This window comes from Streptomyces afghaniensis (genome assembly GCF_044327915.1).
In the GTDB taxonomy this organism is placed as follows: domain Bacteria; phylum Actinomycetota; class Actinomycetes; order Streptomycetales; family Streptomycetaceae; genus Streptomyces; species Streptomyces afghaniensis.
Window position 1 is genome coordinate 1 of the sequence record NZ_JBIRGJ010000012.1, and the last position, 57,671, is coordinate 57,671.

46 protein-coding genes (1 of these 46 running past the window's edge) are annotated in these 57,671 nt (G+C 71.7%); 17 read left to right on the forward strand and 29 right to left on the reverse strand.

What is annotated here, in order from left to right:
- Positions 1-271: 271 nt before the first annotated feature.
- The 3 genes from ACH4G3_RS38370 to thyX all read right to left on the reverse strand — a co-directional run bounded on the left by ACH4G3_RS38370 (position 272) and on the right by thyX (position 3,962).
- Complete coding sequence (locus tag ACH4G3_RS38370) at positions 272-1,957, reverse strand: ribonuclease J (protein WP_397628827.1); 1,686 nt, start codon at positions 1,955-1,957, stop codon at positions 272-274.
- Positions 1,958-2,110: 153 nt separating this feature from the next.
- Positions 2,111-3,010, reverse strand: a complete 900-nt coding sequence (gene dapA, locus ACH4G3_RS38375) for a 4-hydroxy-tetrahydrodipicolinate synthase (RefSeq protein ID WP_397628828.1) — start codon at positions 3,008-3,010, stop codon at positions 2,111-2,113.
- Between the two features lie 211 nt (positions 3,011-3,221).
- A complete protein-coding gene (gene thyX / locus ACH4G3_RS38380) occupies positions 3,222-3,962 on the reverse strand; it encodes an FAD-dependent thymidylate synthase (RefSeq protein WP_086563219.1) in 741 nt (246 codons plus the stop codon).
- Positions 3,963-4,138: 176 nt separating this feature from the next.
- On the opposite strand from thyX, the gene ACH4G3_RS38385 reads away from it, so the two are divergent.
- Together ACH4G3_RS38385 and ACH4G3_RS38390 are read left to right on the forward strand one after the other, a co-directional pair.
- On the forward strand, positions 4,139-4,381 hold the full coding sequence (locus ACH4G3_RS38385; protein WP_397628829.1) for a hypothetical protein: 243 nt from the start codon (positions 4,139-4,141) through the stop codon (positions 4,379-4,381).
- A 111-nt stretch (positions 4,382-4,492) separates the two neighbouring features.
- Positions 4,493-5,047, forward strand: a complete 555-nt coding sequence (locus ACH4G3_RS38390) for a hypothetical protein (RefSeq protein ID WP_397628830.1) — start codon at positions 4,493-4,495, stop codon at positions 5,045-5,047.
- Between the two features lie 82 nt (positions 5,048-5,129).
- Here the strand turns inward: ACH4G3_RS38390 and ACH4G3_RS38395 are convergent, their stop codons facing one another.
- The 5 genes from ACH4G3_RS38395 to rpsO form a co-directional block, all read right to left on the reverse strand.
- Entirely contained in the window at positions 5,130-5,585 is a 456-nt protein-coding gene (locus ACH4G3_RS38395; RefSeq protein WP_354745246.1) for a tetratricopeptide repeat protein, read from the reverse strand.
- 13 nt (positions 5,586-5,598) lie between these two features.
- On the reverse strand, positions 5,599-6,351 hold the full coding sequence (dapB, locus tag ACH4G3_RS38400) for a 4-hydroxy-tetrahydrodipicolinate reductase (protein WP_397628831.1): 753 nt from the start codon (positions 6,349-6,351) through the stop codon (positions 5,599-5,601).
- A 28-nt stretch (positions 6,352-6,379) separates the two neighbouring features.
- Positions 6,380-7,759: a M16 family metallopeptidase gene (locus ACH4G3_RS38405; RefSeq protein WP_397628832.1), complete on the reverse strand. Its 1,380-nt coding sequence runs from the start codon at positions 7,757-7,759 to the stop codon at positions 6,380-6,382.
- Entirely contained in the window at positions 7,756-9,972 is a 2,217-nt protein-coding gene (locus ACH4G3_RS38410) for a polyribonucleotide nucleotidyltransferase (protein ID WP_397628833.1), read from the reverse strand. The genes ACH4G3_RS38405 and ACH4G3_RS38410 overlap by 4 nt, the downstream gene beginning before the upstream one ends.
- Positions 9,973-10,277: 305 nt before the next feature.
- The gene (gene rpsO, locus ACH4G3_RS38415; RefSeq protein WP_010042739.1) at positions 10,278-10,565 is read right to left on the reverse strand and encodes a 30S ribosomal protein S15; all 288 of its coding nucleotides are present in this window, start codon (positions 10,563-10,565) and stop codon (positions 10,278-10,280) included.
- A 297-nt stretch (positions 10,566-10,862) separates the two neighbouring features.
- On the opposite strand from rpsO, the gene ACH4G3_RS38420 reads away from it, so the two are divergent.
- The 7 genes from ACH4G3_RS38420 to ACH4G3_RS38455 all read left to right on the forward strand — a co-directional run bounded on the left by ACH4G3_RS38420 (position 10,863) and on the right by ACH4G3_RS38455 (position 21,514).
- Positions 10,863-11,165, forward strand: coding sequence for a DUF397 domain-containing protein (locus ACH4G3_RS38420; protein ID WP_354745255.1), 303 nt, complete (start codon positions 10,863-10,865; stop codon positions 11,163-11,165).
- 436 nt (positions 11,166-11,601) lie between these two features.
- Positions 11,602-15,363 (forward strand): SCO5717 family growth-regulating ATPase, encoded by a 3,762-nt coding sequence (locus ACH4G3_RS38430; RefSeq protein WP_449657613.1) that lies wholly within the window; start codon positions 11,602-11,604, stop codon positions 15,361-15,363.
- 306 nt (positions 15,364-15,669) lie between these two features.
- A complete protein-coding gene (locus ACH4G3_RS38435; protein ID WP_397629058.1) occupies positions 15,670-17,523 on the forward strand; it encodes an ABC transporter substrate-binding protein in 1,854 nt (617 codons plus the stop codon).
- Between the two features lie 19 nt (positions 17,524-17,542).
- Positions 17,543-18,589, forward strand: a complete 1,047-nt coding sequence (locus ACH4G3_RS38440; protein ID WP_397628834.1) for an ABC transporter permease — start codon at positions 17,543-17,545, stop codon at positions 18,587-18,589.
- Positions 18,586-19,500 (forward strand): ABC transporter permease, encoded by a 915-nt coding sequence (locus tag ACH4G3_RS38445; RefSeq protein ID WP_397628835.1) that lies wholly within the window; start codon positions 18,586-18,588, stop codon positions 19,498-19,500. The genes ACH4G3_RS38440 and ACH4G3_RS38445 overlap by 4 nt, the downstream gene beginning before the upstream one ends.
- Positions 19,497-20,516 (forward strand): ABC transporter ATP-binding protein, encoded by a 1,020-nt coding sequence (locus ACH4G3_RS38450; RefSeq protein WP_397628836.1) that lies wholly within the window; start codon positions 19,497-19,499, stop codon positions 20,514-20,516. The genes ACH4G3_RS38445 and ACH4G3_RS38450 overlap by 4 nt, the downstream gene beginning before the upstream one ends.
- Positions 20,513-21,514 carry an oligopeptide/dipeptide ABC transporter ATP-binding protein gene (locus ACH4G3_RS38455; protein WP_397628837.1) on the forward strand — a complete coding sequence of 334 codons (1,002 nt, stop codon included), beginning with the start codon at positions 20,513-20,515 and terminating at the stop codon, positions 21,512-21,514. Before ACH4G3_RS38450 ends, ACH4G3_RS38455 begins: the two co-directional genes overlap by 4 nt.
- 35 nt (positions 21,515-21,549) lie before the next feature.
- Here ACH4G3_RS38455 and ACH4G3_RS38460 read toward each other — a convergent pair whose 3' ends face one another.
- Positions 21,550-22,260: an NAD(P)-dependent oxidoreductase gene (locus ACH4G3_RS38460; protein ID WP_397628838.1), complete on the reverse strand. Its 711-nt coding sequence runs from the start codon at positions 22,258-22,260 to the stop codon at positions 21,550-21,552.
- Positions 22,261-22,370: 110 nt separating this feature from the next.
- On the opposite strand from ACH4G3_RS38460, the gene ACH4G3_RS38465 reads away from it, so the two are divergent.
- Positions 22,371-23,054: a TetR/AcrR family transcriptional regulator gene (locus ACH4G3_RS38465; protein WP_397628839.1), complete on the forward strand. Its 684-nt coding sequence runs from the start codon at positions 22,371-22,373 to the stop codon at positions 23,052-23,054.
- A gap of 25 nt (positions 23,055-23,079) precedes the next feature.
- Here the strand turns inward: ACH4G3_RS38465 and ACH4G3_RS38470 are convergent, their stop codons facing one another.
- The 9 genes from ACH4G3_RS38470 to rimP all read right to left on the reverse strand — a co-directional run bounded on the left by ACH4G3_RS38470 (position 23,080) and on the right by rimP (position 34,933).
- The gene (locus ACH4G3_RS38470; RefSeq protein WP_397628840.1) at positions 23,080-24,036 is read right to left on the reverse strand and encodes a bifunctional riboflavin kinase/FAD synthetase; all 957 of its coding nucleotides are present in this window, start codon (positions 24,034-24,036) and stop codon (positions 23,080-23,082) included.
- A 168-nt stretch (positions 24,037-24,204) separates the two neighbouring features.
- Entirely contained in the window at positions 24,205-27,699 is a 3,495-nt protein-coding gene (locus ACH4G3_RS38475) for a serine protease (protein ID WP_397628841.1), read from the reverse strand.
- Between the two features lie 251 nt (positions 27,700-27,950).
- A complete protein-coding gene (gene truB, locus ACH4G3_RS38480) occupies positions 27,951-28,856 on the reverse strand; it encodes a tRNA pseudouridine(55) synthase TruB (protein ID WP_397628842.1) in 906 nt (301 codons plus the stop codon).
- Entirely contained in the window at positions 28,853-29,305 is a 453-nt protein-coding gene (rbfA, locus tag ACH4G3_RS38485; RefSeq protein ID WP_274820165.1) for a 30S ribosome-binding factor RbfA, read from the reverse strand. The genes truB and rbfA overlap by 4 nt, the downstream gene beginning before the upstream one ends.
- A 44-nt stretch (positions 29,306-29,349) precedes the next feature.
- Positions 29,350-29,643, reverse strand: coding sequence for a DUF503 domain-containing protein (locus ACH4G3_RS38490; protein WP_020269630.1), 294 nt, complete (start codon positions 29,641-29,643; stop codon positions 29,350-29,352).
- A gap of 204 nt (positions 29,644-29,847) precedes the next feature.
- Complete coding sequence (infB, locus tag ACH4G3_RS38495; protein WP_397628843.1) at positions 29,848-32,886, reverse strand: translation initiation factor IF-2; 3,039 nt, start codon at positions 32,884-32,886, stop codon at positions 29,848-29,850.
- Positions 32,887-33,032: 146 nt separating this feature from the next.
- On the reverse strand, positions 33,033-33,329 hold the full coding sequence (locus ACH4G3_RS38500) for a YlxR family protein (protein WP_082319713.1): 297 nt from the start codon (positions 33,327-33,329) through the stop codon (positions 33,033-33,035).
- Between the two features lie 102 nt (positions 33,330-33,431).
- Positions 33,432-34,430 (reverse strand): transcription termination factor NusA, encoded by a 999-nt coding sequence (gene nusA / locus ACH4G3_RS38505; RefSeq protein WP_397628844.1) that lies wholly within the window; start codon positions 34,428-34,430, stop codon positions 33,432-33,434.
- 2 nt (positions 34,431-34,432) lie between these two features.
- On the reverse strand, positions 34,433-34,933 hold the full coding sequence (gene rimP, locus ACH4G3_RS38510) for a ribosome maturation factor RimP (protein ID WP_397620141.1): 501 nt from the start codon (positions 34,931-34,933) through the stop codon (positions 34,433-34,435).
- 371 nt (positions 34,934-35,304) lie between these two features.
- On the opposite strand from rimP, the gene ACH4G3_RS38515 reads away from it, so the two are divergent.
- The 3 genes from ACH4G3_RS38515 to ACH4G3_RS38525 are packed head-to-tail and all read left to right on the forward strand — an operon-like array spanning position 35,305 to position 37,241.
- Positions 35,305-35,832 (forward strand): hypothetical protein, encoded by a 528-nt coding sequence (locus tag ACH4G3_RS38515; protein ID WP_397628845.1) that lies wholly within the window; start codon positions 35,305-35,307, stop codon positions 35,830-35,832.
- Positions 35,829-36,293, forward strand: coding sequence for a ferritin-like domain-containing protein (locus tag ACH4G3_RS38520; RefSeq protein ID WP_397620143.1), 465 nt, complete (start codon positions 35,829-35,831; stop codon positions 36,291-36,293). The genes ACH4G3_RS38515 and ACH4G3_RS38520 overlap by 4 nt, the downstream gene beginning before the upstream one ends.
- A gap of 48 nt (positions 36,294-36,341) precedes the next feature.
- Positions 36,342-37,241 (forward strand): aminoglycoside phosphotransferase family protein, encoded by a 900-nt coding sequence (locus ACH4G3_RS38525; RefSeq protein ID WP_397628846.1) that lies wholly within the window; start codon positions 36,342-36,344, stop codon positions 37,239-37,241.
- Positions 37,242-37,281: 40 nt separating this feature from the next.
- On the opposite strand, the gene ACH4G3_RS38530 is transcribed toward ACH4G3_RS38525, so the two are convergent.
- The 4 genes from ACH4G3_RS38530 to ACH4G3_RS38545 all read right to left on the reverse strand — a co-directional run bounded on the left by ACH4G3_RS38530 (position 37,282) and on the right by ACH4G3_RS38545 (position 42,663).
- Positions 37,282-38,982 carry a proline--tRNA ligase gene (locus ACH4G3_RS38530; protein WP_397628847.1) on the reverse strand — a complete coding sequence of 567 codons (1,701 nt, stop codon included), beginning with the start codon at positions 38,980-38,982 and terminating at the stop codon, positions 37,282-37,284.
- A 104-nt stretch (positions 38,983-39,086) separates the two neighbouring features.
- A complete protein-coding gene (locus tag ACH4G3_RS38535) occupies positions 39,087-39,617 on the reverse strand; it encodes a GNAT family N-acetyltransferase (RefSeq protein WP_020269639.1) in 531 nt (176 codons plus the stop codon).
- 30 nt (positions 39,618-39,647) lie between these two features.
- Positions 39,648-40,496 (reverse strand): GNAT family N-acetyltransferase, encoded by an 849-nt coding sequence (locus ACH4G3_RS38540; protein WP_243379218.1) that lies wholly within the window; start codon positions 40,494-40,496, stop codon positions 39,648-39,650.
- Between the two features lie 112 nt (positions 40,497-40,608).
- A complete protein-coding gene (locus ACH4G3_RS38545) occupies positions 40,609-42,663 on the reverse strand; it encodes a tetratricopeptide repeat protein (protein ID WP_397628848.1) in 2,055 nt (684 codons plus the stop codon).
- Between the two features lie 185 nt (positions 42,664-42,848).
- On the opposite strand from ACH4G3_RS38545, the gene ACH4G3_RS38550 reads away from it, so the two are divergent.
- Positions 42,849-43,091, forward strand: coding sequence for a hypothetical protein (locus tag ACH4G3_RS38550; RefSeq protein WP_397628849.1), 243 nt, complete (start codon positions 42,849-42,851; stop codon positions 43,089-43,091).
- Positions 43,092-43,309: 218 nt separating this feature from the next.
- On the opposite strand, the gene ispG is transcribed toward ACH4G3_RS38550, so the two are convergent.
- The 4 genes from ispG to ACH4G3_RS38570 form a co-directional block, all read right to left on the reverse strand.
- Positions 43,310-44,467, reverse strand: a complete 1,158-nt coding sequence (ispG, locus tag ACH4G3_RS38555; RefSeq protein ID WP_397628850.1) for a flavodoxin-dependent (E)-4-hydroxy-3-methylbut-2-enyl-diphosphate synthase — start codon at positions 44,465-44,467, stop codon at positions 43,310-43,312.
- Positions 44,468-44,635: 168 nt separating this feature from the next.
- Positions 44,636-45,928 (reverse strand): M50 family metallopeptidase, encoded by a 1,293-nt coding sequence (locus ACH4G3_RS38560; RefSeq protein WP_397629059.1) that lies wholly within the window; start codon positions 45,926-45,928, stop codon positions 44,636-44,638.
- Positions 45,929-45,936: 8 nt separating this feature from the next.
- Positions 45,937-47,193 (reverse strand): 1-deoxy-D-xylulose-5-phosphate reductoisomerase, encoded by a 1,257-nt coding sequence (gene dxr / locus ACH4G3_RS38565; RefSeq protein WP_397628851.1) that lies wholly within the window; start codon positions 47,191-47,193, stop codon positions 45,937-45,939.
- Between the two features lie 127 nt (positions 47,194-47,320).
- A complete protein-coding gene (locus ACH4G3_RS38570; protein ID WP_397628852.1) occupies positions 47,321-49,261 on the reverse strand; it encodes an acyl-CoA dehydrogenase family protein in 1,941 nt (646 codons plus the stop codon).
- A gap of 344 nt (positions 49,262-49,605) precedes the next feature.
- Between ACH4G3_RS38570 and ACH4G3_RS38575 the strand changes: the two genes are divergently transcribed.
- From ACH4G3_RS38575 to ACH4G3_RS38585, 3 genes are all read left to right on the forward strand, one after another.
- Positions 49,606-50,619: a LacI family DNA-binding transcriptional regulator gene (locus tag ACH4G3_RS38575; RefSeq protein ID WP_397628853.1), complete on the forward strand. Its 1,014-nt coding sequence runs from the start codon at positions 49,606-49,608 to the stop codon at positions 50,617-50,619.
- Between the two features lie 109 nt (positions 50,620-50,728).
- Positions 50,729-52,771, forward strand: a complete 2,043-nt coding sequence (locus ACH4G3_RS38580; RefSeq protein WP_397628854.1) for a glycoside hydrolase family 31 protein — start codon at positions 50,729-50,731, stop codon at positions 52,769-52,771.
- Positions 52,772-52,883: 112 nt separating this feature from the next.
- Positions 52,884-54,071: a sulfotransferase family protein gene (locus ACH4G3_RS38585; RefSeq protein ID WP_397628855.1), complete on the forward strand. Its 1,188-nt coding sequence runs from the start codon at positions 52,884-52,886 to the stop codon at positions 54,069-54,071.
- Positions 54,072-54,103: 32 nt separating this feature from the next.
- Here the strand turns inward: ACH4G3_RS38585 and ACH4G3_RS38590 are convergent, their stop codons facing one another.
- The 3 genes in view from ACH4G3_RS38590 to ACH4G3_RS38600 are tightly spaced (at most 37 nt apart) and all read right to left on the reverse strand, a layout consistent with a single transcriptional unit that may run on beyond the window.
- Entirely contained in the window at positions 54,104-54,817 is a 714-nt protein-coding gene (locus tag ACH4G3_RS38590; protein WP_397628856.1) for a glycoside hydrolase family 12 protein, read from the reverse strand.
- Between the two features lie 37 nt (positions 54,818-54,854).
- The gene (locus ACH4G3_RS38595; protein ID WP_397628857.1) at positions 54,855-57,047 is read right to left on the reverse strand and encodes a glycosyl hydrolase family 95 catalytic domain-containing protein; all 2,193 of its coding nucleotides are present in this window, start codon (positions 57,045-57,047) and stop codon (positions 54,855-54,857) included.
- A protein-coding gene (locus ACH4G3_RS38600) for a beta-galactosidase (RefSeq protein ID WP_397628858.1) crosses the window boundary here: on the reverse strand, positions 57,044-57,671 show its 3' portion. 1,337 nt of this gene lie beyond the right edge of the window; 628 of the gene's 1,965 nt are visible here — the last part of the coding sequence; its start codon lies beyond the right edge, outside the window — the gene reads right to left on this strand; it ends in the stop codon at positions 57,044-57,046. The genes ACH4G3_RS38595 and ACH4G3_RS38600 overlap by 4 nt, the downstream gene beginning before the upstream one ends.

The window sequence follows — 57,671 nt, forward strand, 5'->3', positions numbered from 1 at the left end:
GGTCTTGCGTTTCCGACTCTATCAGATCTTTTCTCGACCCGATTTCCTCGGTGCTTTCCAGGTTCCCGCTTCCGCGTTTCCCTTTCCGGCGGTTCCGACTTTATCAGAAGTTTCTGAGTCGGATTTCCCTTCCTCGGCCGGGCATGGTCCCCGTGCCTGAGTCGGCCGGGTGCCCCTTCGGAAGGAGTTGTAAACCTACTGGAGCGGGGCTCCTCGATGCAAATCGAGGAGCCCCGCTCCCAGTTGGCGCCTGCTCAGGCCCGACGGACCGTCAGACCTCCACCACCACAGGCAGGATCATCGGCCGGCGCCGGTACGTGTCCGAGACCCACTTGCCCAGCGTGCGGCGAATGAGCTGCTGCAGCTGGTGGGGTTCGACCACGCCGTCCTGCGCGGAGCGTTCGAGTACCTCGGTGATCCGGGGAATCACATCGCCGAAGGCGGAGTCCTCGATGCCCGAGCCGCGGGCCTGGATGTGCGGGCCGCCGGTGATCTTCCCGGTGGACGAGTCCATGACCACGAAGACCGAGATGATGCCCTCGTCGCCGAGGATCTTGCGGTCCTTGAGCGCCGGCTCTCCCACGTCGCCGACCGAGAGGCCGTCGACGTAGACGTAACCCGCCTGGACCTTGCCCGAGATCTTGGCCTTGCCCTCGACGAGGTCGACGGCGACGCCGTCCTCGGCGATGACGATGCGGTCGTGCGGGACGCCGGTCAGGGCGCCCAGTTCGGCGTTGGCGCGCAGGTGGCGCCATTCGCCGTGCACCGGCATCAGGTTCTTGGGGCGGCAGATGTTGTAGAAGTACAGCAGCTCGCCCGCGGAGGCGTGGCCGGAGACGTGGACCTTGGCGTTGCCCTTGTGGACCACGTTGGCGCCCCAGCGGGTGAGGCCGTTGATCACGCGGTAGACCGCGTTCTCGTTGCCGGGGATCAGGGACGACGCCAGGATCACCGTGTCGCCCTGGACGATGCGGATCTGGTGGTCCCTGTTGGCCATCCTGGAGAGCGCCGCCATGGGTTCGCCCTGGGAGCCGGTGCAGACGAGGACCACCTCGCTGTCCGGGAGGTCGTCGAGCGTCTTGACGTCCACCACCAGGCCCGGGGGGACCTTCAGGTAGCCCAGGTCCCGTGCGATGCCCATGTTGCGGACCATGGAGCGTCCGACGAAGGCGACGCGGCGGCCGTACTCGTGCGCCGCGTCCAGGATCTGCTGGATGCGGTGGACGTGGCTGGCGAAGCTCGCGACGATGATGCGCTTGCGGGCGCCGGCGAAGACCTGCCGCAGGACGTTGGAGATCTCCCGCTCGGGCGGGACGAAGCCCGGCACCTCTGCGTTCGTCGAGTCCGAGAGCAGGAGGTCGATGCCCTCCTCGCTCAGACGTGCGAATGCGTGGAGGTCCGTGAGGCGGCTGTCCAGCGGGAGCTGGTCCATCTTGAAGTCGCCGGTGTGGACCACCATGCCCGCGGGGGTGCGGATGGCGACGGCCAGCGCGTCCGGGATGGAGTGGTTGACCGCGACGAACTCGCAGTCGAAGGGGCCGATGCGCTCGCGGTGCCCTTCCGCCACCTCGAGGGTGTACGGGCGGATGCGGTGCTCCTGGAGCTTGGCCTCGATGAGGGCGAGGGTCAGCTTGGAGCCGATCAGCGGGATGTCCGGCTTCTCCCGCAGGAGGTAGGGGACGCCGCCGATGTGGTCCTCGTGGCCGTGCGTGAGGACGATGCCCTCGATGTCGTCGAGGCGGTCCCTGATGGACGAGAAGTCCGGCAGGATCAGGTCGATTCCGGGCTGCTCCTCCTCGGGGAAGAGCACTCCGCAGTCGACGATCAGCAGGCGGCCGCCGTACTCGAAGACCGTCATGTTCCGGCCGATTTCGCCGAGGCCGCCGAGCGGGGTGACCCGCAGGCCGCCTTCGGGGAGCGGCGGGGGCGGGCTGAGTTCTGGATGCGGATGACTCAAAAGACTCTCCTCACCACGCGCGCCACGTACCGGTAGGGCACGTGGCGCGCGTGACGTTCGTGCAGAAGCAGTTGTCGTATGGGTGGTGCGGGCACCGGTGGCCCGCTTATTCAGTTGTGAAGCAGGTGCGCGGGGTCCGCGCGAAGTCTGGTGTCAGAGCTGTACCCCGCCGGCGGCAAGATCGATCTTGAGTTGCTCGATCTCTTCGGGCGCGCATTCGACCATGGGGGCGCGCAGGGGTCCGCTGGGCAGACCCTTCAAGGCGAGCGCCGCCTTGGTCGTCATCACACCCTGGGTGCGGAACATGCCCGTGTAGACCGAGAGCAGCTTCTGGTGGATCTCGGTGGCCTTCTGGACGTCGCCCGAGGTGTACGCGTCGACCAGGGCGCGCAGCTCGGGGGTGACCACGTGGCCGACGACCGAGACGAAGCCGACCGCGCCCACGGAGAGCAGGGGCAGGTTCAGCATGTCGTCGCCGGAGTACCAGGCGAGGCCGGAGCGGGCGATGGCCCAGCTCGCCCGGCCCAGGTCGCCCTTGGCGTCCTTGTTGGCGACGATCCGGGGGTGCTCGGCGAGGCGGACGAGCGTCTCCGTGTTGATCGGGACGCCGCTGCGGCCGGGGATGTCGTAGAGCATGACCGGCAGCTCGGTGGCGTCGGCGACGGCCGTGAAGTGCCGGTAGAGGCCCTCTTGCGGGGGCTTGTTGTAGTACGGGGTCACGAGGAGCAGGCCGTGTGCGCCGGTGCGCTCCGCCGCTCGGGCGAGTTCGATGCTGTGGTGGGTGTCGTTGGTGCCGACCCCGGCCACGACGTGGGCGCGGTCGCCGACGGCCTCCAGGACCGCCCGTACGAGATCCCTTTTCTCCGCATCACTGGTGGTCGGCGACTCGCCCGTGGTGCCGCTGATGACCAGGCCGTCGTTGCCTGCGTCCACCAGGTGGGTGGCGAGCCGCTGCGCGCCGTCGAGGTCGAGTGCGCCGTCCGCCTTGAAGGGCGTGACCATGGCGGTGAGGACCCGCCCGAAGGGGGTCTGCGGAGTCGAGGTCGGAGCCATGGGTTACACGCTACTCGTTGCTCAGGACCGGGTCTGCCCTAGGGGGAGGCGACAAGTCGGGACAAAGGTGGAGCCCGGCACTGCCTGCTCGGGGGTTCAAGCAGTGCCGGACCCGTTTGATCAGGCTAGATGAACTTCTCGAAATGCCGCAATACGGACACTTCGTGCGGCTGAACCGTACATCTGTGCCTGACCGGGGAACCGGGGCGCGTCAGGGCGCCACGCGTCCGTTCGCGTTGAAGGCCGCGTAGGTGAGCGGCATGAGCCGGGCCCACTCGGCCTCCATCTTCTCCCCGACCATCTCGATCTCGCGCTGCGGGAAGGACGGGACCTTGGCCAGCTCGTGCTGGGTGCGCAGGCCGAGGAAGTGCATCAGCGAGCGGGCGTTGCAGGTGGCGTACATCGAGGAGTACAGGCCGACCGGGAGGACCGCGCGGGCGACCTCGCGGGCGACGCCGGCGGCGAGCATCTCCTGGTAGGCCTCGTACGCCTGCCGGTAGGAGTCCTCCATCACACGGCCGACCAGCTCCTGCTGGGCCTGGGTGCCCTCGACGAAGACGTACTTGCCGGGGCGGCCCTCCTGGACGAGCTTGCGGGACTCGTCGGGGACGTAGAAGACCGGCTGGAGCTCCCGGTAACGGCCGCTCTCCTCGTTGTACGACCAGCCGACGCGGTGCCGCATGAACTCGCGGAAGACGAAGATCGGGGCGCTGATGAAGAAGGTCATCGAGTTGTGCTCGAAGGGGCTGCCGTGCCGGTCCCGCATCAGGTAGTTGATCAGGCCCTTGGAACGCTCGGGGTCCTTGTTCAGCTCGTCCAGGGACTGCTCGCCGATGGTCGAGACGCGGGCGGCGAACAGGACGTCCGCGTCGGACGCGGTGTGCTTGACCAGCTCGACGGTCACATCGCTGCGGTAGCTGGGCTTGGGGTCGTCGGCGGGGGTGTCGGTCACGGTTGGCAGGGCCTTCCCATCTCGTCGTGTGGCGACGCCACTCTACGGCCCGGCGAAATCAGCGCGATCGGTGGCGTGCCGCAATGAAGTCGGTGAAACAGGGCACCACTGAGGGAGTTCGTTCGTCTATACGGACGAGAGTGATTCGTTCCATCCCCGAAGGAGAAGCACCCCTGATGTTCGGTCGGCGTGAACCCGTACCGTTTGCCTTCGTTGCCGAGGCCGACAGGTTCCGCAGTAATGTCACTCCCCCACCGCGCGAGCGGCTGTCCGTCGGCCAGATGGCCGGGCGCTGGCTGCTCGGTCTGACCATCGTGGCAGGGCTCGTGGGTTCCCTGGTCATCGGGACGCCCGCGCTGTCGACGGGCGACCAGCCGGGCTCCCAGCCCCAGCAGTCGCAGGCGTCGCAGAAGAACTGAACCGCCGCAGTCCGGCGGTGACTCCATCCGGCCCCCGCCATTGGTGACCGGGGACACAGATCGGTAGCCTCACCGGGCACAGCCCACGCATGGATCGAGTGAGGACCAGCCGTGCCCCTGCCCTTCCTGACGGCCGACCGCGTTTTCGAGGCGACGGACGACATTCCGCTGCCGTACGACGACCGTGACCGCTGGCGGCGGCCGTACCGGCCCGGGCCCTGGCGGGTGGGGGCGGCCGCGCTGGCTCTGCTGCTCGCCTCGTTCGTGCTGTTCGCGGCGGTCATCATCGCGGCGACGGCCGAACCCACCTCGGCCGGTGTGGTCTTCGGGCTCGCACTGCTCGTCATCGCCGGAGCACTGCGGCTGCTGCGCGTGGGCGTGTGGGTGAGCGCGCGCGGGCTGCGGCACGTGGGCTTCCTCACGACGCGTACGGCGTCCTGGGAGCAGGTCGCCGCCGTACGCACGGTGCAGCAGCCGGTGCGCTGGCTGGGGCTGCCCCGGACGGTGCAGGGGCAGGCGCTGCTGCTCGTCCGGCGGGGGCAGTCGCCCGACGGTGGGCCGGCGCTGCTGACCACGCACAACGCGGACTTCCTGGGCCGGGTGGAGGCCTTCGACCGGGCGGCGGACTCGGTGGAGGCGTGGGCGGACGAGTACGGTCCGCGCTGACGTTTCCGGGTGAGCCCGGATTTTCGTGCCGGAGGGGCCGGACCGTTCGCGGTCCGGCCCCTCCGGGGTGAGTGGGTGCGGTTCAGGCCGTCTCGGGCTGCTTGCCGTCGTGCAGGGCGATCGCGCGTTGCATGGCCTTGCGGGCGCGCGGGGTGTCGCGGGCGTCGTGGTAGGCGACGGCGAGGCGGAACCAGGTGCGCCAGTCGTCGGGGGCGGCCTCCGTCTCGGCCTTGCGCTTGGCGAAGACCTCGTCGGCCGAGTCCCGGTCGATCCGCCCGCTGGGCGTGCGCCTCAGTTCGTCGACGGGCAGGGCGCCCTCGGCGTCGAGTTCGGCGGCGAGGGCGTTGGCCCTGCGGACGAACTGGGTGTTCTTCCACAGGAACCACAGGCCGATGGCCGGCAGGACCAGCACCGCGACACCGAAGGTGACGGTGAGGGGCGTGCCGGTCTCGATGAGCAGGACGCCGCGGCTGCCGACCAGGACGAAGTAGACGACCAGGACGGCGGCCGTGAGGGCGTAGGTGAGCTTCGCGCGCATGACGGTCAGGGACTCAGCTCAGGTCCAGGAAGTGTTCCAGGCCGAAGGTCAGGCCCGGGGCACTCCCCACACGGCGGGCGCCGAGCAGGATGCCCGGCATGAAGCTGCTGTGGTGCAGCGAGTCGTGCCGGACCGTCAGGGTCTCGCCCTCGCCACCGAGCAGGACCTCCTGGTGGGCGAGCAGGCCGCGCAGCCGGACGGCGTGGACCGGCACTCCGTCGACGTCGGCGCCGCGGGCACCGTCCAGGGCGGTGGCCGTGGCGTCCGGGGCCGGGGCGGAGCCGGCGTTGCGGCGGGCCTCGGCGATGAGCTGGGCGGTGCGCGTGGCGGTGCCGGAGGGGGCGTCCACCTTGTTCGGGTGGTGCAGCTCGACGACCTCGACGGACTCGAAGTACGGGGCGGCGATCTGCGCGAACTTCATCGTCAGGACGGCCCCGATGGAGAAGTTCGGCGCGATGAGCACGCCCGTCTCCGGGGACTGCTCCAGCCAGCCCTTGAGCTGCGCGAGGCGCTCGTCGGTCCAGCCGGTGGTGCCGACGACCGCGTGGATGCCGTGGCTCACGCAGTAGTCGAGGTTGGCCATGACCGAGTCGGGCGTGGTCAGTTCGACCGCGACCTGGGCGCCGGTCTCGGCCAGCTTCTCCAGCTTGTCGCCACGGCTCAGCGCGGCGACCAGTTCCATGTCCTCGGCGGCTTCGACGGCTCGGACCGCTTCCGAACCGATCCGGCCCTTGGCGCCGAGGACCGCCACGCGCAGCTTGCTCATCTCTTGTGCTTCCTTCACCAGGGGGTTGTCAGGCGACGGCGTCGTGCAGGCGGGCCGCCTGTTTGTCCTTCAGCGGGCCGATGACCGACAGGGAGGGCCGCCGTCCCAGGATCTCGCGGGCGACCGAGCGGACGTCGTCCGGGGTGACCGAGGCTATCCGCGACAGCATGTCGTCGACGGACATCTGCTCGCCCCAGCACAGCTCGCTCTTGCCGATGCGGTTCATCAGCGCGCCGGTGTCCTCCAGGCCGAGGACCGTGGACCCCTGGAGCTGGCCGATCGCGCGCCCGATCTCGTCGTCCGAGAGGCCGTGCTCGGCGACGTGGTCGAGTTCGTCGCGGCAGATCTTCAGCACGTCGTGCACCTGCGACGGCCTGCACCCCGCGTACACGCCGAACAGGCCGCAGTCGGCGAAGCCCGAGGTGTACGAGTACACGCTGTAGGCCAGACCGCGCTTCTCGCGGACCTCCTGGAAGAGGCGGGACGACATGCCGCCGCCGAGGGCGGTGTTCAGCACGCCCAGGGCCCAGCGCCGCTCGTCCGTCCGGGACAGGCCCGGCATGCCGAGCACGACATGGGCCTGCTCGGTCTTGCGGTCGATCAGCTCGACCCGGCCGGCGGTGCGCAGGGCGCGCCGGCCGCTGCGCGGGGCGACGGGCTCGGCGGCGGGTTCCTTGAAGGCACCGGCCTTCTCGAAGGCGGCGCGGACCTGCCGTACGACCTTGGCGTGGTCGATGTTGCCGGCGCACGCGACCACGAGGTGGGTCGGGTCGTAGTGCTTCTTGTAGAAGCGGCGGATGCGGTCGGCGGTGAGGGAGTTGACCGTGGTGACCGTGCCGAGGACCGGGCGGCCGAGGGGGTTGTCGCCGAACATCGTGTGCGCGAACAGGTCGTGCACGCAGTCGCCCGGGTCGTCCTCGGTCATGGCGATCTCTTCGAGGATGGCGCCGCGCTCGACGTCGACGTCCTCTTCGAGGATGAGCGAGCCGGTCAGCATGTCACTGACGACGTCGATGGCCAGCGGCAGGTCGGTGTCGAGCACGCGCGCGTAGTAGCACGTGTACTCCTTCGCCGTGAAGGCGTTCATCTCGCCGCCGACCGCGTCGATCGCGGAGGAGATGTCCATGGCGGACCTGCGGCTCGTGCCCTTGAAGAGCAGGTGCTCCAGGTAGTGCGTGGCGCCATTCAGGGCCGGGGTCTCGTCGCGGGAGCCGACGTGCGCCCAGATGCCGAAGGTCGCGGAGCGGACCGAGGGAAGGGTCTCGGTGACGATGCGCAGGCCGCCCGGGAGGGTGGTCTTGCGGACCGTGCCGATGCCGTTCTCGCCCTTGATGAGCGTTTGGGTACGGGCGACGGCCCGCGCCTCGGAGGAGGTGCGGGCCGTCGCCTTGGAGCTACTCGACGTCACTTGTCGGTGTCGTCCTTCGTCTCATCGTTCTCTTCGCCCTCGATGACCGGGATCAGGGAGAGCTTGCCACGGGAGTCGATCTCGGCGATCTCGACCTGGACCTTCTGGCCCACACCGAGGACGTCCTCGACGTTCTCCACGCGCTTGCCGCCGGCGAGCTTGCGGATCTGCGAGATGTGCAGCAGACCGTCCTTGCCGGGCAGCAGGGAGACGAACGCACCGAAGGTGGTCGTCTTGACGACCGTACCGAGGTAGCGCTCGCCGACCTCGGGCATCGTCGGGTTGGCGATGCCGTTGATCGTGGCGCGGGCGGCCTCGGCGGCGGGGCCGTCGGCGGCACCGATGTAGATCGTGCCGTCGTCCTCGATGGTGATCTCGGCGCCGGTGTCCTCCTGGATCTGGTTGATCATCTTGCCCTTGGGGCCGATGACCTCACCGATCTTGTCGACCGGGATCTTCACGGTGATGATCCGCGGTGCGTTCGGGGACATCTCGTCCGGCGTGTCGATCGCTTCCATCATCACGTCGAGGATGTGGAGGCGGGCGTCACGGGCCTGCTTGAGGGCCGCGGCCAGGACGGAGGCCGGGATGCCGTCCAGCTTGGTGTCGAGCTGGAGGGCGGTCACGAACTCCTTCGTGCCGGCGACCTTGAAGTCCATGTCGCCGAAGGCGTCCTCCGCACCGAGGATGTCGGTGAGGGTGACGTAGTGCGTCTCGCCCTCGATCTCCTGGGAGATCAGGCCCATGGCGATACCGGCGACGGGGGCCTTCAGCGGCACACCGGCGTTCAGCAGCGACATGGTGGAGGCGCAGACCGAGCCCATGGACGTCGAGCCGTTCGAGCTGAGCGCCTCGGAGACCTGGCGGATCGCGTAGGGGAACTCCTCGCGCGTCGGCAGGACCGGCACGAGGGCGCGCTCGGCGAGGGCGCCGTGGCCGATCTCGCGGCGCTTCGGGGAGCCGACGCGGCCGGTCTCGCCGGTGGAGTACGGCGGGAAGTTGTAGTTGTGCATGTAGCGCTTGCGGGTCACCGGGGAGAGGGTGTCCAGCTGCTGCTCCATGCGGAGCATGTTCAGGGTGGTGACGCCCAGGATCTGGGTCTCGCCACGCTCGAACACGGCGGAGCCGTGGACCCGCGGGATCGCCTCGACCTCGGCGGCCAGGGTGCGGATGTCGGTGACACCGCGGCCGTCGATGCGCTTCTTCTCCTTGATCACGCGCTCGCGGACCAGCTGCTTGGTGAGCGAGCGGTACGCGGCGGAGATCTCCTTCTCGCGGCCCTCGAACTCCGGCAGGAGCTTCTCGGCGGCGAGCGCCTTGACGCGGTCCAGCTCGGACTCGCGCTCCTGCTTGCCGGCGATGGTCAGCGCGGAGGCGAGCTCCGGCTTGACGGCGGCGGTCAGCGCCTCCAGGACGTCGTCCTGGTAGTCCAGGAAGATCGGGAACTCGCCGGTCGGCTTGGCGGCCTTGGAGGCGAGGTCCGACTGGGCCTTGCAGAGGACCTTGATGAAGGGCTTCGAGGCGTCCAGACCGGCCGCGACGACCTCCTCGGTCGGCGCCTCGGCGCCGCCCTCGACCAGCTTGATGGTCTTCTCGGTGGCCTCGGCCTCGACCATCATGATCGCGACGTCGCCGTCCTCCAGGACGCGGCCCGCGACGACCATGTCGAAGACGGCGTCCTCGAGCTCGGTGTGCGTCGGGAAGGCCACCCACTGACCGCGGATCAGCGCGACGCGGACGCCGCCGATCGGGCCGGAGAAGGGCAGGCCGGCCAGCTGCGTGGACGCGGAGGCGGCGTTGATCGCCACGACGTCGTACAGGTGGTCGGGGTTGAGCGCCATGATCGTGGCGACGACCTGGATCTCGTTGCGCAGGCCCTTCTTGAAGGACGGGCGCAGGGGGCGGTCGATCAGGCGGCAGGTGAGGATCGCGTCCTCGGAGGGGCGGCCCTCACGGCGGAAGAAGCTGCCGGGGATCTTGCCGGCGGCGTACATCCGCTCCTCGACGTCCACCGTGAGCGGGAAGAAGTCGAGCTGGTCCTTGGGGTTCTTGGAGGCGGTGGTGGCCGACAGCACCATCGTGTCGTCGTCCAGGTACGCCACGGCGGAGCCGGCGGCCTGCTTGGCCAGGCGGCCCGTCTCGAAGCGGATGGTGCGGGTGCCGAAGGTGCCGTTGTCGATGACGGCCTCGGCGTAGTGGGTCTCGTTCTCCACTAGCGTTTTCTCCGTTACTTTGTCGTCTTTCGTCCCTCGCTGCCCGTGTGGCAGGGGGACGGTGGCGGAGAAGCGCTCCGTGCGGTGCGGGCCGGTCTTCGATCGAAGCACCCGGGGCTCACTTCCCCCCGGGGGCCACTACCGAGGACCGGCGGCGGCTAGGCGCGCTTCCCCTCTTCTTCTTGTCGTGCTGTGTCGTCCGTATTGCGTTGTGCTACCACACTACAAAGCAGTGGTGACACTCCGCACGTACAGCAAAGGGAGCGGTCCCCTTTCCTGCCGGGAACCGCTCCCTTCACGGCGTCTTACTTGGCGCCCGCCGCACCGCGGCGGATGCCGAGGCGGTCGACCAGCGCACGGAAGCGCTGGATGTCCTTCTTCGCCAGGTACTGCAGCAGCCGGCGGCGCTGACCGACCAGGATCAGCAGGCCACGGCGGGAGTGGTGGTCGTGCTTGTGGGTCTTGAGGTGCTCGGTCAGGTCGGAGATCCGACGCGACAGCAGAGCGACCTGGACCTCGGGGGAGCCGGTGTCGCCCTCCTTGGTACCGAACTCGGACATGATCTGCTTCTTCGTAGCGGCGTCGAGCGACACGCGTACTCCTCATAGTCTGTGATTGGCCACCGAGTGCCCCCGGTCTGCTTCTCGGGGGAGCTTCCGTGACTCGGAAGGCGGGGATCCGCTGGGCGCGGCCTCCAGGGCGAGAGCTCGCTCCGGGGGTGCGTACACAAACGGCCGTCGACCAGGGTACCAGGCGGTCAGGGGCGTCTTTGCGCTGGTCCCCGAACCCGCCGGACGGGGCGGCCGGCGCCACTAGGGTGAGCAGGTTCGGATCGTTCGTACGGCATCCGGACGTTCGCAACCGGTACGTCGGGAAGGGGTCGCTGCGGCATGGCGGAGACGGCTGAGGAGATCAAGGCACGCAAGGAGCGGGAGCGGGACGAGCTCTACGCCCTCGACATCTCCGGTGTCGAGTGGCACTGCGCGCCGGGCACCGAGGAGCACGAGGAGCGGGTCGAGATCGCGTACCTGCCCGAGGGGGCGGTGGCGATGCGGTCCTCGCTCGACCCGGACACGGTGCTGCGCTACACCGAGGCGGAGTGGCGGGCGTTCGTGCTGGGAGCGCGGGACGGGGAGTTCGATCTGGAGCCGCGGCCGCACAACGGGGGCTTGCAGGCCGAGGCCGGGCAGTAGGCGCGGCGGCTTCCGCGGAGCGCGACGAGGGGCGTGGCGGGCCGGTGGCCGGCCGTCCCTCGTCGCGCTTCTTCGTGTGCGGCGGGGGAAGGTGGTTCGCGGTTCTCCACCTTAATCGCCCTGATTGTTCACCAAAGTGTGTGCTGTGTACGTCACTTCTGGGCAGCTTCTGGGCAGGTTGTGACGCGGCGGACAGGTGCTCGGGGGTGGACGGGCCTGCCGAGGTGGGGCTTGTGGTGATTAGGCTGGGACGGGGCGCGACGTCAGAACCCGTGAGTAGGCGTGGGCGTCCCAGGGGGAGAGCGGGGGAGCCTGGATTCGGACGACCTCGGACGACCCCTCATCACGCCTCAGAACGACTTCGTACGACGTCGGACGACAAGCAAGGGTCGCCCCAGCACGGCATGAGGGTGCTCGACCAACCAGGAGGAACACTGTGAGCAGCGATCGGGACGGGAACCGCGGGGGCTGGGCGACACCCGGCGATGACCAGCCCGACGCGGAGTCAGCGGCAGAGGTGACGGGCGAGTTCACCATCGACTACGCGCCGCCGGCCTGGTACACGCAGAACGCCTCGGGGGGTTCCAGCTCGGGGCAGGGGGCGGGGGCGGGGGCGTCCGAGGACGCCGGCGCTTCCGGGGCGCCGGGGGGTTCCGGGGCGCCGGGGGGTTCCGGGGCGCGTGGGGGTTCCGGTGGGCCGAGCGGGCCGGTTCCGCCGCTGCCGGGGCTCACTCCGCCGCCGCACGCCAATCCTTCCGGTGGGGTGTCGTCCATTCCGAGGCAGGGGCAGGGGCACGGGCAGGGACAGGGGCACGGGCAGCCCGCCGGCTCGGCTCCGGCACCGGCTCCCTCTCCGGCTCCGGGGGCGCCTTTCACGCCGCCCGCGCCGCCGCCTGCTCCGGGCGCTCCGTTCACGCCTCCTGCTCCTCCCGCGCCCGCACCGGGTACGCCGTTCACCCCGCCCGCGCCTGCCGCCGGCGGGCCGTCTGCCGGAGGGCCGACTGCCGTCCCCCGGCTTCCGGTGGGGTTCGAGCCGCAGGGGACGCAGTCGCCGGCGCCACAGTCGCCGGGACCGCAGGCTCAGGGGCGGACCGAGGCGTCTGCGGCGGATCCGGCCTCTCCTACCGCCGTGCCGAACATCCCCGTCGGCGGGTATCAGGCTCAGTGGGCTCCGGCCCTTCCGGCGGAGGCTCCGGCTGCTCCCGAGGCTTCGGCTGCTCCCGAGCCCGAGGACGCGGAGCCGGAGAGCGGTGACCTGGAGAGCGGTGCCACGATGCGGTTCTCCGCCGTCGCCCTGAAGCGGGAGATCGAGGAGCGTGCCGCCGAGGTCGAGGCGCGACTGGAGTCGTCCGACGAGGACGAGGAACGCACGGCCGCTTCCGGCCCGAGCGACGGGTCCGAGCCGGGTGAGGAGTCCGGTGGTGACGTCGAGGACGCTCCCGCCGACGCCGACGAGCACGAGGAGGGGGACGAGGACGTCTCCTCCGAGACGGCGGTCGCGGTGGATACGGCTGACGTGTCCGTCGCGGACGGTCCTGCTTCCGACGACGCCGACAGCGGGGACGTCGAAGGTGCGGTGACCGCACCGGAGGAGGAAGCTCCCGAGGTCCAGGTCCCCGAGGACGCGGCGACGGAGGAAGCCTCTGCGGAGGGGGCGACGGACGAGGCCTTGCCCCGGGATGCCGAGCCGGAGGACTCCGTGCCTGCGGATGCGGTGCCCGCAGCCGCGGTGCCTGCGGATGCGGTGCCTGCCGACGAGGAGCCGGCCGACGCAGTGGCTGCGGACGAGGTCCCGGCTGCTCCCGAGCCGGCCGACGCACAGCCCGACGACGCCCCGCCCGTGGGCTCCGAGCCTGCCGACGCCGTACCCGCCGACGCCGCTCCCGAGGACAGCGTTCCGCAGGATGCCGCCGCGCCGGGTGCGTCCGACGCCCAGCCCGCCTGGACTCCCCCGGCCCCGCAGGCCATGCCGCCGCTGCCGCCGTCGTATCAGCCGGCCGCCCCGGCACCGGCCGGCCAGTGGCCCGCTCAGCCGCAGCACCAGCCGCAGCCGCAGGCACAGGCACAGCCCACGGACCCGAACGCTCCCGCGCAGGGGCAGCCGCCGTTCCAGCCCCAGGCGCCGCAGCCCGCGCCCGCCGCCTGGAACCCGCCGGCCGCACCGCCGACCCAGCCGCCCGCCCAGCCCGCACCTCAGCCCGGCGCCTACGGCTTCCCGCAGCCGGGAGCTCCGGCCCCGGCCGCACCGAACGCCCAGGGCGGCTACGGCTTCCCCCACCCCGGCATCCCTGCCCAGCCCCCGGCCGCACAGCAGCCGCAGGCCCAGCAGCCCAACACCCCGCCCACCCCCGCGCCCAACGCGCAGGACGGCTACGGATTCCCGCAGCCCGGGCCCAACGCCCAAGGCGCCTACGGCTTCCCCCACCCCAGCACCCCCGCCCAGCCCCCGGCCGCACAGCAGCCTCAGGCCCAGCAGCCCAACACCCCGCCCACGCCCGCGCCCAACGCGCAGGACGGCTACGGATTCCCGCACCCCGGCGCCCCCACCCAGCCCCCGGCCGCACAGCAGCCGCCGGCCCAGCAGCCCACCCCCGCGCCCGCGCCCAACCCGCAGGGCGGTTACGGATTCCCGCAGCCCGGGCCCAACCCCCAAGGCGCCTACGGCTTCCCCCACCCGGGCGCCCCCGCCCAGCCCCCGGCCCCCCAGCAGCCCCACCCCGGCGTCCCCCCGCAGGCCCAGCCGCAGCCCGAAGGGCACGGGCAGCCTCCGCAGTCGCAGCCCGTGGATCCGCGGACCGGGGCCGCCTGGCCGCAGCCCATGCAGCACGACCAGCGGCAGCCGACCAACCCGGGTGCCGCGCCGCTCGGTTACACCGCTGCCGTGGAGCTGTCGTCCGACCGGCTGCTCAACAGCAAGAAGCAGAAGGCGAAGAGCAGCCGTCCGGTGGCCGGTGGCGGGCGGTTCAAGATCGGTGGGAAGAAGGAGGAGGCCGAGCGGCAGCGGAAGCTGGAGCTGATCCGCACGCCCGTGCTCTCCTGCTACCGGATCGCCGTGATCAGCCTCAAGGGCGGTGTCGGCAAGACGACCACGACCACCGCGCTCGGCTCCACGCTCGCCACCGAGCGGCAGGACAAGATCCTCGCGATCGACGCCAACCCGGACGCGGGAACCCTCGGGCGTCGCGTGCGGCGCGAGACCGGGGCCACCATCCGTGACCTCGTCCAGGCGATCCCGTACCTCAACTCGTACATGGACATCCGGCGGTTCACGTCCCAGGCGCCGTCCGGTCTTGAGATCATCGCCAACGACGTCGACCCGGCCGTGTCCACGACATTCAACGACGAGGACTACCGGCGCGCGATCGACGTGCTGGGCAAGCAGTACCCGGTGATCCTCACGGACTCCGGTACCGGTCTGCTCTACAGCGCCATGCGCGGGGTGCTGGACCTCGCCGACCAGCTCATCATCATCTCGACGCCGTCGGTGGACGGTGCGAGCAGTGCGAGTACGACGCTGGACTGGCTGTCGGCGCACGGGTACGCCGACCTCGTCTCCCGGTCCATCACCGTCATCTCGGGTGTGCGCGAGACCGGCAAGATGATCAAGGTCGAGGACATCGTGTCGCACTTCGAGACGCGCTGCCGGGGCGTCATCGTCGTGCCGTTCGACGAGCATCTCGCCGCCGGTGCCGAGGTCGACCTCGACATGATGCGGCCCAAGGTACGGGAGGCGTACTTCAACCTCGCGGCGATGGTCGCCGAGGACTTCACCCGCCACCAGCAGGCGCACGGCCTGTGGACCTCCGACGGCAACCCGCCACCGGTGGCCGCCCCGCCGCTGCCCGGCCAGCAGGTCCCGGGCCAGCACGTCCCCGGCCAGCCGCCCTACCCCGGACAGCAGCAGCCGGGACAGCCGGGCCCGTACCCGCAGCAGCCGGGGCAGCCGTACCCCCAGCCCGGCCAGCCCTACCCCCAGCCGGGCCAGCAGCCGTATCCGCAGGCGGCGGGCCAGCCGCCGTACCCGCAGCCGGGGCAGCCGGGCCAGCACGGGCAGCCGTACCCCCAGCAGCCCCAGCCCGGGCAGCCCCCGGCCGCCCCTCCGCAGCCGGGCTACGGCTACCCGCAGCCGGGGCAGCCCGGCCACCCCGGGCAGCCCGATGGGCAGGGTCAGACGCCGCCCCCGCCCCCGACGCAGTAATCGCCTCACCCGATCGGCCCCTTTCGAGGGGCCGATCCCCTTTCCGGCCCGCGCCGTTCCGACTCGGCGCGGGCCGCCGTGCGTTCCGGGGCCGTCATGGGCGAAATCCATTGCCAGGCCCTGGCCAGGGGCGCGTCAGTGGTCTCGACCAATGGCCGTGAAAAGCTCGCCAATTCGTTATTTCCGCAGGCCACAAGGGGTGAATGCGCCGTTGACGGGTGGAGACGGCCGCTGATACACACTCAGCATCCACTGACAGCTGATCAACCCGTCCTTACCGTCCGAGCGATGACGCGAGGTCCGACCATGGGCACGAAAGATCAGACACGCAGCCTCCCGCGCGGCCTCAGGCTCGTCGCCGCGGCCGGTGCGGCCGCGCTCACCCTCACCGCCGGTCTCGCGACCCCGCTCGACCCGGCGCCCCGGCAGGCCCGGGCGGCCGACGACGGCAAGAAGGTGCTGACCGTCGCGGTGGCGCAGAGCGTGGACTCGCTCAGCCCGTTCCTGGCGGTCCGGCTGCTCAGTACGAGCATCCACCGGCTCATGTACGAGTACCTGACGAACTACGACCCCAAGGACAACCACGCCATCCCGGGCCTGGCCACCAAGTGGGAGCCGTCGCCGGACAAGCTGACCTGGACGTACACGATCCGCTCGAACTCCAAGTGGTCGGACGGCAAGCAGGCCACCGCCGAGGACGCGGCGTGGACGTTCAACAAGATGATGACCGACTCCGGCGCGGCCACGGCGAACGGCAGCTACGTCGGCAACTTCCGGAAGGTGACGGCGCCCAGCCCGACCAAGCTGGTCATCGAGCTGAAGAAGCCGCAGGCCACGATGACCGCGCTCGATGTGCCGATCGTGCCGAAGCACGTGTGGGAGAAGGTCTCGGACTTCTCCGAGTTCAACAACGACAAGAGCTTCCCGGTGGTGGGCAGCGGGCCGTTCGTGCTGACCGGGTACAAGGCCGACAGCTACGTCCGGCTCAAGGCCAACGAGAGCTTCTGGCGCGGGGCGCCGAAGTTCGACGAGCTGGTCTTCCGGTACTACAAGGACCAGGACGCGGCGGTGTCGGCGCTGCGCAAGGGCGAGGTGTCGTTCGTCGCCGGTTCGCCGTCCCTGACGCCCGCGCAGGCGGCGTCCCTGGAGGGCGCGGAGAACATCGAGGTCAACGACGCCCCCGGCCGCCGTTTCTACGCGCTCGCCACCAACCCGGGCGCGAAGGCGAAGAACGGCAAGAAGTTCGGCGACGGCCACCCGTCCCTGCTGGACCAGCGGGTGCGCAACGCGCTGTTCAAGGCCGTCGACCGCAAGGCCGTCATCGACAAGGTGTTCCAGGGGCACGCCGTCGAGGGCGAGGGCTACATCCCGCCGCGGTTCTCGCAGTACTTCTGGAAGCCGTCCGCCGGCCAGAAGCTGACGTACGACCCGGCCGAGGCGGCCCGGATGCTCGACCGGGCGGGTTACAAGAAGAACGGCGACGGCAAGCGCGTCGGCAAGGACGGCAAGCCCATCACCTACCGCGTCCTGTGCCACGCCACCGACCCGAACGACAAGGCGGTCGGCAAGTACCTCCAGGAGTGGTGGGGCAAGCTCGGCATCGGCGTGCAGCTCAACTGCCTGGACAACGTGAGCGACCCCTGGCTCGCCGGCAAGTACGACCTGGCCTTCGACGGCTGGTCGGTCAACCCGGATCCGGACTTCGTGCTGTCGATCCACACCTGCGGCGCGCTCCCGGCGACCCCGGAGGAGACGGGCGCGACCGACAACTTCATCTGCGACAAGAAGTACGACGAGCTCTACGCCCGGCAGCTCGCCGAGTACGACCCCGCCAAACGGGCGGACATCGTCAAGCAGATGGAATCGCGGCTGTACGACCTCGGGTACATGAACGTCATGGCGTATCCGAACGCGGTCGAGGCCTACCGGACGGACCAGATCAAGTCCATCACGACCATGCCGGCGAAGGCGGGGAACATCTACGGCCAGGACGGCTACTGGAGCTGGTGGTCGGCGGTCCCGGCGGAGTCGAGCGGCTCGTCGGACAACGCGTCGTCGACGGGGGTCGTGGCCGGGATCGTCGGAGGTGTCGTGGTCCTCGCCGGGCTCGGCGTCTTCGCGGCGATGCGGCGGCGCTCCACCGCCGAGGACCGCGAGTAGAGCGGGCGAACGGACACTCATGACCGCTGACGCGACACCCGCGCTGGTCGAGGACAAGCACGCGGCGGCCGGGCCGCGGGTACGCAAGAGCTCCGCGTACCCGCGGTACCTCGCGGGCAAGGTGGCGGGTGCGGCCGTCTCGCTGCTGGCCGTGCTCGTCACCAGCTTCTTCCTCTTCCGGCTGATCCCCGGCGACCCGGTGAAGACCATGACGGGCGGCCGTCAGGTATCGGCCGAGCAGCTGGCCGCCTATCGCGAGGAGTTCGGGCTCGACCTGCCGCTGTGGCGGCAGTTCACGGACTACTGCGGCAAGGCGCTCACCGGCGACTTCGGGACGTCGTACCAGTTCCGCGCCCCCGTCGTCGACAAGATCACCGAGGCGCTGCCGAACACCCTGCTGCTCACCGGCACGGCCTTCGTCCTCTACACGGCGCTCGGCATTTTCCTGGGCACGCGGTCGGCGTGGCGGCGCGGCGGGCTCGGCGACCGGGTCAACACCGGCCTCGCGCTGACCCTGTACTCCATCCCGTCCTTCTGGCTCGGACTGCTGCTGATCATCGTGCTGTCGGTGGGCATCGGCCCGGTCCCGGGCATGTTCCCCACCGGAGGCATGGAGTCGGGCGGCAAGGAGGGCTTCGCGTACGTGGTCGACGTGGCGCACCACCTGGTGCTGCCGGTGGTGACGCTGGTGGCCGTGGAGTACGGGCAGACGCTGCTGGTCACGCGGTCGGCGCTGCTGGACGAGATGGGCAGCGACTATCTGACGACCGCGCGGGCCAAGGGGCTGCGCGACGACCTCGTACGGCGCCGGCACGCCGTGCCGAACGCGCTGCTGCCGACCGTCACGCTGATCTTCATCAACCTCGGCCGGACGGTCGCGGGCGTGATCCTCGTGGAGACGGTGTTCTCCTGGCCGGGCCTCGGCGGGCTGTTCTACCAGGCGCTGAGCGTGCCCGACCTGCCGCTGGTGCAGGGGCTGTTCTTCGTGTTCGCCGCCGCGGTGATCGTGATGAACACCCTCGCCGACCTGGTCTATCCCCTGCTCGACCCCCGGGTGGCCCGATGACCACGACGACCGGCACGGGCACGAGCCCGCGCGCCCTCGCCCGGCAGCGGCGCCGGGCCTCCGTCGCGCGCTTCTGGCGGCAGTACCGCTCCGAACGGGCGGGGCTGTACGGCCTAGCCGCACTCTCGCTGTGCGCGCTGCTGGCGCTGTCCGCGCCGCTGTTCGTCGGCTCCGGCGTGAGCAGTGTGACCGACGCGCCGGGGCGCCCGATGCAGAGCCCGAGCGCGGAGTTCCCGCTCGGCACGGACCAGTTCGGGCGGGACCTGCTGGGCCTGGTGGTCTGGGGTTCGCGGGTGTCGCTGCTGGTCGGGCTGCTCGCGGCCGTGCTGTCGGTGGCGATCGGCACCCTGATCGGGGTCACGGCCGGGCACTTCAAGGGCTGGTACGCGACGGTGATGATGCGGATCACCGACTGGTTCCTGGTCATGCCGACGCTGGTGCTGGCGATCGCCCTGGCGACCGTGATGTCCCGGTCGCTGACCACGACCGTCGTGGCGATCGGCGTCACCACCTGGCCGACCACGGCCCGGCTGGTGCGCGCGCAGACCCTCGCCGTGGAGACCCGCCCGTACATCGAGCGGGCGAAGGCGCTCGGCGGCGGGCACTGGCACATCATGTCCCGGCACGTCCTGCCCAACGTGATGCCGCTGGTGCTGGCGCAAACGACCCTGATCATCTCCTCGGCCATCCTCGCCGAGGCGACCCTCGCCTTCCTCGGGCTCGGCGACCCCACGGTCGTGTCGTGGGGCGGGCTGCTGCAGGACGCGCGCGAGGCGGGCGCGGTCAGTGCCGGGGACTGGTGGTACCTGGTGCCGCCGGGCATCGCCATCGCCGTGGTGGCGCTGGCGTTCACGCTGTGCGGGCGGGCCGTGGAGTCCGTCCTCAACCCCAGGCTGGGGGTGTCACGGTGACGCTGCTCGACGTCAGGGACCTGACGGTGACGTACCCGGGCGGGGCGGCCGCGGTGCGCGGGGTGGACCTGCGCCTGGACGCCGGCCAGAAGCTCGGCCTCGCCGGGGAGTCCGGCTGCGGCAAGTCCACGCTGGCGCTGGCCCTGCTGCGGCTGCTGCCCGCCGGGACCCGCATCACGGGTGAGGTCCTGCTCGACGGCGAGGACGTGCTGTCGATGAAGTGGGGCCGGGTCCGGGCGGTCCGCTGGGCCGGGGCCTCGGTCGTGTTCCAGGGGGCGATGCACTCCCTGAACGCGGTGCACCGCATCGGCGACCAGATCGCCGAGCCGATCCTGCTGCACCGGAAGGCGACCCCGGCCGGGGCGAAGAAGAAGACCGGGGAGCTGCTGGAGCACGTCGGCCTGCCCGCCACCCGTGCGGACGCCTATCCCCACGAGCTGTCCGGCGGGCAGCGGCAGCGCGTCATGATCGCCATGGCGCTGGCCTGCGATCCACGGCTGATCATCGCCGACGAGCCGACCACCGCGCTCGACGTGATGATCCAGGCGCAGATCCTCCGGCTCATCGAGCAGCTCGTCGCGGACCAGGACCTGGGCCTGATCATGATCAGCCACGACCTGGCGGTCCTCGCCGACACCTGCGACCGGCTCGCGGTGATGTACGCGGGCCGGGTGGTCGAGGAGGGCCCGGCCCGGCAGGTGTACGAGGACGCCCGGCACCCGTATGCCAGGGCCCTGTCGGCCGCGTTCCCGCGCATCGGCGACCCGTCCTCCCGGTTCGCGCCGCAGGGGCTGGCGGGCGACCCGCCCGATCCGGCGGCGCTGCCGTCCGGCTGTACGTTCCATCCGCGGTGCCCGGTGGCGCTGGAGTCCTGCCCGGAGGAGGACCCGGCGCTGCGCGAGGCGGGGCCTGAGCGGCGGGCGGCGTGCGTCCTGGTCGGGCCGCCGGCTCAGGAATCCCGCGAGGTACGCGAGGATCCGGACGCCATGGAGGAAGCGAGGCCCGGTACGCCATGACCATGTCCCCCACGGCCCCCGAGGTCACCACGGCACCCCTGCTGAGCGCCCAGGACCTGCACGTCACCTTCCCCGGCCGGCACGGCGGCCCCCGGGCCCGCGCGGTGGACGGGGTCGACCTCGACATCCGGCCCGGCGAGATCGTCGCGCTGGTCGGCGAGTCCGGCTGCGGCAAGACGACCCTGGCGCGTTGTCTGCTGGGCCTGGTCGAGCCGACCTCGGGCCGGGTCACGTTCGACGGCCGCCCGCTGGAGTACTCCGGCCGGTCCCTCAAGGCGTACCGCAAGCGCGTCCAGCTGGTCCTCCAGGACCCGAGCGGCTCGCTCAACCCCCGGCACACGGTGTACGACGCGGTCGCCGAGGGTCTGCGCATCCACGGGTACGGCGGCGACGAACGGACAGCGGTCGCCGATGCCCTGTCCCGGGCCGGGCTGCGGCCCCCGGAGCGCTTCTTCCTGCGCTACCCGCACGAACTGTCCGGCGGGCAGCGCCAGCGGGTCGTCATCGCGGGCGCGCTCGTCCTGGAACCCGAACTCCTCGTCGCCGACGAGCCGGTGGCATCCCTCGACGCCTCCGTGCGCGGTGAGATCCTCGCCCTGCTGCTGCGGCTGCGCACCGAGCTGGGCCTGTCCGCGCTGGTCGTCACGCACGACCTGGGGCTGGCCTGGAACATCGCCGACCGGGTCGCCGTGATGTATCTGGGCCGGATCGTGGAGACGGGCGCGGTGGAGCAGGTCCTGACCGCGCCCCGTCACCCGTACACACAGGCCCTGCTGTCGGTGCTGCCCGAGGCCCCGGGGGATCCGGTTGTCCTCACCGGCGAACCCCCGGACCCGTCGCGTGTGCCGTCGGGCTGCCGCTTCCACGCCCGCTGCCAGATCCTCGCGAGCGGTGAGGCGGAACGGGCGGGCGTGGCGGACGCGTGCAGGAACCAGGACCCGGGGATCCTCGACGGCAGCGGCACGGCCCAGGTGGCATGCCACTGGGCTGCGCGCTGAGGGCGAAGCCGGGGCCGTCTGCTCACCGCAAGGCCCTAGCTGCGAGACCCCTCGGCGTGGGCGAGGGCGCTGGGGGTCCGGCAGCCGACGATCGCCGGGGCCTCCTGGACGAGCGTGTCGTCGGTGAGCGCTTCGACCATGAACAGCGCGAAGTCCACCCGCCGCGTCAGGTTGCTGGCCAGTACGGGGTCGCCCACACGCCGGCTCCACACGGGCAGGCCCTGGCTTTCGCCCTCCTCCAGGGAGCTGCCGCGCACCACGGTCCACGCGGTGTCGCTGGCGAACACCCGTCGGCACGCTTCGACCTGGTCGTCGAGTTCGACGGCGCGGACGAGCTTGCCCAGCACGGCGGCGATCCGGACGCCCAGGACGAACAGCCGTGAGTACCTGTCCTTGCCGTCGCGTGTGATGTGCCAGCCGCAGGAGAAGACCAGGCGCGCGCCCGGCCGTGCGTGGTCGAGCACCGCCTGTGCCGTGCCCGACGCGTACTGCCGCACACCCCACGGCACCAGCACCGTCAGCACCCCGTCGCACCCGGCGACCGCCCGCCGGATCACGTCCGGGTCGTCGGTCGGCCCTGGGACGACGGTCATCCGGCCTTCGAACGCGGCCAGCTTCGGCACGCTGCGCTCCCGGCACACCCCGACCACCTCGTAGCCGCGCTCCAGCGCGTGCCCGACCATGTACTGCCCGAGCTTCCCCGAGGCCCCGATGATGCAGACCTTCTTCACGCGATCCGTGGCCATGGCGCGGCCCCTTTCACCGGGATGCCTACCTTATGTTGTAAGGCAAGCTAGCCTTATGCTGTAAGGCGGTCAAGGGGAGCGCACGAGGTAAGACAGAAGGAGGGCCCTGGATGCGCGAGGGAAACAAGGGCCGGCGGACGGCGTCGGCGCGCACTCCGCTCAGCCGCGAGCGCGTGATCCGCACGGCGGTGGCGGTGGCGGACGAGAAGGGGGCGGCCGCGCTCACCATGCGGGCCATCGCCGAACCACTGGGCGTCGAGGCGATGTCGCTCTACCACCACGTCGCGGGCCGGGAAGACATCCTCGACGGCATGGTGGACGCGGTGTTCGGCGAGATCGACCTACCGCCGCGCGACACGGACTGGAAGAGTGCCCTGCGCCACCGCGCGGACTCCGCTCGTGCCGTGCTGCGGCGCCACCCCTGGGCCGTCGGCCTCATGGACTCCCGTTCCCGGCCCGGCCCGGCGACCCTGCGCCATCACGACGCCGTCATCGGAACGCTGCGCGCCGGAGGATTCTCCGTCCCCATGGCCGCGCACGCCGTCTCGCTGATCGACAGCTACCTGTACGGGTTCGTGCTCCAGGAGGTGAGCCTGCCGTTCAAAGGCGCGGCGGAGCTGGACGAGGTAGCGGGCGCCATCCTGCGCGACATGCCCGCCGACACCTATCCCCACCTCACCGAACTGGCCACCGAGCACGTCCTCAAGCCCGGCTACGACTACGCCGACGAGTTCGCCTTCGGCCTCGCCCTCATCCTCGACGCCCTCCACCCGGACGAGACCCCGAGCGCATGACCAGTACGCGGATGGGCCAGGACCGCTAGGCGGACCGCTCGGCCGCCGCCACCAGCTCCCGGCAGCGCTTGACGTCCTCGGCCATCTGCTCCAGCAGGGCGTCCAGCGTGTCGAACCTGGCCTGCCCCCGCACGAACGCCAGGAAGTCGACGGCGACATGGAGGCCGTACAGGTCGAGGCCCACCCGGTCGATGGCATACGCCTCCACCGTGCGCTCGGTGCCGTCGAACTGCGGGTTCGTGCCGACGGAGATCGCGGCCGGCATCGCCTCGCCCTGGGCGTGCAGCCAGCCGGCGTAGACACCGTCGGCGGGGATGGCGGTGTGCGGCAGGGTCTCGACGTTGGCGGTCGGGAAGCCCAGTTCGCGGCCGCGCTGGGCGCCCCGGACGACCACGCCCTCCACGCGGTGCGGGCGGCCCAGGATCTCGGCGGCGCCCTGGACGTCGCCCTCGGCGACCAGACGCCGGGTCAGCGTCGAGGAGAACGGCTCGCCGCCGCCCGCCTCGCCGGTCACGTACAGGTCGACGACCTCGACCTCGAAGTCGTAGGTCTTGCCCTGGGTGGCCAGGAACTCCACGTTGCCGGCGGCCTTGTGGCCGAAGCGGAAGTTGGGGCCCTCGACGACGGCCTTGGCGTGCAGCTTGTCGACGAGCACCTTGACGACGAAGTCGGCCGGGGACAGCTTCGAGAACTCGGTCGTGAAGGGCAGGATGAGCACCGCGTCCACGCCCAGGTCGGCCATGAGTTCGGCACGGCGGTGGTGCGGGGCGAGCAGCGGCGGGTGGCTGCCGGGGCGGACGACCTCGCTGGGGTGCGGGTCGAAGGTGACGACGACGGCGGGCACGCCCAGCTCGCGGGCGCGGTTCACGGCGTGCCGGATGATCAGCTGGTGTCCGCGGTGGACTCCGTCGTAGGAGCCGATGGTGACGACGCTGCGCCCCCAGTCCTGGGGGATGTCCTCCAAGCCACGCCAGCGCTGCACTGTGCCTGCTCCTTGTCGAAAGCTCGTCGAACCCGTGTCCGTGGTTGTCCTGGTTGCCTCGTGCGCAGGTCTAAGGGTGCCATGCCGGGCGCCTGCGGCCCGCATCGGCATGGGGGCTGTGACGGGGTGCACGACGCTGCGTCCCCTCCGGTGTGCGCGGGAGGCTCCTCAGACGGGGACGCCGACGCCCGCCAGGTTCTCGATCGTCCGGTGGGAGCTGGGCCCGACCAGCGCCGCCCACTCCTCGGGCGCGGCGGCCAGCCAGCGCGCCACGCGGGCGGCGAAGCCGGGCACGTGCCGGCCGAGGTCGACCAGGGCGCGGTCGAAGCGGCCGGCGCCCTCCGGGGTGCGCACGAGGAGCAGTCCGATGCGGCGGACGAGGTCGCGCAGGTCGTCGCCGCCGTTCCGGGCGGCGGCGTGCAGCAGCGCGTCGAGGACGTCGGTGTCGTGCTCACGGGCCAGGAGCACGTCGCGCAGCTCGCGGCGCAGCGGGCGGGAGGCGGGGATGCCGGGCGGGGTGAGGACCGCGGCGAGTGCGCACCGCAGGCGGACCGGGCCGCCCTCCAGCAGGCCGGTGACCAGCGGCAGGAGCACGGCCCGGGCGGCGGGGCCCCGGTCGAGCCGCTGGTCCACGTACGCGGCCACGTGCCCGGCGAGTTCCGGCCGCCGCTGTGCGGCCAGCCCCACCAGCGCGGCGACCCGCCGGGCCAGGCCGGGCGGGGTGGCGTCGGCGAGCGCGCGCAGCGCGTCCTCCGCGTCCGGCCGCTCCAGCCGCACCGCGAAGGCGTTGAGGACCGGCTCGGGGTGGGCCGGGAGGGCGGCGGCCGGCGCGTCCGGCGGGAGGTTCGGATCGCCCGCTGCGAAGTGCTCCAGCGCCCGCGGGAGATACCGGTCCCGGGTGCGCGGATCCTGGACGAGGAGTGCGAGTGCTCCGCCGTGCAGGGCGGAGTCGGCGGGGCGGGCGAGGAGGGTGAGGGCCGCGTAACGCAGGAGGGCGCGGTCGCCTCCGGCGCTCACGTGCGGCGCGACGCGCAGGCCGTGCGCCATCGCGGCACTCCGGCGCGCCGGGCGCTCGTCGCGCGCCCACCGGTCGACGGCCCGGCACACCGCCGAGGCCTCCTCCTCCGCCAGCACGGCGAGCAGTTCGTCGGCCCTCCGGTGGGCCCGGTCGACGAGCACGTCCGCCAAGTCGTCCAGGGCGCTGTGCCGGTGGGTGTGCAGCAGCGCCTGCGCGGCCGTGGCCACGGTCGCGTGCGGGGTGGCGGGCAGCGGCTGCTCGTCGTCGAACCAGCGGGCCAGCAGCGGCTGTACGGCGGCGGGGTCGGCGGCCAGCAGGTGCGCGACGGTGTCCAGGAACCGGGGACCGGCCTCGCACGGCGGGCCGTCGGCGTGCACCAGCCGCCTCAGCAGCGCGAAGCGCTCGTCCTCCGGCAGCCGTACGCCGGCCCAGAAAGCGGGCCCGACCTCGTCCGGCACGGGCCTCCCCTGCCGCCGCCAGGCCACGATCCGGTCGGCGAGCAGCCGCAGCACCTCCGCGTAGGGCGTCGCGTCGGGCACGGCCGACAGGGTCCCGGCGAGCAGCCGGGCCGCCCACCAGGACCGCGGACCCGCGTCCAGGGCGTGCACCAGGTCCGCCAGCCGGGAGGCCAGCCGGCCGGTGCCGTGCTGGCGGGCGAGGAACAGCAGGGCCTGCACGACGGGCCCGATGCGGTGGTGCGGGACGGGGGCGGGCTGCGGCCGGTGGTGGACGAGGACGTGCAGGGCCTCGTCGAGGTCCAGGTGCATGCCCTGGAGCCAGTCGGCGAGCTCCTCGTGGGCGAAGCGGTAGCCGGCTCCGGCGGGTACGAGCAGGCCCTCGGCGAGGACGGCCGACGCCCAGCCGGTGCCGCTGCCGAGCCGCGCCGGGGCGGGCCCCCACGGGAAGACCGTCTCGAAAGTCTCCCGGTCCAGATCCCCCGTCCCCGGTCCGAGGCTGCGCCGGGCGGCCTCGTGCACCTGCCCGGCGACCTTGGCGGCCAGCCGGCGCACGGCCGTGCCGCTCAGACCGTTCCCGGCGGCCAGCCTTCGGGCGATGCGCAGGGACATCAGGTCCAGGTAGGCCGCGAAGACGTCGTCGCGGTCGACGGTGACGCCGGGGCCGCTGGGGCTGGTGGGTGCGCCGGCGCTTTCCGGGCCGTCGAAGGGCCCGAGGGCGTCCCTGACCTCGCCGAGCAGTCGCAGGGTGAGGGGGTGCCGCGCGGCGCTGTCGACGAGGGCACTCTCCGGAATGCCGTGGCGCAGGCGGGCCTGGCGGGCCTCGTCCTCGGTGAGATCGCCGAGGCGCACACACGCGGGCCCGTCCGCGGCACCGGCCGGCCGGTGCAGGACCTCCGCCGGGAACCCCGCCTCCTCCCAGTACTCCGGCCGGCAGGCCACGACCAGCCGCACACCCGTCTCCCGCAGCCACCGCACCGTCCCGTCCGTCCAGTCGGCCAGACGACGGGCCGGCGCCGGGGGCATCTCCTCCGGGCCGTCGAGGAGCAGCAGCAGGGGCCGGCCGAGGGCACCAGCGAGCCGGGCGAGGCGCTCGGGGGTGGTGTCGCCCAGGCCGGCCGGCAGGAGACCCGGCCGGGACGCGGCCACGGCAGCGGCGGCCCGGGCCAGCGCCCGGCGCGCCTCGTCGGCCACCGAGGCGTCGTCGTCCCGCAGTTGGCAGCCGCGCAGCCACAGCGTGGGATGCCCGCCGCGGGCGCGGCGCGCGGCGAGCGCGGCGAGTTCCGTCGTACGACCGCTGCCGGGCGCCCCGACGAGGCCGAGCACGGCCGCCGGTCCTGCCGCGAACGCGCTGAACTCGGCCGCCACGGCGGCCCGTTCGACCGGCTCCGGGAGACCCGTGCCGCCGGGCGGGCCCTCCAGGCCCACCGCCGTGCCGGTCAGCTCCAGCACTCCGGCCAGATTGAGGTCGGCGCCGTATGCGGGGACCGTCGCCGCGTTCTCGGCGAGCAGCTCGGCGAGCGGGCCCGCCATGCCGGGGACCCGGGGATGCAGTGGTACGGCGAATCCGACGTCACTGTGGTCGGAGCTGAGTGCGGTGCCGAGGACAGCGACGACGGCGCCGGTCGCGGCGTCGAGCACCGGACCGCCGGCCGCTCCCCCGCCCCGTCGCAGCGCGTCCCGCCCTGCCGTGCCGACCGCCAGCTCCAGCGCGCCGTCGAGGCGGTGGAGGCGGTCGGCGGCCGTGTACGTCACGGCGGTCGAACCCAGCACCCTGGCCTCCCGCCAGCCGCCGGCGGCGATCCGCACATAGGCGCCGGTCCCGGCCCCGCCCCGCACGGTCACGGGAAGCGGCGGCACACCGAGGCCCTCGGTCCGTACGAGGGCCAGGTCGAACGCGGGCAGCGGGGTCACCGCGTCGGCGGACACGACCCGGCGGCGGTCCCCGGCCCCGTACAGGACGAACCGGGGCAGGCCGTCGATCGCCTCATGGCTGGTGACGAGCGTGCCGTGGTGGTCGGCCAGGAAGCCGGCGCCCCGGGGACGGCCGGCCAGGTCCTGGATCCGGACGAGGGCCGGGCCGGATGCCCCGCCGCCCGCTCCCTGGGTCGTCTGCTCCGCTGTTCCGGGGCGGTCCTGGGATCCTGGTGCGCTGTCCTGTTTCTCCCCGGACCGGTTCCGCGACGTCATCGTCGAGCCTCCCCGCCGTACACCCGTGCCCTTGCGTTCGACGGTAGGGGCGAGATGATCAGCGGGACAGATCGCTCGGCGAAAGCGCCCCCTTCCGCTCCCCCGATTCACTCCGAGCGCCTGCACGGACGGGTGAACGAAGCGGGGCGGCTGGATACACCCTAGGGGTGGGGGAACCGAGGGGGGACCGTGGAGCGGCGGCAGTGGAGGTACCCCGTGGCCGCCGCTCCACGGACGGTCCCCGCGTGCTGTCAGCCGAAGACGGCCAGGCTCTTGGCCTTGCCCCGCTGCTCCTCGACGAGGGCGAGGAAGCGGCCCTCCGGATCGAAGACGGCGACGGGTCCCGAGCCGGCGTACTCCTCGGGCATGTCCAGCCGCACGCCGTTGGTGAGCAGCCTGGCGCGCCGGGCGTCGACGTCCCAGCGCCGGAAGGCGGCAGCGGCGGCCTCGGCGACCGGCATCACGGTCAGCTCCTGCTGGAGCTGGTCGAGCGTGCGGGCCGTATCCAGCTTGTAGGGGCCGACGCGGGTGCGGCGCAGGGCGGTGAGATGCCCGCCGACGCCGAGGTCGGCGCCCAGGTCGCGGGCCAGGGCCCGGATGTACGTGCCGGAGGAGCAGACGACCGAGACGACCAGGTCGAGTACGGCCGTACCGTCTTCGGCGACGGCTTCCCGGACGTCGTACACGCCGAAGGAGGAGACCGTGACGGGCCGGGCCGGGATGTCGAACTCCTCGCCCTCCCTGGCCCGCTTGTAGGAGCGCACGCCGTTGATCTTGATGGCGCTGACCTTGGACGGCACCTGCATGATGTCGCCGGTCAGCTTGGCGACGCCGGCGTCGATGGCCTCGCGGGTGACCTCGGAGGCGTCCGTGGCGGAGGTGATGTCCCCCTCGGCGTCGTCGGTGAGGGTGTTCTGCCCGAGCCGGATCGTGCCCAGGTACTCCTTCTCGGTCAGCGCGAGGTGGCCGAGGAGCTTGGTGGCCTTCTCGACGCCGAGGACGAGGACGCCCGTCGCCATCGGGTCGAGGGTGCCGGCGTGCCCGACGCGTCGTGTCCTGGCGATGCCGCGCATCTTGGCCACGACGTCGTGCGAAGTGAAGCCCGACGGCTTGTCGACGATGACGAGGCCGTCGGGCGTGGTGTGCTTCTGGGTCATTCGGCGGTGTCGTCCGTCTCGTCGTCCTCGTCCGGCTTGCGGTACGGGTCGGCGTCGCCGGCGTACTTCGCGCCCGCGGACGCCTCGCGCACCTTCTCGTCGGACTGCCGCGCCTTGTCGAGGAGGTCCTCGATGTTCCGGGCGGTGTCCGGGAGGGCGTCCATGACGAAGGTCAGGGTCGGCGTGAACTTCACACCGGCGGCCCGGCCGACCTCGGAGCGCAGGATGCCCTTGGCGCTCTCCAGTCCGGCCGCGGCCGCGTTGCGCTCCTCGTCGTCCCCGTACACGGTGTAGAAGACGGTCGCCTCCCGCAGATCACCCGTGACCCGCGTGTCCGTGATGGTGACGTGCGAGCCGAGCCGCGGGTCCTTGATCCCGCGTTGCAGCTTCTGGGCCACCACTTCCCGGATGAGGTCCGCCAGCCTCTTGGCCCGCGCGTTGTCGGCCACTGGTCCGTCTCCCGTTCTTTCCTGTCTGGGTCGTTCTCGGTTCGTCAGTCGTCTTCGCCGTGGAAGCGCCGCCTGACGGACAGCAGCTCCACCTCGGGGCGTGCGGCGACCAGCCGTTCGCACCGGTCGAGTATGTCGCTGAGGTGCCCCGCGTCGCCGGACACCAGCGCGAGGCCGATGACGGCCCTGCGGTGGAGGTCCATGTGATCCACCTCGGCCGCGCTCACCGCGTACTTGCGCTGGAGCTCGGCGACGATGGGGCGGACGACGGAGCGCTTCTCCTTCAGCGACCGTACGTCGCCGAGGAGCAGGTCGAAGGACAGCGTCCCCACGTACATGTGTGTCCGGATGACCCGCCGGTACGGGATCGATGGCCCTGCGGTCGGGGCAGGGACATCAAGAACGGTACCGCGTCCCGTCCGGTGGCTCGACGGGGTTTTCCGTTGCCCACCCGCTGCCCGACACGGTCGGGCAGGATGTGGAGACAAACGGCCAGCCGGCCGACGGGGCGAGGCCCCGTCGGCCGGTCTGGGAACCGTGGGTCACACCCGCGGCTTCTCGCGCATCTCGTACGTCGCGATGACGTCGTCGACCTTGATGTCGTTGAAGTTGCCGAGGTTGATACCGCCCTCGAACCCTTCGCGGATCTCGGTGACGTCGTCCTTGAAGCGACGCAGGCCCTCGATGTTGAGGTTCTCCGCGACCACCTTGCCGTCGCGGATGAGGCGGGCCTTGGTGTTCCTCTTGACCTCGCCGGAGCGGATGAGAACACCCGCGATGTTGCCCAGCTTGGACGACTTGAAGACCTCGCGGATCTCCGCCGTACCGAGCTCGACCTCTTCGTACTCCGGCTTGAGCATGCCCTTGAGGGCCGCCTCGATCTCCTCGATCGCCTGGTAGATGACCGAGTAGTACCGGACGTCCACGCCCTCGCGCTCGGCCATCTGCTGTGCACGCCCGGCGGCGCGCACGTTGAAGCCGATCACGATGGCGTCCGAGCCCATGGCCAGGTCGATGTCGGACTCCGTGACCGCACCGACGCCGCGGTGCAGGACCCGGATGTCGACCTCTTCGCCGACGTCCAGCTGGAGCAGGGAGGACTCGAGTGCCTCGACGGAACCGGAAGCGTCACCCTTGATGATCAGGTTCAGCTGCTGGACCTCGCCGGCCTTCAGCACCTTGTCCAGGTCCTCGAGCGACACACGGCGCGTGCGCTTCGCGAAGGCCGCGTTGCGCTCGCGCGCCGCACGCTTCTCCGCGATCTGACGGGCCGTACGGTCCTCGTCGACGACGAGGAAGTTGTCGCCCGCGCCCGGGACGTTGGTCAGGCCCAGGACCTGAACCGGCGTCGACGGGCCGGCCTCGGTGACGAGGTTGCCGTTGTCGTCGTGCATCGCCCGGACTCGGCCGTACGCGTCGCCGACCACCATGGTGTCGCCGACCCGCAGCGTGCCGCGCTGGACGAGGACCGTCGACACGGCACCACGGCCGCGGTCGAGACGGGACTCGATCGCGATGCCCTGCGCGTCCTGGTTCGGGTTGGCCCGCAGGTCGAGCGAGGCGTCGGCCGTGAGGACCACGGCCTCCAGCAGGGAGTCGATGTGCAGACCCTGCTTGGCGGAGATGTCGACGAACATCGTGTCGCCGCCGTACTCCTCGGCCACCAGGCCGTACTCGGTCAGCTGACCGCGCACCTTGGTCGGGTCCGCGCCCTCGACGTCGATCTTGTTGACCGCGACGACGATCGGGACGTCGGCCGCCTTGGCGTGGTTGAGCGCCTCGACCGTCTGCGGCATGACGCCGTCGTTGGCCGCGACGACCAGGATCGCGATGTCCGTCGACCGCGCACCACGGGCACGCATGGCGGTGAACGCCTCGTGACCCGGGGTGTCGATGAAGGTGATCTTGCGCTCTTCGTCGTTGACCTCGGTCGCGACCTGGTAGGCACCGATGTGCTGGGTGATGCCGCCGGCCTCGCCCGCGATGACGTTCGTCTTGCGGATGGCGTCGAGGAGCCGGGTCTTACCGTGGTCGACGTGACCCATGACGGTGACGACCGGCGGGCGGACCATCAGGTCCTCCTCGTCGCCCTCGTCCTCGCCGAACTCGATGTCGAAGGACTCCAGGAGCTCGCGGTCCTCCTCCTCGGGGCTGACGATCTGAACCGTGTAGTTCATCTCGTCGGCGAGGAGCTGGAGCGTCTCGTCGGAGACCGACTGCGTGGCCGTGACCATCTCGCCGAGGTTCATCATGACCGCGACGAGCGACGCCGGGTTGGCGTTGATCTTCTCCGCGAAGTCGGTGAGCGAGGCACCGCGCGACAGGCGAACGGTCTCGCCGTTGCCGCGAGGCAGCATCACACCGCCGACCGACGGGGCCTGCATGGCCTCGTACTCCTGACGGCGCTGCCGCTTCGACTTGCGGCCACGACGCGCGGGACCGCCGGGACGGCCGAAGGCGCCCTGCGTGCCACCACGGCCACCGGGACCGCCGGGACGACCGCCGAAGCCGGGACGGCCACCGCCGCCACCGAAGCCGCCGCCACCGCCGGGACGACCGGCGAAACCGCCGCCGCCACCGGGACGACCGGCGCCGCCACCGCCACCGGGACGACCGGCGAAGCCGCCGCCACCGGGACGACCGCCACCGCCGGGCCGGCCGGCTCCGGCCGGTCCACGGCCGCCACCGGGGCCGCCGCCGGGACGCGGGCCGGCAGCGGGACGCTGCGGCATCATGCCGGGGTTCGGGCGCGGACCGGCGGAACCGCCGCCGGGACGCGGGCCGCCGCCCTGCGGACGCGGCATCGAGCCCGGGGACGGGCGGTTGCCGCCCGGAGCCTGCGGACGCGGACCGCCGCCCTGGGCGCCGGGCGCCTGGGGACGGGGACCGCCACCGGGGCCGCCGGGGCCGGGACGGGAGCCCTGCGGACGGGGCGCCTGCGGGCGCGCCATGCCGGTGGAGCCACCCGAGGTGAAGGGGTTGTTACCCGGACGCGGACCGGCCGGACGGGAACCCTGACGCGGCGCCGGAGCGCCGGGACGCGGACCCTGACCGCCGGGACGCTGGCCCTGGCCGCCCTGGCCCTGGCCGGGACCGCCGGAGGGGCGACCGCCGGGCTTGGGGGCGCCGGGACGCGCGCCGGGCTTCGGGCCGGCCGGAGTGGACGGAGCCGCGGGCGGCGCCGTGAACTCGGGCGCGGCCGGGGCCGGACGCGGCGCGGGCTTGGGGCCCGGCGTCGGACGCGGGCCCGGGGACGGCGCCGGGGACGAGGGGGCCGACGGCTGCTGGGCAGCCGCGGGCTTGGGCGCGGCCGGCGGCTTCGGGGCAGCCGGACGGGCCGACTGCGCCGGAGAGGGCGCGGCCGGACGGGGGGCGGCCTTCTTGGGGGCCGCGGGCTTCGCGGCGGACTTGCCGTTGCCGCCGCCCTGCTGGAATGCGTCGGTCAGCTTGCGTACAACAGGCGCTTCGATCGTCGAAGACGCCGAACGGACGAATTCACCGAGCTCCTGGAGCTTGGCCATGACGACCTTGCTCTCGACACCGAACTCCTTGGCGAGTTCGTAGACCCGGACCTTAGCCACTTCGCTCCTTTGAGGTCCGGGTGAAGCCGGACCGTCGCTAGTTCATGGGCGTACTCATCGCGTACTCATCGAGTGCTCATCGCAATCTCGACCTGCTTTCGACTCGCGAGGTACCTAGACCGCACGGGGTTCCGTGCGGCACGTTCTTACCGTGTTGCCTGATCGGCAACTGTTGTCTGCTCGACGTATTGGCGCAACGCCTTTGTGTCGAGCGCTCCCGGGGCGCGCAGTGCCCTCGTGAACGCCCGGCGGCGGACCGCCTGGTCGAGACAGACCGGTGTGGGATGCACATACGCACCCCGGCCGGGCAGCGTACCGCGTGGATCAGGGACGCATGCGCCCTCGATCAACACGATCCGCAAAAGATCGGCCTTGGCCACTCGCTCCCGACACCCCACACAGGTGCGTTCAGGGCATGCGCGGGTGCGCGTCCGGCCAGACACCGTTAAGTCTACCTCCCCGTAGGCGCCTCACCCCTTTGGGGCAGGATTCGAACAGTTGCCGCGCCCGAACCTGTCGTGATCTGAACGACCCGCGGCTTGGATCTATTCCCCGGTCCGGTCCGCGGCGGGTTCCGTGTCCGGCCGGATGTCGATCCGCCAGCCGGTCAGCCGGGCCGCGAGGCGGGCGTTCTGCCCTTCCTTGCCGATGGCCAGGGACAGCTGGTAGTCGGGCACGGTCACGCGGGCCGACCGGGTCGCCATGTCCACGATCTCCACCTTGGAGACACGGGCCGGGGACAGCGCGTTCGCCACCATCTCGGCCGGGTCATCCGACCAGTCGACGATGTCGATCTTCTCGCCGTTCAGCTCGCCCATCACGTTGCGCACCCGGCCGCCCATGGGGCCGATGCAGGCGCCCTTGGCGTTCAGGCCGGAGCGGGTGGACCGTACGGCGATCTTCGTGCGGTGACCGGCCTCGCGGGCGATCGCGGAGATCTCCACGGACCCGTCGGCGATCTCCGGCACCTCCAGCGCGAAGAGCTTCTTCACCAGATTGGGGTGCGTCCGGGACAGCGTCACGGACGGGCCGCGGACGCCCTTGGCCACCCGGACGACGTAACTGCGCAGCCGCATGCCGTGCGGGTAGGTCTCACCCGGCACCTGCTCCTGCACCGGCAGGATGGCCTCCAGCTTGCCGATGTCCACGAGCACGTTCTTCGGGTCGCGGCCCTGCTGGACCACGCCGGTGACGATGTCGCCCTCGCGGCCGGCGTACTCGCCGAGCGTCGCGTCGTCCTCGGCGTCGCGCAGGCGCTGCAGGATGACCTGCTTGGCCGTGGTGGCGGCGATACGGCCGAAGCCGGACGGGGTGTCGTCGAACTCGCGGGGCTCCTGGCCCTCCTCGAGGTCGTCGGGGTCCTCCTTCGCCCACACGGTCACATGGCCGGTCTCCCGGTTGAGCTCCACGCGCGCGTGGCGGCGGCTTCCCTCGGTGCGGTGGTAGGCGATGAGGAGGGCCGACTCGATCGCCTCGACCAGCAGGGGGAAGGAGATCTCCTTCTCCCGAACCAAGCCCCGCAGGGCACTCATGTCGATGTCCACGGCTACGCCTCCTCTTCCTTCTTGTTGTCCTTGCGGCTGAACTCGACCTGAACACGCGCCCGGACGATGTCGTCGAAGGCGAGTCTGCGCGCGGTGGCCTTGCGGCCCTTCACCCCGGGCACCTCGGTGTCGATTCCCTCGTCGTCGACCTTGAGGATCCTGGCGACCAGCTCGCCGCCCTCGGCCAGCTGGAACTTCACCAGCCGGTCGGTGGCGCGGACGTAGTGCCGGTGTTCCGTGAGGAGGCGCTCCGCGCCCGGGGTGCCGACCTCGAGGGTGTACTCCCCCTCGCCCATCGCGTCCGTCTCGTCGAGCTTCGCCGAGAGCGCGCGGCTCACATCGGCGATCTGGTCCAGGTCGGCGCCCGTGTCCGAGTCGACGACGACGCGCAGCACACGCTTGCGCCCGACGGAGTCCACTTCGATCTCTTCGAGGTCCAGACCCTGGGATGCGACGAGCGGTTCCAGCAGTCCTCGCAGCCTCTCGCTCTGGGTGGTGCTCATCCGGGTGACTCCTCGGCCGCGTGTGCTGTTGTGGGATGGGTCGCGTGTCTGGTCAAAGGGTATCCGGTCGCGGGGTGTGTTGCCGTCCACCCGGTGACGAACGGTGCCGCTGAGTGGTCTCGGGCGGGGGCCCGGGTACCGTGATCACGGGTCTTCAGCCCTAGGGCCCTTCTGATGGATCTCCGCAGGAGAAGGAGCGGCGTTCGGTGCGTGCGATCGGCGTGCGGTGCGGAGGGTCATGTGGCGGAGCCACCTGGCCCTGCGCACCGTGCGGCGAGCGTGCGTGCCGGGCGTCGCGACGCTGCGGAGATCCATCAGAAGGGCCCTGAGAGCCGCTTCTTTCTCGTACGAGCCCCCCGAGGACGTCTGACGTGCCGTTCCCCTCATCTCCGCGCGCCCGCTCGGGGCCGCGCAGAAGGACTCTGTTCGCCGTCGGCCCGGCGGCCCTCGCTCTGGCGGGCTGCACCGCCGGGGGCGAGGGTCCGGGTGCCTCCGAGAACGGCCCGTCGGCGGCCGTGCGCCGGGCACGCGCGCGTGCGGCGCGGGACAGCGAGGGGCTGGTGGAGCGGTACGACGCCGTGATCGCCGCCCATCCGGGGCTCGCGGGGCGGCTGGGGCCGCTGAGGGCGGAGGCCGTACGGCATGCGCAGGCCTTCGGAGGGGGCCCGGGCCGGAAGACGTCCCCTTCTCCCTCCTCCCCGTCCGCTTCCCCCTCGGCCACCGCCGTGCCGGGCGACGACAAGGACGCACTCGCCTCGCTCGCCGCCGCGGAGCGGGAGCTCGCCGACCGCCGGGCCAAGGCGCTGCTCGACGTTCCGGGCGAGCTGGCGCGGCTGCTGGCCTCGGTGGCGGCGGCCGGGGCGGCGCACGTGTATCTGCTGACGGAGGGTGGCGCGTGAGCGAGGCGAAGGACCGGGAGCTGCGGGCCCTCCAGGCGGCGCTGGCGGCCGAGCACGCGGCGGTGTACGGGTACGGCGTGGTCGGCGGGCGGATCGGCGACGGTCGGCGCGCCGAGGCACGGACGGCGTACGACGCGCACCGGGCCCGCCGGGACGCGCTGGTGCGCGAGGTGAAGGACCTGGGGGGCAGGCCCGGGGCGGCGGCCGCCGGGTACGCGCTGCCGTTCCCGGTGCCGGACGCGGCGGCGGCCGTGCGGCTCGCCGCCGAGCTGGAGGACCGGGTGGCCGGGGTGTACTCGGACCTGGTGCGCGCGGCGGGCGGCGCGCGGCGGGCCCTGGCCGCCGAGGCACTGCGGGAGGCGGCGGTGCGGGCGGTGCGCTGGCGCGGCGAGAGCGTAGCCTTCCCTGGGCTCGCCGAGCGGGCCGGCACGGCCCCGCCCCTGGCGGCGCCGACGGCGTGACCCGCGCAGGGCACGCACCGCGGACAGCACGAAGGGAACGACTCGCGCATGGTTTTCGAACCGCCGAAGCGTCTGGTCAGGGCGCTCGGTGAGACGGCACCGGACGGTGACGACTGGCTGGAGAAGCTGCCCGAGGCGGCGCAGCAGGCCGTCGCGCTACGCGAGTTGACCGTGGAGCGGGTGCAGGTGCCCGGGGGGCGCAGCAGCCTGGTCGTGCTGGTGCGGACGGCCGACGGGACGCCCGCCGTGCTGAAGCTGGCGCCGGGCCGGGCCCGCCCGGAGGCGGAGCGGGCCGCGCTCACGCACTGGGGCGGGCGGGGCGCCGTGCAGCTGCTCGAACCCTGGAGGACCGAGGGCGTGCTGCTGCTGGAGCGGCTGCACCCGGACGTGTCGGTGCGGTCACTGCCGGAAGCGAAGGCACTGCTGGAGGCCGCCGGGACACTGCGACGGCTGTGGGTGGAGCCGCCGGCCGGCTTCCCCTTCGAGACGGTGGCCGAGCGGACCGGGCGGCAGGCCGAGGCGATGCGGGCACGTGCCCGGGTCGATGCCGACGTGGCGCCGCTGGTCGACGTGGCGCTCGCGGCGCGCGAGGAGTTGCTGGCCGCGCCGCCCGAACACCGGCTGCTGCACGGCACGTTCCGGCAGAGCAAGGTGCTCGCCGGGGAGCGGATGCCGTGGCTGGCCGTGGGGCCCGATCCGGTGGTGGGCGAGTGCGCGTTCGATCTCGCCCGGCTGGTCCGTGACCGGGTGGAGGACCTGATCGCCCAGCCGTCCGGTGCGGCGACGACCCGGAGACGGGTGAAGCGGCTGGCCGAGTCGCTGGACGTGGACCAGGAGCGGCTGCGCGGCTGGACGCTGTTCCGGGCCGTGGAGTCGGGTGTACGGGCGGGGCGGGTCGGACGCCCGCGGGACGCGGAGTTGCTGCTGGAGTTCGCGGGCTGGCTGTGAGCGCTCCGTAAGGCCCGGAGCGCTCACAGGGCCAGGGCCCTCAGGCGGTGAGCCGGGCGACGGCCTCCTCGACCGTCAGCTCCTCGCGCTCACCGGTGCGGCGGTCCTTCAGTTCCACCACGCCGTCGGCCGCGCGCCGCCCGGCCACGAGGATCTGCGGTACGCCGATCAGCTCGGAGTCGGTGAACTTGACGCCCGGGGAGACGCCGGCGCGGTCGTCGACCAGGACGCGGACACCGGCGGCGGCCAGCTTCTGGGAGATGTCGAGGGCCAGTTCGGTCTGGAGGGCCTTGCCGGCGGCGACCACGTGGACGTCGGCCGGGGCGATCTCCTCGGGCCAGCACAGGCCCTTGTCGTCGGCGCTCTGCTCGGCGATGGCGGCGACCGCGCGGGAGACGCCGATGCCGTAGGACCCCATGGTGACGCGGACCGGCTTGCCGTTCTGGCCGAGGACGTCGAGCTTGAGGGCGTCGGTGTACTTGCGGCCCAGCTGGAAGATGTGGCCGATCTCGATGGCCCGGTCGAGGACGAGGCCCGTGCCGCACTTCGGGCAGGGGTCGCCCTCCTGTACGACCACGACGTCGACGTAACGGTCGACCTCGAAGTCGCGGCCCGCGACGACGTTCTTGGTGTGCGTGCCGGCCTTGTTGGCGCCGGTGATCCACGACGTGCCGGGGGCGACCCGCGGGTCGGCGATGTACGTGACCTTGTCCAGGCCCTGCGGTCCGACATAGCCGCGGACCAGGTCCGGGCGGGCCGCGAAGTCCGTCTCGGTGACCAGTTCGACGACGGCCGGGGCGAAGTGCGCCTCGACCTTGTCCATGTCGACCTCGCGGTCGCCGGGGACACCGACGGCGACGATCTCGCCGTCGACCTTGACGAGGAGGTTCTTCAGCGTGGCCGAGGCCGGGACGCCGAGGGAGGCGGCGAGGGTCTCGATGGTCGGAGTGTCGGGAGTCGGGATGTCCTCGGCGGCCGGGACGTCCGTGGCGTCGACGGGCTTCAGCTCGTACGTGATCGCCTCGGTGTTGGCGGCGAAGTCGCAGTTCGGGCAGTCGGCGAAGGTGTCCTCGCCCGCCTCGGCGGGGGCGAGGAACTCCTCGGACTTGGAGCCGCCCATCGCGCCGGCGGTGGCGGCGCAGATGCGGTAGTCGAGGCCGAGGCGCGCGAAGATCCTCTGGTAGGCCTCGCGGTGCAGGGCGTAGGACCGGGCGAGGCCCTCGTCCTCGGTGTCGAAGGAGTAGGAGTCCTTCATCAGGAACTCGCGGCCGCGCAGGATGCCGGCGCGCGGCCGGGCCTCGTCGCGGTACTTGTTCTGGATCTGGTAGAGGATCACCGGCAGGTCCTTGTAGGAGGACGCCTGGTCCTTCACCAGAAGGGTGAAGATCTCCTCGTGGGTGGGGCCGAGGAGGTAGTCGCCGCCCTTGCGGTCCTGCAGGCGGAACAGCTCGGGGCCGTACTCCTCCCAGCGGCCGGTGGCCTCGTAGGGCTCGCGCGGCAGGATGGCGGGGAGCAGGACCTCCTGGGCGCCGATGGCGTCCATCTCCTCACGGACGATGCGCTCCACGTTGGCCAGGACCCGCTTGCCGAGCGGCAGCCAGCTCCAGATTCCGGCGGCGGTGCGGCGCACGTAGCCGGCGCGGACGAGGAGCTTGTGGCTGAGGACCTCGGCGTCCGCCGGGTCGTCGCGCAACGTCTTCGCCATCAACTGGGACATGCGCTGGACCGGTACGTTCGCCATGGATCTGCTCCTGCTGATGGGGGTCCCCCCGCTCGAGCGAAGCCGAGAGTGGGGGAGGGTGATGGCAGGAGGTTATCCGGGGGGTGCCGGGCGGCGGAAATCGGTTAACGGCGCAGGAGCGGAAGCGGAGCGCCCATCACCGCGTACGGCTTGGGGGCGCTCGGGAAGAGGACCTGGCGGGCCAGGTCCCGGTAGCCGAGGGAGCGGTAGAGCGCGCGGGCGGGGCTCTCGGTGTCGATCGCGGAGAGGATCGAGCGGGGTTCGGCCGCGCCGTCGGTGATCGTGGTGATCAGGGAGCGTCCGATGCCCCGGTTCTGGTGGGCGGGGTGGACGTGCAGTTCGGTGATCACGAAGGCGTCGTCGAGCCAGTGGTCGTGGTGGTTCGCCCTGAGGTACGGCTCCACGACGGTGGACCACCAGTGGGCGCGGTCGTTGGGCATGCCGTAGACGAAGCCGACGAGGTTGCCGCCGACTGTCGCGCCGAGGGCGCGGGCGCCCGGGTAGGTCATGTGGCGCAGGACGATCTGGCGGCGGACTGCGACTTCGTCGGGGCCCAGTCCGAATGCCACGGCTTGGACTTCCAGGGCCTCGTCGACGTGGCCGGAGAGGTCGAGGGGGCCGATCACCAGGTCCATGGCGGGGAGCCTACAGGGGGCTTTCCGTTGTCAGAACAGCACGCTCATGAAGGCGCCGACCTCTTGGAAGCCCACCCTCTGGTACGTCCTGCGCGCTGCCGTGTTGAAGTCGTTGACGTACAGGCTCGCCACCGGGGCGACGTCGGCCAGGGCATAGCGCAGGACCGCTGCCATGCCCGGGGCCGCCAGGCCGGTGCCCCGGTACTCGGGGGCGACCCAGACGCCCTGGATCTGGCAGGCGCGGTCGGTCGCGGCGCCGATCTCGGCCTTGAAGACGACCTTGCCGTCCGCGTCGAAGCGGGCGAAGGCGCGGCCGGATCCGACGAGTTCGGCGACGCGGGCCTGGTAGAGGAGGCCGCCGTCGCCGGCCAGCGGGGAGACGCCGACCTCCTCGGTGAACATCGCGACGCACGCCGGCATGATCTTCTCCATCTCGTCCTTGCGGACGCGACGGACATAGGGGTCCGGGGCGATCCCGTCCGGCAGGCGGTCGGTGACCATGAGCGGCTGGTGGCGGCGGACGTCGCGGGCCGGGCCCCACTGGGGTTCCAGCAGCCGCCACAGGTCGGCGGTGGAACCGGCCGGTCCGACGATGGAGGAGCAGCGGCGGCCGGCCCGGCGGGCGCGGTCGGCGAAGGCGCGGACGGCACGCGGAGTGGCGCAGATCGGGACGAGGTTGGCGCCCGCGTAGCACAGGGACGTCAGCATGCCGTCCTCGTACCAGCCCCACATCTCTCCGCCGAGCCGCCACGGGTCGAGGCCGGCGATCTGCACCCGGGACGTCACGAAGGCGTTCGCGACCGGCTCGCGGTCGAGTATGGCGAGCGCGGCGTCCAGGTCGCTCGGTTCGAGGACCCGGGAGGTGGTCTGCGTCAACACGTGCGGGGCCTCACACACAGGGGTCGGCTGATCCACGCACTGTACCTGGCGGAGCTTGGGAGTGCCGCCCGCGTGCGGTGCCTCGACCAGCGGGACGACCGCGGACCTGGTGTCATCGGTCGTCGAGCCGCTTGCCGAGCCGGCTCACCTCGTCCTGGAGGCCGCGCACCATCCGGTACAGGGCCTGTACGGCGACGACGGACACCCCGTTGGCGTCGATGGGGTGGATGGTCCGGTCGTCGGCTCCCAGCCCGAGGGCGGCGTACCAGTCCTGTGCCATGGGACCGAGGTGCCGTACGCCCTCCTCGCCCCGGTAGCTCCATGTGCTCACCGGCAGCGCCGCCACGGCACGCAGCACCGCGTACCCGTCCGTGGTGGGGTTGTTGCCGGTGGCCTCGGTGCCGGCGTCCGGGTCGGGCGGCCACAGGACGGGGTCGATGTCGCACTTGAGGGCACGGTCGCTCGCGCCGCCGCCTGCCTCGCCGTACGTGCCGTACGGGAGCCGGCGCTGTCGGGACTGCCTGGGATCCGGTTCCGGCCGCTTCTCGCGGTCGATCTCCTGAAGGAGTTCGATGCCGAGGACGGTTTCGGGGTGCTCGTCTCCCAGCACTCTGCGGAGCGACTCGACGACCAGCTCGCACACCGGCCGGGCCGCGGCGGCCCCCTCGGTCTCGAGGGTGGCGATGGCCAGGTTCATCCGGACGCGGAGTGTTTCGGGGTGGTCCTCGCCCAGTGCCTGAGCACAGTCCCGGGCGAGATCGCGGAACAGGCCGCGGACCGGGAGAGGCCCCTCGATCGTGGCCCGGACGGCCGCGTAGTTCGACCAGGCCTGCAGCGTCTGGGGATGCCCGTGGCCGAGGTGCTGCTCGCGGCGCGAGGCCACGTCCCGGAGGTCGTCGATCGCCGTGTCCGGATCGGCGTCCAGCCGGCACAGCGCCTCGACTTCGGCGGCCTCGGTGCTGAGGGGATGGTCCGGGCCCAGCAGCTCCTCGCAGCGCTTCCGCACGGCCGTGGCCATGGACAGCGCGTCCTCGGCCGAGCCGCAGCGCTGCGCCCAGTAGGCCAGCGAGATACGGATGCGCAGGCTGGTGGGGTGGCCGGGGCCCACGGCCGCGTCAGCCTGGTCGGCGAGCCGGGTCAGCAGGGCGCATGCCGTGTCGTGGTCGCCCGCGCGTGCGGCGGCCCAGGCGTGGGAGTGGCGGGCGGCCAGCGCGGCCGGGTCGTCCGGCCCGAAGGCGGTGATCATGTCGGGCAGCAGCTGGTCGAGTTCGATGTGCGCGTGGATCCAGTTGCCCGACCGGCCGCCGGTGCGGGCCATGCCCCAGCGGGCGAGCAGCCAGAGGGTGCGGTCCCGGTCGGGGTGAGCGGCTTCGCTCCGGGCGGTCTGGGCGTAGAGCCGGTTCGCCTCGTGCCAGCGGCCCATGTGCCCCAGCCAGAGGGCCCTGCGCAGGGCGGCGAGCCGGGTGAGGATGTGGTCCGGTCCCAGGTGGCGTGAGCAGTCCGCGTGCAGGTCCGTCGTCAGCTCCAGGGCGCGGCGGACGTCCTGGGTGTGGCCGGTCCAGAACGCGAGTGCGTGCCGTGCGGCCAGGGTCTTGGGGCTCGCCTCGCCCAGCTCCGCGTCGGCACCGGCGACGAGCCGTGCGGCCGCGTCCCGTGCGAGTTCCGGTTCGCAGGCGGCGCTGAGCCTGGCGACGGCCTGCGCCAGCGCGTCGAGCCGCTCCTGGCCCGTCGGCCAGACCACGAACTCCTGTGCCGAGGAGCAGGCCAGTACGGCATCGGCGGCGCCGTCCCAGCCGCCGATCCAGGTGTCGGCCGACAGGCGCGGGGTGAACTCCCTGTCCTGCCGGGTGCCTGAAGTGCCCTGACGGTCCCGGAGGTTCTGCCAGGACTCCTCCCAGTGGGCGTAGTCGATGTCCAGGGCGCGGCCCTTGCCGCTGGCGAGGGAGTCGATGCAGCGCAGCAGCGCCTCGACGGTGTGCCAGTCGCCGTTGCCGACGCCCGCCTCACGGTCTCTCAGGTAGCCGTAGAGGGTCTCTCGCCCGATGGTGAAGGACGGGCCGGGTGCGTCCCGAGCCGGCCTGGAAGCCTTGACCACTTGTGCGACGGTGACGTCGCCCTCTCGCATGAGCCGGGCGAGCTCCGCCCGGAAGTGCCGCCACGTCTGCACGGTGCCCTCTCGACGGAGCCAGTCCGGGACAGTTGTCCATGGTGTCCGGGACGGTCCGGGGCCGTCCAGCGGAATCGGCCAGTCCGGCAGCTGTTCCCGGACGTCCGGGTTTTCTCCGCCCGGGGCGTGCGCGGGGTGCACTCGTCTCAGGTGCCCGGTGCTGCCGGGCGGTTCTGGGAGGTGCCGTGCTTCACTTCGTCGTCGGTCTGCTCGACGGTTCGCCGTTCGTCGCCGTGCTGGCCCTCACCGTGCTCACGGGCCCGGTGCTGCTCCGGCAGGTGCTGCTGTTCCTCGGTTTCAGGTGGGCCCTGCGCGGCGCGCGGCAGGACGCGTCTCGTGTGTCGCTGTTCACCACGTACTCCGCCGCACTGACGGCTCGGCGTGCACGCAGGGCCCGACGGGGTGGGCCGGGGGCACGGTCGCGGTGACGGGGAGGGCACGGTGGCGGGAACCGGTACGAGCGGCAAGGCACGGTGGCGGCAACCGGTACGAGCGGGAAGGCACGGTGGCGGCAACCGGTACGAGCGGCAAGGCTCGGTGGCGGCAACCGGTACGAGCGGGAAGGCACGGTGGCGGGCACGGTACGCCCTCGACGGCGGCCGGGAGGCGGCGTGTGCCCTCCCGGCCGGATCGGGTCGCCGGGCGGTCAGCCCGCTACCGCCACCGACGGCTCGCCGGAGCTGACGCCGTCCTTCTCCATCTGCTCGGCCAGCTTCATGGCCTCCTCGATGAGGGTCTCCACGATCTTGGACTCGGGGACGGTCTTGATGACCTCGCCCTTGACGAAGATCTGGCCCTTGCCGTTGCCGGAGGCGACGCCGAGGTCGGCCTCGCGGGCCTCGCCCGGGCCGTTCACCACGCAGCCCATGACGGCGACGCGGAGGGGGACCTCCATGCCGGTGAGGCCGGCCGTGACCTCTTCGGCCAGCTTGTAGACGTCGACCTGGGCGCGGCCGCAGGAGGGGCAGGAGACGATCTCCAGGCCGCGCTCCTTGAGGCCCAGCGACTCCAGGATCTGGAGGCCGACCTTCACCTCCTCGGCCGGGGGCGCGCTCAGCGAGACGCGGATCGTGTCGCCGATGCCCTGGCTGAGCAGCGCGCCGAAGGCGACCGCCGACTTGATCGTGCCCTGGAAGGCGGGACCGGCCTCCGTGACGCCGAGGTGCAGCGGGTAGTCGCAACTCTCGGCGAGCTGCTTGTACGCCTCGATCATCACGACCGGGTCGTTGTGCTTGACGGAGATCTTGATGTCCCGGAAGTCGTGCTCCTCGAAGAGGGACGCCTCCCACAGGGCCGACTCGACCAGGGCCTCGGGGGTCGCCTTGCCGTACTTCTGGAGGAGGCGCCTGTCGAGGGAGCCCGCGTTGACGCCGATGCGGATCGGGGTGCCGTGGTCCCGGGCCGCCTTGGCGATCTCCTTGACCTTGTCGTCGAACTGCTTGATGTTGCCGGGGTTGACGCGGACCGCCGCGCAGCCGGCCTCGATCGCGGCGAAGACGTACTTCGGCTGGAAGTGGATGTCGGCGATGACCGGGATCTGCGACTTGCGGGCGATGGTGGCGAGGGCGTCGGCGTCGTCCTGGGTCGGGCAGGCGACGCGGACGATCTGGCAGCCGGAGGCGGTGAGTTCGGCGATCTGCTGGAGGGTCGCGCCGATGTCGGACGTCCGCGTCGTGGTCATCGACTGGACCGAGACGGGGGCGTCTCCGCCGACGGCCACGGATCCGACCTGGATCTGCCGGCTCTTCCGGCGCTCGGCGAGCTTGGTCGGAACGGACGGCATGCCGAGAGAAATCGCAGTCATCTGCTGTGCAACCCCAAGTCGTGGATCAAGGTCCGGTCCCGTGAGCAGCGGGCTCCGAGCTTCGAGATTACGGCACATGCCTTGGCGCGGGCACATCCCCGTCGCATTGCCACTCAATGGGAGGCGGCCCGGCACAAAGTGTGCCGGGCCGCCTCGAACGCCGTATGACTAGGAGATTCTCACCGGGTTAACCACGTCCGCGATCAGGACCAGGATCGTGAAGCAGATGAAGATCCCGGCGACCACGTAGGCGACCGGCATGAGCTTCGCCACGTCGAAGGGGCCCGGGTCCGGCCGGCGCAGCACCTTGGCGATGTTGCGGCGCAGCGACTCCCACAGCGCGCCCGCGATGTGGCCGCCGTCGAGCGGCAGCAGCGGGAGCATGTTGAACAGGAACAGGGAGAGGTTGAACCCGGCGACCAGCATGAGGGCCATGGCCAGCTGCTGGGTGGGCGGGATGTCGAGGGTGAAGATCTCGCCGCCGACGCGGGCCGCGCCGACCACGCCCATCGGGGAGTCGGCCTCGCGCGGGGCGCCGTCGAAGGCCGCGTTCCACAGGGCCGGGATCTTGCCGGGCAGGGCGGCGAGGGAGTCGACGGCCTCGCCGATCCGGTCGCCCATCCAGGTCACGGACTCGCCGAAGTCCTGTTTGACCACGCCGGTGGCGGCGCTGAAGCCGAGGAAGCCTGCCTGGACGTACTGGCCCTCGACGATCTGTCCGCCGGAGTCCTTCTTGGCGACCTGGTTGGTGGCGATCTTCGCGTGCAGGGTGACGTCCTGGCCCTTGCGGTCGACGACGATCGGCACCTCCTTGCCGGGGGTGGCGCGGATGAGGTCGGACAGCTTGTTCCAGTCGTCGGTCGGCACGCCGTTGAAGGAGACGATCTTGTCGCCCGCCTTGAGGCCGGCGGCGGCGGCCGGGCTGGCCGGGTCGCCCTTCTCGCACTTGTCGCGGTTCTCGCTCTGCGCGATGACGCACTGGGAGACGGAGCTGACCGTGGTCGTCTGCTGGGTGATGCCGAAGCCCATCAGGATGGTGAGGAACAGCGCCACGGCCAGGACCAGGTTCATGAAGGGGCCCGCGAACATCACGATCACGCGCTTCCAGGGCGCGCGCGTGTAGAACATGCGGTTCTCGTCGCCCGGCCTGAGCTCCTCGTACGCGGCCGAGCGGGCGTCCTCGATCATGCCGCGCCACGGGGAGGTGGAGCGGACCTCCAGCCGGCCGTCGGGGCCGGGCGGGAACATGCCGATCATGCGGATGTAGCCGCCGAACGGGATGGCCTTGAGCCCGTACTCGGTCTCGCCCTTCTTGCGCGAGAAGATCGTCGGGCCGAAACCGACCATGTACTGCGGCACGCGGATGCCGAAGAGCTTGGCGGTGGACAGGTGCCCCAGCTCGTGCCACGCGATCGAGAACAGCAGGCCGACCACGAACAGACCTATGCCGAGGATGAACATCAGGGTCGTCATGCACGGGCCTCCGCCGTCTGTGCCGCCAGTTCCCGGGCCCGGGTCCGCGCCCAGGTCTCCGCTTCGAGGACGTCCGACACGGTGAGTGAGGTTCCCGTACGCGGGGTGCCGTGCTCCTCGACGACCCGGGTGACGGTCTCCATGATCCCGTTGAAGGGCAGCGCGCCCTGGCGGAACGCCTCCACGCACTCCTCGTTGGCCGCATTGAACACCGCCGGTGCGGTGCCCGCGAGCTCGCCGACGTGCCGCGCGAGGTTCACCGACGGGAAGGCCTCGTTGTCGAGCGGGAAGAACTCCCAGGTCGAGGCCTTGCTCCAGTCGAAGGTGGGCGCCGCGTCGGGCACGCGCTCGGGCCAGCCGATGCCGATGGCGATGGGCCCGCGCATGTCGGGCGGGGTCGCCTGGGCCAGTGTCGATCCATCCGTGAACTCAACCATCGAGTGGACATACGACTGGGGATGCACGACGACCTCAATGCGGTCGAAGGGAATGTCGTAGAGGAGGTGTGCCTCGATGACCTCCAGGCCCTTGTTGACGAGGGTCGCGGAGTTGATCGTGATGACCGGGCCCATGGCCCAGGTGGGGTGCGCGAGGGCGTCCTCGACGGTGACGTGGGCCAGCTCCTCCTTCGTACGGCCGCGGAAGGGGCCTCCGGAGGCGGTGACGACCAGCTTGCGGACGTCGGCGCGGGTGCCGGCGGCCAGGGCCTGGAAGAGGGCTGCGTGCTCGGAGTCGACCGGGATGATCTGCCCGGGCTTGGCGAGGGCCTTGACCAGCGGGCCGCCCACGATGAGCGACTCCTTGTTGGCGAGCGCGAGGGTGCGGCCCGCCTCCAGGGCGGCCAGGGTCGGGGCGAGGCCGATGGAGCCGGTGATGCCGTTCAGGACGGTGTGGCAGTCGGACGCCGCGAGCTGTGTGGCCGCGTCCGGGCCGGCGAGGATCTCGGGGAGCGGGTCGCCCGTGCCGTACTGCGCGGTGAGCGCCTCGCGCAGGGCGGGTACGACGTCCTCGCGGGCGACCGCGACCGTCCGCGCCCGCAGCCGGTACGCCTGCTCGGCGAGGAGGGCGACGCGGCCGCCGTTGGCGGACAGGCCGGTGACCCGGAACCGGTCGGGGTTGCGCAGCACGAGGTCGATGGCCTGCGTGCCGATGGACCCGGTGGAGCCGAGGATCACCACGTCCTTCGGGCCGTCGCCCGCTACGGGGTCGTAGACCAGATGGGGATCGGCGAGGGGGGCTGGACTGTCGCTCATTCCTCCATTGTTGCCGTAAGCATCGTGTGTGAGGACAGCGCATCCCCCTCGCGGGGGCGCGCGCCGCGCTGGCTCGCGCCCCCATGAGTGCCGCTGAGTGCCGCTGAGTGCCGCGTTTGAGTGCCGGCTACCGGATCGGCCGGTGGACGTTCTCCTTCTGGCTGGGTCCCGGTGTCGCGTCCGCGATCCACGGTCCCTCGCCCGACGGGTCGACGATGCCGCGCTCCAGCCACTCGTACGTGCCCGACAGGACGCCCTTGACGACCTTGCGGTCGAGGTCGTCGGTGTTGGTCCACAGCCGGTTGAAGAGCTCCTCGATCCGGATGCGGGACTGGCGGCAGAAGACGTCGGCGAGCTGGTAGGCCTCGCGGCCGTGGTCGCCCTGGCTGCGCAGCAGTTCGGCGCGTACGCAGACCGCGCTCATGGCGAACAGTTCGGCGCCGATGTCGACGATCCGGCCGAGGAAGCCCTGCTTGGACTCCATCCGGCCCTGCCAGCGGGACATGGCGTAGAAGGTGGAGCGGGCGAGCTTGCGGGCGGTGCGCTCGACATAGCGCAGGTGCCCGGAGAGGTCCACGCCGTGTTTGAACTCGCCGTAGGTGGCCGGGAGCTGGCCGGGGCCCGCGACCAGCTTGGGCAGCCACTTGGCGTAGAAGACGCCCGCGTTGGCGCCCGCGCGGGCCTTCTCCCCCAGGGACTTCCCGGGGTCGATGAGGTCGCCGGCGACCGAGAGGTGGGCGTCGACGGCCTCGCGGGCGATGAGGAGGTGCATGATCTCCGTCGAGCCCTCGAAGATACGGTTGATCCGCAGGTCACGCAGGAGCTGCTCGGCGGGGACGCCGCGCTCGCCGCGGGCCCGGAGGGACTCGGCCGTCTCGAATCCGCGGCCGCCGCGGATCTGGACGAGTTCGTCGGCCATCGTCCAGGCCATCTCGGAGGCGTAGAGCTTGGCGAGGGCGCCTTCGATGCGGATGTCGTTGCGGTCCTCGTCGGCCATCTGCGAGGCCAGGTCGGTCACGGCCTCCAGGGCGAAGGTGGTGGCCGCGATGAAGGAGATCTTGGAGCCGACCGCCTCGTGGTGCGCGACGGGCTTGCCCCACTGCTCGCGGGCCGCCGACCATTCCCGGGCGATCTTCAGGCACCACTTGCCGGCCGCGACACAGGAGGCGGGCAGGGAGAGCCGTCCGGTGTTGAGCGTGGTCAGGGCGATCTTCAGGCCCTGGCCCTCCTCGCCGACGCGGTTGGCGGCGGGGACGCGGACCTGGTGGAAGCGGGTGACGCCGTTCTCGATGCCGCGCAGGCCCATGAAGGCGTTGCGGTTCTCGACGGTGACGCCGGGCGAGTTGGTCTCCACGACGAAGGCGGTGATGCCGCCCTTGTGGCCCTCGCTCCTCGGGACCCGGGCCATGACGACCAGCAGGTCGGCGACGACGCCGTTGGTGGTCCACAGTTTCACCCCGTCGAGGACGTAGTCGTCCCCGTCGGGCACGGCGGTGGTGGCGAGGCGGGCCGGGTCGGAGCCGACGTCGGGCTCGGTGAGCAGGAAGGCGCTGATGTCCGTGCGGGCGCAGCGCGGCAGGAAGCGCTCCTTCTGTTCCTGTGTGCCGAACAGCTTCAGCGGCTGCGGCACGCCGATCGACTGATGTGCGGAGAGCAGCACGCCGATCGCGGGGCTGGCGGAGCCGGCCAGGGAGAGCGCCTTGTTGTAGTACACCTGCGTGAGGCCGAGACCGCCGTACTTGGTGTCGATCTTCATGCCGAAGGCGCCGAGTTCCTTCAGCCCGTCGATCACCTCGTCGGGGATGCGGGCCTCGCGCTCGATGAGGGCCGCGTCGACCTTCGTCTCGACGAAGTCGCGGAGCTTGGCGAGGAACTCCTCGCCGCGCTGGGCCGCCTCGTCGGGCGGGAGGGGGTGGGGGTGGATGAGGTCGAGCCGGAAGCGGCCGAGGAACAGCTCCTTGGCGAAGCTGGGCTTGCGCCAGTGCTGTTCCCGGGCGGCCTCCGCCACCTCACGGGACTCCCGCTCGGTGACGGCGGGACGGGAAGAGGGGGTGGTGGAAGCGGACATGATGGCCACCTCGCCGCATATAGGAATGTTGAGGACGGTACGTTACCGATCAGTGCTACTGGATCGTTGGTACCCGAAACCGGACGCTCCCACCAGTCCTCGCGCATCCGTTCAGCCGATGGGGCGGAACACTCCGGGACTTGTCGGGGGCCTGAGGACGGTGTTGCATCGAGGTGTCCCCCCGGGAACGGCCGCCCTTCTGGCGCCGTTCCGGAATTCCGTATCGAAGCGCTTCGACAACCTATGGACACGTACTCCCCGCTGGAGCTACTGTCGGACCACCCTCACCCACTCATATCAGCAACGCGCATTGTCGAAGCGCTTCACAAAGCTTGGAGAGCTGGATGGTCACCCTCGCCGAGGTCGCCCAGCACGCCGGAGTCTCGGCGAGCACGGTGAGCTATGTCCTCAGCGGCAAGCGGTCCATCTCCGCGACCACCCGGCAGCGGGTCGAGCGGAGCATCCGCGAGCTCGGGTACCACCCGAACGCCGGGGCCCGTGCCCTGGCCAGCAGCAGGTCGAACATCATCGCGCTGATGGTCCCGCTGCGCACGGACATGTACGTGCCCGTGATGATGGAGATCGCCATCGCGGTGGCGACCGCCGCCCGGACGCACGGGTACGACGTGCTGCTGCTCACCGGTGAGGAGGGCCCGGACGCGGTGCGCCGCGTCGCCGGAAGCGGGCTCGCCGACGGGATGATCCTGATGGACGTCGAACTCGACGACGAGCGGCTGCCCTTGCTGCGCGCGACGGACCAGCCCTCCGTGCTGATCGGGCTGCCCGCCGAAACCACCGGTCTGACCTGTGTCGATCTGGACTTCCGGGCGACGGGCGCGCTGTGTGTGGAGCACCTGGCGAAGCAGGGGCACCAGGACATCGCTGTCATCGGCGAGGCCCCGGCCGTCTACGAGCGGCACACCGGTTTCGCCGAGCGCACCCTCGACGGGCTCCGGTCCAGCTCCCGGGAGCTGGGCGTGCGGCTGCTGCACCGGCCGTGCGAAGGCGGATACGACGCGATGGCCGTGACGCTCGCCCGGATCCTCGACGAACGCCCGGACACCTCGGGGATCATCGTGCAGAACGAGTCGGCGGTCGAGCCGCTGCTCGCGCTGCTGCGGCAGCAGGGCCGGGCCGTGCCGGAGGACGTGTCGGTGGTCGCGATCTGCCCCGACCAGGTCGCGACGCAGGCCTCGGTACGGCTCACGTCGGTCGCCATCCCCGCGCAGGAGATGGGCCGGCACGCCGTGGAACACCTGGTCGCCAAGTTCGAGGGGCGGGGCAGCGACGAGGTCGTGCTGCTCGCGCCCGAGCTGACGGTCCGGGGCAGCACGGGGCCGGCGCCCACCCGGCCGTAAGGCACACCCCGCCCCTTCTCCCGCCCTCCTCCCGGGGCACCCCCATGTCCGTACACCCCTGTCCGCACACCTCTGTCTGCACTCCCCCAGGAGCTCAGGAGCCCGCCACGTGAATCAGCCTGCTGAAACCCAGTCCCAGGTGAGTCTGGCGCAGTCCTCCCCCACCGTCGGCACGTTCCGCGAGCGGGGCGGCGCGCTGGAGTGGAGCGGCCGTCAGGAGACCGTACGGATCGAGCCGTGGGGCCCCGACGCGGTCCGGGTGCGGGCCCGGCTCGGCGGCCCGGTGCTCGAAGGGCTCCCGGGCGCGCTCCTCGACGAGGCCCCCGCGACGCCGTCCACGGTGAAGATCGAGGACGGGCGCGGGCAGCTGACCGTCGGCACGCTCACCGTCGAGGTGAGCGCCGAGGGCCTCATCCGCTTCCTGCGCACGGAGGACTCCGCCGAGCTGCTCGCCGAGGACCGCGCCCATTTCTGGTGGCCCGGCTCCCGCCTCTACACGGCCGTCGGCAACGGCCACCACCGCCTGGAGCAGCGCTTCGCCGCGTACGACGACGAGAAGCTGTACGGCCTCGGCCAGCACCAGCACGGGCGCCTGGACCAGAAGGGCCTGGTCCTCGACCTGGTCCAGCGCAACGCCGAGGTCGGCATCCCGGTGCTGACCTCCAGCCGCGGCTACACGCTGCTGTGGAACAACCCGGCGATCGGCCGGGTGGAGCTGGCGCACAACGGCACACGGTGGGTCGCCGACTCGGCCCGGCAGATCGACTACTGGATCACGGCGGGCGACCCGGCCGCCGCCCAGCGCCGCTACAGCGCGGTGACCGGCCGGACGCCGATGCTGCCGGAGTGGGCGGCGGGCTTCTGGCAGTGCAAGCTGCGCTACCGCACCCAGGACGAGCTCATGGCGGTGGCACGGGAGTACAAGCGGCGGGGGCTGCCCATCTCGGCGATCGTCTGCGACTTCTTCCACTGGACGCACCTCGGCGAGTGGAAGTTCGACCCGAAGGAGTGGCCGGACCCGGCGGCGATGGTGCGCGAGCTGGAGGAGCTCGGCATCAAGCTGGTGGTGAGCGTCTGGCCCTCGGTGTCGCCGCTGAGCGAGAACCACCCGGTCATGGAGCAGCGCGGGTACTTCATCGGCACCCAGTACGGCCCGATGGCCCACGCCGACTGGCCCGACAAGGAGGTGGCGTCCACGGTCCAGGTGGCCTTCTACGACGCCACCAACCCGGAGGCCCGGGAGTTCGTGTGGTCGAAGGTGAAGGAGAACTACCTCGACCCCTACGGCATCACGGCGTTCTGGCTGGACGCCTGCGAGCCGGAGCTGAAGCCGGGCTTCTCGGAGAACCTGCGCTACTGGGCGGGCCCGGGCCTGGAGGTCGGCAACATCTACCCGGCCGAGAACGCCCGCACGTTCTACGAGGGCCTCGTCGCCACCGGCGAGGAGGAGGTCGTCAGCCTCAACCGCTCGGCCTGGGCGGGCAGTCAGCGCTACGGCGCCGCCCTGTGGTCCGGGGACATCGGCACCGACTTCCCGACCCTGCGCCGCCAGATCGCCGCCGGCCTCAACACCGCGCTGTCGGGCATCCCCTGGTGGAACACCGACATCGGCGGCTTCCACGGCGGCGACCCGGACGACCCGGCGTACCGGGAGGTGATGGTCCGCTGGTTCCAGTTCGGCGCGCTGTCCCCGCTGATGCGCCTGCACGGCTTCCGTGACCCGGGCATGCCGCTGGGCCCTGCGATGACCGGCGGCCCGAACGAGGTGTGGTCGTACGGCGAGGAGGCCGGGGCCGTCCTGGAGAAGTACCTCCGGCTGCGCGAGCGCCTGAAGCCGTACGTCCTGCGCGTCATGCGGGAGGCGCACGAGGAGGGCCTGCCGGTGATGCGGCCGCTGTTCCTGGAGTTCCCGGACGACCAGGCCACCTGGTCGGTCGACGACTCCTACCTCTTCGGCCCGGATCTGCTGGTCGCCCCGGTGCTCACCGCCGGCGCCACCGCCCGGACGGCGTACCTCCCGGCGGGGGCCACCTGGACGGACGCGTGGACGGGTGAGACGTACGAGGGCGGTCGGTCCGTGACGGTCGACGCCCCGCTGGACCGCATCCCGCTGTTCCTGCGGGACGGGGCGCGGCTGCCCGTAGCGGAGTAGCCGCGTCAGCTGGAGGGGTGGCCGGTTCGATGGAGGTCTTCCGGCCACCCCTTCCGCCTGTTCGGCCAACTTTCGTCCACCGCAAGCGGGTTCGAGAGGATACGTTCCCTGCGTGTCCACGTCACCCCTCGCCCTCACGCTGGCGAATCTGCTGCTGCGGCCGGGCTCCGGCTCCCGCCGTGACCCGGACCGGATCTTCGACCGCATCGTGGTGGAGGCCGGTGAGGCGCCGGGGGACCGGGAGTTCGTCGACGGCTTCCGGTCGCTGCTGGGGTGGTGGGCGAAGGCCGAGAACCTCACCCCGGTCGGCTGGCAGTCGGCGCAGGTGCACGTGCGCCGGCATCTCACCAACCGGGCCCGCGTCCTGCGGCTGATCGCCGAGCGTCCGGAGATCGAGCGGGAGCCGATCGAGAAGCCGGTGTTCGTCGTGGGGCTGCCGCGCACCGCCACCACGGTCACGCACTCGGTGCTGTCGGTCTCGGACGAGCACCGGTGTCCCCTGCTGTGGGAACTGCTCGGGCCCGACCTGGAGTTGCCGCCCCGGCAGCGGCGCAGGGCGATCACGGCCGGACGCCGGCTGGTGCAGGGCACGGACCTCTTCGCACCGCGTTTCCGCGACATCCACGCGATGGCCGCCGAGGGCCCCGAGGAGTGCACGTTCGCGCTGCCGCACGCCCTGATGCCGTTCTCCCAGGCCCGGATCCCGGAGTACCTGGACTGGCACTGCGAGCGGGACTTCGTCGCCGACTACCGGTACCTCAAGCAGGTCTACCAGGTGCTCCAGTACGGCCGTCCGCGGCGGCGCTGGATGCTGAAGTCCCCCATGCACCTGGAGAACCTGGACGCGCTGCGCACGGTCTTCCCCGACGCCACGATCGTGTGGTGCCACCGCGACCCGGTCACCGTCGTGGCGTCCTTCTGCTCGCTGATCGAGCACGGCATGGCCGTCAGCACCCGCCCGCTCGATCTGGCCGGCATCGGCGCCACCTGGCTCGGCTTGCTGAGCCGTGCCATGACGCGCGGCCTCGCGGCCCGGGCCGCCATTCCGGCGGAGCAGCTGGTGGACGCCCCGTACTCCTGGCTCGGTTCCGACCCCGCCACCGGGGCCCCGAAGCTCTACGCCGCCGTCGGCGCCCGGTGGACCGAGGCCGACGCCGCCCGGCTCCCCGCGGCCGTCGCCCGACCCAAGGGCACCCGGAAGCACACCTACGACCTGTCCCGCTACGGCCTGACCCGCGCCGAGGTCGAATCGGCGTTCGCGGACTACAACGCGCTGCGGGCCGAGGTCGACCGCGCCTGACCGGCACGGCCGGCCCCGGCCCCCGCGACGGATCAGCTGCTGCTGACCGTCAGGTTGTTGGTGGTGAAGTTCAGCCCGCCGGACGACGAGGTGACCTCGTAGCCGAACTGGACGTCACCGATGGTCTCGTTGCCCATCCAGCCCTTGGTGTCCTTGATCCACTTCAGGATCGGCAGGATGTTGACGGTGCCGGAGCTGGAGTTGGAGGTGCGGATGAACGAGAACACCTCGTTGGCGCCGTTGGTGCCCTTGAAGACGTTCCAGGAGTGGCCGCCGAGACTGACGCTGCCCTGCGAGGTGCCGATCGGGCCGACGGGGCCGGTCTTGTTGACCCAGAGCATGATCTCGTAGTCGTGGTCCGTGTCCCAGATGTCGTACGACGTGTTGTACGCGCCGGAGGACGGGACACTGACGTTGTAGCTGCTGGACAGCGAACCCAGCGAGGTGATCGACTTGTTGATCGCCTTCGTCTGGTTCGGGTAGGACTTGATGCCGCCGGTGTTGGGGTGGTTGGCCCAGACACCCCAGTTGGTGCCGGAGTTGGCCCAGATGCACTGGCTGCCGGCGCCACTGCCCCAGATGTTGTTGTAGAGCGTGTAGCCGTTCAGGTTGGTCTGGCCCCACTGGTCGCAGGAGTTCCAGACGGCGGCCGAGGCGGGGGCGGAGGCGAGGCCGATGGTCACGCCGAGTGCCAGGGCCGGGGCGAGCAGGGCCTTGGTGACCCTGCTCCGTGTGCGTGTTGCCATGGTGTCCCTTCCATGGGTGGGGGGAACTGCGGGGGGATTACCACGCCCTCGCGGTGAGGACGCGGTCTTCTCCGGCGACGAGGTCGAGGGGCTCGGCACCGGAGGAAGTCCTGAGTTCGACGCGGACGGTACGGCTCGGCCGGAGGGCGGCGGTGGCCCCGCCGTCCGGGCTCCAGGTGAGGTCCAGCTCGGCCCCGAACCGCGTGCGCACCCCGCGCAGCGCGCCGCTGGGTCGGTCCGCCGGCAGCGCGGGCAGCAGCACCAGCCGGTCGGGGGTCGACTGGACGAGCATCTCGATCAGTACGGCGGGCAGGGTGTGCGCGGCGTCGGCGTTGTAGACGTGCCGGTTCGGGTAGTGGGCGCTCATCAGGGAGGCGTGGAAGAAGTCGCCGTCCAGGACCTGGCCGAGGGCGTAGGCGACGCGGTCACCGTCCCCGAGCCGGGCGGCGATGAGGGCGTGGTGCAGGTGTCCGTGCGCGGAGTCGTTCTCGGCGCCGCGCAGTTCGAGGGCGCGGTGCGCGGCGGCCGCGAGTTCGGGGGTGTCGTAGGGGGTGATCTCGTCGAGCGGCCAGACGCCGTAGAGGTGGCTGAGGTGGCGGTGGTCGTAGGAGTCCTCCAGGCCCGGCCAGGCCCATTCGGCCAGGGCTCCGTCCGCGTTGATCCGGTGCGGGGGGAGCCGGTCGGCGAGGGCGCGCCAGCGGTCGGCGTCGGGGCCCGGGTGGTAGGCGGCGGCCGTCAGCAGGGCGTGGCGGGCCGCGGAGAGGTCCATGGCCGCGTTGAGGGCGCCCCAGCTCGCGTTGGCCGGCCGGTTCTCCGGTGAGTAGGAGGGGACGACGACGAGGCGGCCGTCCTCGTCCGTACGGGTGAGGAAGTCCTCGTAGAACAGGGCGACGTCGGCGAGTGCGGCGGCGGTGCGCGGATCGCGGGTGCCGTGGGTCTCGTCGTGGTCGACGAGCGGCTTGAGCAGCCAGTCGGCGCCGGCGGTCCACAGGTGCAGCGGGTACTCGCGGCTGAAGTGGTACGAGTGGCCGGACTCGCCGTCGGTGTGGGCGGGGGCGACGGCACCCCGGGCACCGAAGACCGCGCGGGCGTTGTCGCGCCAGTCGGGCAACTGGCGGTGGATCAGCGAGGCGTGGGCCTCGGTGACCTCGGGGAGGGCGGCGGCCGCAGCCGAGGCGGTCTGGAGGTTGAGGTTGGCGTCGTTGGTGAACGCGCCCGACCAGGCCGTGTTCCAGTCGCCGGTCCACAGTCCGGTCAGGCGGGGCGGGAAGAGGCCGCTCGCGGAGAGCAGGTGGTAGCGGCCGGCCGCGAACAGGCGCTCCAGCAGGGCGGCGCTGCGGGGTCGCTTCAGCAACTCGGAACCCGGCAGGGCCCGTTCGGCCGGGTCGGCGGCCAGGTCGAGGGTGACACGCGCGTAGGCGGTGCGGTGCAGGGCGGCATGGCGGTCGAGGAGCTCGTCGTACCCGGTGAGCAGGTCGCGCAGGGCACGCCCCTCCTCGACCACGTCCAGTTCGCCGGTGTGCCGGTGCACCCGGGTGAGGAGCAGCACGGACCGGGCTCCCTCGATGTGCACGCCGGGGGGCACGAGGGTCGTCGTGCCGCCCGTGACGGCGAGCAGGGTGACACCGGTGCATGCCAGGTCGCTGTCCGGGTAGCGGGCGCGCAGGCTCAGCAGGGCGCCGTCGGGTGTCAGGACGGCTCCGTGGCCGACGCCCAGTCCCGCCGGGGCGCCGGGCAGCCGGTGGTCCAGGTCGATGTCGAGGGTGAGGCCGAGGCCGCTGACCTGCTGGACGATCACGTCGTCGGCGCGGGAGACGAAGACGCGGCCGGCCCAGCCGGCACAGGTCGTGCTCACCACGCCGGTGGCGAAGTCGACGTCGCGCCGGTAGCCGGGGCTCTCGCCCGCCGGGCGGCGCAGCCGGACCTGGAAGGCGGGGTGGAAGGGCTGCACCCACTGCAGCGGCCTGCCGTCCGTGAAGGTCTCGGCCGCGGTCGTGTCACCCGCCAGGAGGCGGTCCTGGAGGGCGGGGAGGCCGGCGGCGAGCTGTGGGGGCCCAGGGTCCTTGCCGCCCGGCCGTACCAGGGTGTGGTGGGTGACGACGACCCGCTCATCGTCCGGGTCACCGAACACAAGGGCGCCGTGGTGGCCGTTGCCGCTCAGGAAGCCGTCCTCCCAGCGAGCGGCCGGGTGGGGCTCCCACGTGCCGTGGACGGGTGCGGAGTCGGTCATGGCCGGAGCACCGCCGCCCCGTACCGGCCGAGGGTGACCCGGTCGGTGACGGCCGTCCCCGTCAGCAGGTCGTGGTGGGTGCCGGGCACCTCGACGGTCACCGGCTCGCGGCCGTGGTTGAGCACGAACAGCACCTCGCCCCTCAGCACGGCCTCGACCTGCTCGGGGAGGCCGTCGAGCACCGGCCGGACGCCCGCGTCGCCGGCGATCCGGGCCAGCAGCCCGCGCAGGGCCTCGGGCTCCGGGAGCGTGGAGACGTACCAGGCCCGGCCCTTGCGCAGGACGGCGGGCATGCCGTCCAGTTCACCGCCCTTGTAGCAGGTCGTGTGGTCGGGGTCGGCGGGCTCGATCTCCTCGGACCACAGGGTGCCCCGGAAGCCCTCGCAGGCGACGGTCTCGTCCGCGTCCAGCGGCCACCACTCGTGCAGCGTGCGGATGCCGAACAGCTCCCGCAGCCGGGCGTCCATGCCGCCGGGGCGCACCCGGTCGTCCTCATCGGCGACGCCGGTCAGGAAGCCGCAGACGAGGGTGCCGCCGCCGCGGACGTAAGCCAGGAGGTTCTCGATCGCCGCGTCGGTGAGCGCGTACAGCTGGGGCACGACGACCACGGAGTACGACGTCAGA

Coding starts and splice junctions, on each gene's coding strand:
- ACH4G3_RS38490 (WP_020269630.1), bottom strand. CDS start 29,643: ATGTACGTGGGGACGCTGTCCTTCGACCTGCTCCTCGGCGACGTACGG.
- ACH4G3_RS38525 (WP_397628846.1), top strand. CDS start 36,342: ATGGTTTTCGAACCGCCGAAGCGTCTGGTCAGGGCGCTCGGTGAGACG.
- dapA (WP_397628828.1), bottom strand. CDS start 3,010: ATGGCTCCGACCTCGACTCCGCAGACCCCCTTCGGGCGGGTCCTCACC.
- ACH4G3_RS38445 (WP_397628835.1), top strand. CDS start 18,586: ATGACCACGACGACCGGCACGGGCACGAGCCCGCGCGCCCTCGCCCGG.
- ACH4G3_RS38465 (WP_397628839.1), top strand. CDS start 22,371: ATGCGCGAGGGAAACAAGGGCCGGCGGACGGCGTCGGCGCGCACTCCG.
- truB (WP_397628842.1), bottom strand. CDS start 28,856: ATGACCCAGAAGCACACCACGCCCGACGGCCTCGTCATCGTCGACAAG.
- ACH4G3_RS38560 (WP_397629059.1), bottom strand. CDS start 45,928: ATGTTCATCCTCGGCATAGGTCTGTTCGTGGTCGGCCTGCTGTTCTCG.
- ACH4G3_RS38535 (WP_020269639.1), bottom strand. CDS start 39,617: ATGGACCTGGTGATCGGCCCCCTCGACCTCTCCGGCCACGTCGACGAG.
- ACH4G3_RS38570 (WP_397628852.1), bottom strand. CDS start 49,261: ATGTCCGCTTCCACCACCCCCTCTTCCCGTCCCGCCGTCACCGAGCGG.
- ACH4G3_RS38440 (WP_397628834.1), top strand. CDS start 17,543: ATGACCGCTGACGCGACACCCGCGCTGGTCGAGGACAAGCACGCGGCG.
- ACH4G3_RS38385 (WP_397628829.1), top strand. CDS start 4,139: ATGTTCGGTCGGCGTGAACCCGTACCGTTTGCCTTCGTTGCCGAGGCC.
- ACH4G3_RS38595 (WP_397628857.1), bottom strand. CDS start 57,047: ATGACCGACTCCGCACCCGTCCACGGCACGTGGGAGCCCCACCCGGCC.
- ACH4G3_RS38435 (WP_397629058.1), top strand. CDS start 15,670: ATGGGCACGAAAGATCAGACACGCAGCCTCCCGCGCGGCCTCAGGCTC.
- dapB (WP_397628831.1), bottom strand. CDS start 6,351: ATGAGCAAGCTGCGCGTGGCGGTCCTCGGCGCCAAGGGCCGGATCGGT.
- ACH4G3_RS38455 (WP_397628837.1), top strand. CDS start 20,513: ATGACCATGTCCCCCACGGCCCCCGAGGTCACCACGGCACCCCTGCTG.
- ACH4G3_RS38530 (WP_397628847.1), bottom strand. CDS start 38,982: ATGGCGAACGTACCGGTCCAGCGCATGTCCCAGTTGATGGCGAAGACG.
- ACH4G3_RS38475 (WP_397628841.1), bottom strand. CDS start 27,699: ATGACGTCGCGGAACCGGTCCGGGGAGAAACAGGACAGCGCACCAGGA.
- rimP (WP_397620141.1), bottom strand. CDS start 34,933: ATGAGCACCACCCAGAGCGAGAGGCTGCGAGGACTGCTGGAACCGCTC.
- ispG (WP_397628850.1), bottom strand. CDS start 44,467: ATGACTGCGATTTCTCTCGGCATGCCGTCCGTTCCGACCAAGCTCGCC.
- ACH4G3_RS38460 (WP_397628838.1), bottom strand. CDS start 22,260: ATGGCCACGGATCGCGTGAAGAAGGTCTGCATCATCGGGGCCTCGGGG.
- dxr (WP_397628851.1), bottom strand. CDS start 47,193: ATGAGCGACAGTCCAGCCCCCCTCGCCGATCCCCATCTGGTCTACGAC.
- ACH4G3_RS38590 (WP_397628856.1), bottom strand. CDS start 54,817: ATGGCAACACGCACACGGAGCAGGGTCACCAAGGCCCTGCTCGCCCCG.
- ACH4G3_RS38395 (WP_354745246.1), bottom strand. CDS start 5,585: ATGCGCGCGAAGCTCACCTACGCCCTCACGGCCGCCGTCCTGGTCGTC.
- ACH4G3_RS38575 (WP_397628853.1), top strand. CDS start 49,606: ATGGTCACCCTCGCCGAGGTCGCCCAGCACGCCGGAGTCTCGGCGAGC.
- ACH4G3_RS38420 (WP_354745255.1), top strand. CDS start 10,863: ATGGCGGAGACGGCTGAGGAGATCAAGGCACGCAAGGAGCGGGAGCGG.